Genomic DNA, 57671 nt, shown 5'->3' with positions numbered 1-57671 from the left:
AGCGAAAGGGTAGTTATCGAAAGGAATACCGCCGATACCATCGACACCCGCCAGCATGCCGATGGCAAGGAAAATAACAAGAATAGGTATGCCGAGACGCGATGAAAATGAACTTAATAAAATACTACAGGTTACGAGCACAGAACCCAGAATGAAAAGACTGATTATCGCTGTGGCATCCAATGTTGTCTTACTCCCACCTCAATGTTAATGCTGTTACTAAAACCCTAACATATTAACGACGGAAACAGCGGTTTATTGAGGGGGATTAACGGCTTTTTTATGCCTTTAAGACCGGATGACCCCCAATCGTTAACCGACTGCCCGTTTCATCATGCTTCAGGATGGCCTGCGCGCCTAACGCCAGGGTGACGGTTTGCTGCTCGTGGCCGAAGTCCAGCCCGGTAATAACAGGAATATCAAGGCGTGAGCGGATGAAATCGACCATCGTTTCCAGCGAGTATCCTGCGTCATAGTCATTCGGTGCGGCACCGGTAAAACTGCCAAGAATAACCGCGGATTGACGTTCCAGAATACCGGCGTAATACAGCTGCAATAACATGCGCTCGACGCGGAACGGATGTTCATTGATATCTTCCAGCACCAGAATGCCGCCGTCAATTTGCGGCAGCCATGGCGTTCCAATGAGCGACACCAGCATTGCCAGATTTCCGCCCCAGAGTTGTCCTTCACACGACCAGTGCGGCCCGTTGCCCTGCCACACAACGCTGTAGGTCGGGTTTTTCAGGGCGCGCCAGAAGTGTTCCACCGTAAATGGGTCAAGCTCGGGTGCCCCGAAATTACCGGCCAGCATCGGGCCGCTGAAGGTCACCACGTTATGCAGCGCGAGTAGCCCGAGCTGGATTACGGTAAAGTCGCTGTGGCCGCAGATAAGCAGCGGATCCTGCTGCTGACGCTTTGCCAGCCCTTGCCAGTCAATACTCTCCAGCAACCGGCTCGCACCATAGCCGCCGCGCACCGCCAGCACGATATTGTTCTCACCCTGCAGGTTCACCAGGCTGTTGATATCATTCAGCCTTTGCGCTTCCGTACCGGCAAAACGCTGCTGGCGGCGGGGGATAATTGTCTGATTTTCTACCGGGTAACCGAGTTCCAGTAAGCGCTCAACGCCCCGCTGTGCCGCCTCCTGGTTGATGCAGTACCCGGACGGCGCGATAAGATGAAACTGAGACATGGCAATTCCTTGCTGAATGAGAATCTAATTGTCTATATCATGCCGCTTATACGTTGCCTGCTTCAAGGGCGATGACCGGCTATAAGGATAGATGACGTGAAATTGAGATGGTTTGCTTTTTTGATTGTGTTGCTGGCTGGCTGTAGTTCAAAACATGACTATCAAAACCCGGCATGGAACCCGGAAGTGCCTGTAAAACGGGCCATGCAGTGGATGCCGATCAGTGAACAGGCAGGCAAGGCCTGGGGCGTCAGCCCGCGACTGATCACGGCGATCATTGCCGTGGAATCCGGCGGTAACCCAACGCTTGTCAGCAAATCTAACGCCGTGGGGCTGATGCAGCTTAAGGCCTCAACCGCAGGGAGAGAGGTCTACCGCTATATGGGCTGGCGTGGTCAGCCGTCAACCAGCGAGCTGAAAAACCCGGAACGCAACATCTCCATGGGCACGGCCTATTTGAGCATTCTGGAACACGGCGTGCTGAAGGGAATCGAGGATCCTGAAGTGATGCAGTATGCGCTGGTGGTCTCTTACGTGAACGGCGCGGGTGCGCTGCTCAGGACGTTCTCATCGGACCGTAAAGAGGCGATAGAAGAGATCAACGACATGGACAAAGACGAGTTCTTTGAACATGTGGTGAAAAATCATCCGGCACCACAGGCTCCGCGTTATATCTGGAAAGTTCAGAAAGCAATGGATGCCATGTAAAGCCGTTGTCGGGCGGCCTGTGTGCTGCCCGGCTCCTGTCACAACACTTTATTCGCCCGCTCCCGCGCCTCTCGCTCCAGAGAATAGATAATCCGCTGCAGTTCACGCTCTGCGCCCGGCCCGACGTTCAGGAAGCGGAAGCTCAGACGCGGTGTGACGATCGTTTCATTTTTGCTGTCGACCACCTTACGCTCGCTGATGGCGATCAGCTGCGCATCAAAGTAAAAACGCCCCCAGCCTCCCATATCCAGTTCGATTTGGGTAAATCGCATGCCTTCTACCAGTCCGTCAGGCTTTGGCGTATCCATCAGCGCACCCATGCCGCCCAGGGATAGGTCAAAAAGGCGAAAGCGGATCTCTTTTTTGTCCGGCATTTTGGCCTTACCAAAATAGGCAGGGTGAAGCGGGGCACTGATACGAAAATATTCACGGCGCTGAACAAACCAGAGGTTGGCCGGCAGCGGGGTGACAAATGCCGGAAGACCACCGTATTCGCTCAACTCCAGGCGCGGCAGGACAAATTCCACTTTTGCGCCGTGCGTTTCTGCCATCACCGAGATTTTCTCCGCCCGCAGCGCGGCGCGGTTTTCATGCTCCTGGCTGCCCAGGTCGATGACCAGCCTCTCTGCAGAAGCATCCAGGATCTTGCTGATGAACTGATTGTTTGACCAGCTGATGCGCAGCGGCACCTCGCCTTTTTGCAGGTCGCGCAATACCCCTAATACAGCCAGCGGATTTTGCTTCAGGAACTGCTCACTGTAATTACTCACGCCGGATGGCTCCTTGATAAATGACAGACTGTCTCTGCGTTATCGGCAGCGTGAAACGAAACTTAATACAAACCGGTGAGTTTTTTTCGCAGCACAGAGAAGTTAAGTCGGTGAGATGAAATCGGTTTTACCGTGATGACCTATACTTACGTTACCTGCGCGGAGGGTTTTCTGCGCATGCGTTAAACCTGCAAGAGGGCATCGCTATGGGTATTATCGCGTGGATCATCTTTGGTCTTATTGCCGGGGCTATCGCTAAACTCATCATGCCGGGAAATGATGGCGGCGGCTTTATATTGACCTGTGTTCTTGGGGTTGTTGGTGCGGTTGTCGGCGGCTGGCTGGCGACCATGTTTGGCTTTGGGGGCGACATCAGTGGATTCGACCTGCACAGTTTCCTTGTGGCTGTGGTGGGCGCCATTGTTGTCCTGGGCATATTCAGGTTGCTCCGACGGGCATAGATGACACAAAACGGCTCTCGCGACAGGGCCGTTTTTTTTGTCGTGATATTGATTTGCTAATCGAAATGATAATAATTGTCGTTCCTAGTTACATATAATCACAAGACGACATTATGAACACCTCACGTTTTGCAGTATGCGCGTTGGCAGGAGCTGTGACGCTGGCATTACAGGCACAGGCATTTGCTGAAGAATCCACCATTCTTGTCACCGGTTCTGAGCAGGGTAGCGTTCTCCCCGCATGGACAAACAGCGCAACCAAATCGGCCGTTGCCGAAAGTAAAACGCCGCAGGTGATCGATACCGTCTCTGCGCAGCAGATCGCGCAACGCCATGCCAACTCCGTGAACGAAATCCTGCGCTATGTTCCGGGCGTTTCGACAGAGCTGCGTGGCAATACCACCTACATGAGCGAATATAAAATCCGTGGTTTTTCCGTTGACCAGGAGTTCTACAACGGACTGCAACTGCCGTATAACGTCACCGGAAATACCAAAGCGCGCATCGATCCACTGCTGATTGAAAGCGTTGATATCCTCAAAGGGCCATCTTCTGTGCTCTACGGCGGTGGCTCCCCGGGGGGGCTGGTGAATATTCAGGGTAAAAAGCCACAAAAAACCGCCCATACCGAGTTGGGTTTCAACACCGGCAATCGCAATCTGAAGGAGGGTTATCTCGACTCGACCGGACAAATTGCCGACAGCGACTGGAACTACCGCCTGCTGGGCAAAGCCACGGAAAATGACGATCAGCCCCATACCACGCGCTATGAAAATTATCTGGTTGCCCCGTCCGTGACCTGGGAGCCGGACAGCAAAACGCGTCTTACGGTTGATGCACTGGCGCAAAACTCCCCGAGCCTGTCTCCATCCAACCCGTTGCCGCTTGCTTATCTGCGCTCGAAATATGCCGACCGCCGGGATTATGCCGGGGATGAGTGGAGCGGTTTCAAACAGCGTCAGTGGATGCTGGGCTACAGCTTTGAACATGAGTTTGACAGTGGCTGGGGCTTTAACCAGAAGGCACGGTACTTTGATGTCGACACCCACCAGCGCAGCGTTTATGCCACGGGGACGGGGAGCGCGGTCTACCAGCTTAACCGGTTTGCTTACACCACGGATGAAGATCTGAAGAGCTTCAACATCGATAACCAGGTAACCAAAACCGTGGCGCTGGGAGAGTGGAAACACCACCTGTTGGCCGGGTTTGACTATCAAAAGATGGACTCTCACTTCTACTACCGTTATGCCTCAACAACGCCTGGCATCGATATGCGAAATCCTGACTATTCGCAGATCAATGAACGCGATCTCGGGTTGTATACGGGGCAGAAAAATCGTCTGAGCTATCAGCAAAACGGCTATTACCTGCAGGATCAGGTGGAGTTTGGCGGTTTAAATCTGCTGGCCAGCCTGCGTTATGACGATTACCGCTCGGTAACCACCAATTATATGCAGAATGGCGACAAGGCGTGGGTCTCGCAGGACCGCGTGACCAAACGCCTGGGCGCGCTTTACGCGTTTGAGAATGGGCTGTCACCGTTCATCAGCTACTCCGAAGGGTTTGCCCCGGTGTCGCCGCAGGGTACGCTCACGGCTAAAAACGTGAAGCCAACCACCAGCAAGCAGGTGGAAGGCGGGGTAAAATACCTGCTGGCGGATTACGCCACAACCTTTACCGCCTCGGTATTTAATATCCGTCAGAAAAATGTCGTCACCTCCGATCCAGGGTTCCTGAATTACAGCCAGACCGGAGAAGTGGAATCTAAAGGGGCTGAGCTCTCAATCGTCAGCCGCCCAGCGGATAACGTGACCCTGATTGCCAACTATGCCTACACCCATCTGATCAATACCGAAGATGACAAATACCAGGGCAAACGGCCAACGCAGGTGCCGGAGAACGCGTTCAACCTGTGGGGGGATTACACCTTTGACAACACGCCGCTGAGAGGGCTGATGCTGGGGGCAGGGGCGCGCTACACCGGTCCAATGGAAATTTCACCGAACAACGATGCGGGCAAACTGGGCGGCACCATGCAGTACGATCTGGCGGCCTCCTATCGTATGGGGGAAATCCTGCCGTCGCTGGAGGGATTGACGCTGAAAGCCAGCGCGCAAAACATCACCAACAAAGAGACGCTGACCTGCTACGACGCGACAAACTGCTGGATTGGGCGTGACCGGACGTATCAGTTGGGGGCGAGCTACAGCTTCTGATTACTGTTTCCCTCTCCCGCAGGGAATGCAGGCCGGGTAGGCGTTAGCGCCCCCCGGCATTGTTCGCCTACTGCGCCGTACTTTTCACCGGCGCAGCCTCATCATTCGCCGCAGGCTGATTCTGCGGCACGCTGTCACACGGTTTCTCTTTCGGACAGACCAGATCCAGCATCTTCAGCGTCACGCCGTTGCTCCAGCCGAATCCATCCTGTAGCGGATACTCACCGCCGCCGCCGCCCGTACCGGTGGAGGAGACATCATATTTCTCCACCAGTTTCTGCTCGCGATCGTAGGTATGCTGAACATTTTTCAGGAAGCGCCAGGTGACATCCATCGCAACCTTGTCCTGTCCATAATTCTGCAATCCTTCCGTGGCTACCCACTGCAGTGGCGCCCAGCCATTGGGGGCGTCCCACTGCTGGCCGCTGTTCACGGTGGTGGTGGTGATGCCGCCCGGTTTCAGCAGACGTGAGGACGTCGCTGCAGCCACTTTATCCGCGCGATCCTGTGCCGCGGCCTTCACATACAGCGGGAAGAGCGCTGCAGCCGTGAGCTGATTACGCACCTTCTTACTCTTCAGGTCGTAATCCGCATACCATCCCTCTTTATCGTTCCACAGATACTTCTCCATCGCCTTCTGGCGCGCCGTGGCCAGGGCTTCATATTTGCTCGCGCTGGCGGCATCGCCGCTCTCCTGGCTTGCCCGGGCGAGCAGTTTTTCCATCTTGAACATCAGGGCGTTCAGATCCACCGGCACAATACTGGTGGTGCGGATGGTGCCCAGCTTTTGCGGATCGTCCATCCAGCGGGAACTGAAGTCCCAGCCTGAGGCCGCCGCAGAGCGCAAATCGCGGTAGATTTCGGTTGCCGGGCGGTTAGGGTTGCTTTTGGCGGTAGTGATATCGTCAAGCCACGACTCCGGACGCGGCGTGTCGCGGTCATCCCAGTAGCGGTTAAGCAGTGAGCCATCCTCCAGCTTCACCACGCGTTTGTTGGCCTCTCCGGCCTGCAGCGCATCTGCGCCCTCCATCCAGTAGGCGTACTCCTTTTCCATTTGCGGACGGTATTTCTTCAGCGCCTCGCTGTCGTGCGTGGCCAGCAGTTCCACCATCAGCGAGAAAAATGGCGGCTGGGAGCGGCTCAGATAGTAACTGCGGTTGCCGTTCGGAATGTGCCCCCATGTATCCAGCTCGTAGGCAAAGTTGTCCACCATATCGCTGATTTTGTCCCAGTGGCCGCTTTCCGCCAGCCCTAACATGGTGAAATAGCTGTCCCAGTAGTAGACCTCGCGGAAACGCCCGCCCGGCACAACGTAGGATTTTGGTAAGGGCAGGAGTGAATCCCATTTGTTACTGGCTTTATCGGTGGTACGCGTCAGCACAGGCCACAGCCCGTCAATATGCTCACGCAGGCTCTGCCCCGCAGGAGGAACATATTTTTCCCCTTCCGCGGGAAGCGTGAAGTTCATATCAACAAAATGGCGTAAATCAAACCCGGACTGACGACGCTGCATGCGGTAGTCGGCCAGGATCGTCAGGGGATCGCTTTTCGGTACGGCATCGGCAAAGGTTTTTTGATCGGGGAAGAGTTTGGCGCTCTGGACATCGTTGAAAAGAGGGCCGAGCAAGATATCCGGTGAATTTGTCTGGCCAGAGTTCATCTCTTCCGCGTTGCCTGTCGCGGCAACCGCGAGCAGCGCACTGCCCAGAACCAGAGGTAAGAGGCGAGGGCGCAGCTTTTGAGGTGTTATCATCGGTGCTTCTCCTTATTTCGCTGAGCAGCGGTCACGCTGTAATCATTCACCAGAAAACCTTAGTCGAATATTCCGCGCTTCGCGTGTCGAACATCGCACTTTGCACAAATCCAGACAATTTACCGTTGCGTTTAATGCCCCGGTGGCGCGGCTGAAATATTGATATTGTGAATGGCTGAAGGCGAGAAAATAAATTGCGATCCGTTACGCATAATTTTCCGGATAAAGGCTTTCTTTTATTTATCCCGATCACATAAAGCAAAAAACATAACTTCATGGTGAAAAAACATAATGGATCGCCTCGTTGCGCTCAGGCGAAATTATTGCCAAAGCAGAAACCGGTTTCATCAATAAGGAGTAACGTGATGTCAGTGAGTGAAAAAATTCCGGTCCGGGAAAAAATAGGCTACAGCCTTGGAGATGCCGCGAGTCATATTGTTTTTGACTCCTCGGTCGCCATTCTGGCGTATTACTATACGGATATTTATGGCTTACCCCCGGCCGTAATGGGAACCATGTTTCTTTTGGTCCGCTTATTAGATGCCATTACCGACCCCGTTATGGGAGCGATTGCCGATGCAACATCCACTCGCTGGGGACGTTTTCGCCCCTGGCTGCTGGCGATATGCGTTCCTTTTGCGGTGAGTTGCGTGCTGGTATATTCCATACCTGATTTTACTGAAACCGGGAAAATTTATTATGCCGTTGGCGCGTATATATTTATGACCCTGATGTATACAGCCATAAATATCCCGTATTGTTCTTTGGGGGCGGCGCTGACGTCCGATCCGCGTGAAAACCTCTCGTTGCAGTCCTGGCGCTTTGCCATTACGCCAATTGGCGGGGCGCTCGGCACCGCGCTGATTCTGCCCCTGGCGGACTATCTCTACCCCGGCGACAGGGCGACCGGCATTCAGGTGGCGATGGCGCTTTTTGGCGCAATCGGCTGCGTGATGTTTATCATTTGTTTTGTTACCACCAAAGAGCGTGTCCAGCCGATCAAAGAGGAAAATCTGAACATCGCCCGGGACGTTAAAATTCTCTTTCGTAACGATCAGTGGCGCATTCTCTCGATCTACAACTTTATGATGCTGGTGGCGGTGGTGATCCGCGGTGGTGCAGTGGTCTATTACGTGAACACTGTTCTCAACAAGGGGGCTGACGTCATCTCGTTCTTTATGCTGGGCGGGATGCTGGCCTCGATGTTTGGTTCGGTTCTGGCGCAGCCGTTCGGGACCCGTTTTTGCAAGGTTAAACTCTCGTTCTGGATCAATATTCTCAACGCTGCGTTAGGCGTGGCCTGCTTCTGGCTGCCGCTGGAGTTCTGGGTCATTCCACTGATTGCCCATGTGCTCATTCAGATTGTCCAGGGCGGTAACGGCGCGTTGCAGTGGTCAATGATCACTGACGCAAATAATTACGGTGAATGGAAAACCCAACGTCGTATTACAGGTATGAATGTTGCGGCCAATATTTTCGTGATTAAGTTGGGTGTCGCCGTCGGTGGTGCCATTCTGGGTTGGGTGCTGGCCTGGTTTAATTACCAGTCGAACAGTACCGTACAGTCAGAATCCGCCATTCAGGGTGTTATTTTATTGTTCACGTTAATCCCATCACTCTTTTATTTACTCACCGCATTCTCGATCAAATTTTATAAATTAACTGAAAACGTCATGAATGGCGTGGTGAGTGATTTAAACAAAGGCGAATTCGCTAACTCTTAATAGTTGAAGCAGTAAGCCGATAATTCATTTGAATTATCGGTGAGGTTCTCTGTGTCCGTCAGGAAATAATGATTAACTCACGAGGATGGAGTCGATGAAAGTGAAATACCTTGCACTGCTCGTCAGTGCGTTTTGTTCTACCGCAGCAATGGCAGCAAATGATACCCAACGTCTGGAAGATAAACTGGCGCAACTGGAGGCGCGCCTCGAAAAGGCCGAAACAAGGGCAGCAAAGGCAGAAGCACAAATTCAGGTTCTGGAGCAACAGCAGCATACCGTGGTAGCTGCAAATCCTGTGGTGGTTGAATCCACAGAGCCTGCGACAGCGCAAACGGCACCTAAGCTTACGTTATCCGGCTACGGTGATATTAAATTTTATGGTGACGTTGAATTTAATATGGATGCGGCCAGCAAGACCGGCAGTTTAACGTCCATGAAAACGACAGCCAATAAAGACTGGGCACCCGGTAACCATGAACGCTGGGATATTAACGGGCGTTTGCTGCTGGGGTTTGACGGCTATAAGCGAATGGAAAACGGCAATTTTGCCGGTTTCTCCGTACAGCCGCTGGCGGACTTAACGGGCAAAATGAACCTGGATGACGCGGTCTTCTTCTTTGGCACAGAAAACGACTGGAAGGTAAAAGTTGGCCGCTTTGAAGCCTATGATATGTTCCCGCTTAACCAGGATACCTTCGTTGAATATTCCGGCAACACCGCTAACGATCTCTACGGCGATGGTTACGGCTATATCTATATGATGAAAGAGGGGCGGGGGCGTAGCGACAGCGGCGGTAACTTCCTGCTGAGTAAAACCCTGGGCAACTGGTATCTCGAGGTTAACACGCTGCTGGAAGACGGCAGCTCGCTGTTTGTTGACCAGCAGTATCATGGCATGGACCTGGATAACGATAAAAACGTCGCCTACGTCCGTCCGGTGATTGCCTGGCAGGAAGGAAACTTCTCGACCGCCATCGCGATGGAGAGCAACCTCGTCAACAATGCCTACGGCTACCACGATGCGTCCGGAAGTTGGGTCGACCAGTCTGACCGCACCGGCTATGGCTTTACCATGACCTGGAACGGGCAAAAAACCGATCCGGATGACGGTATCGTGGCGAACCTGAATACCGCCTACATGGATGCTACCGACGAGACGGATTTCACCGCGGGCGTGAATGCCTTATGGCACAATGTTGAGCTGGGCTATATCTACGCGCATAACCAGATCGATAATTTCAACACCGCCAACTTTAATGCGGACTGTGATGGTGACTGTTGGGTGACCGATCCCGGTGATTATGATATTCACACCATTCATGCGTCGTACCTGATCCCGAACGTCATGAAGATGAAGAATTTCAATATCTATCTTGGCGCGTATGCCTCCTGGGTTGAAGCACATCCGAATGATGGCGATGGCCGTAACGACGATCGCTACGGCGGGCGCGTGCGCTTCAAATACTACTTCTGATGCCCTGCGCCAGTCAGGCCTCTTCCGGGGTCTGGCTGGTCTCCCGCAGCGTGCCCGGCGCATGGCCGATAATTCGCTTGAACGCCCGGCTAAACGCCGCAAGGGATCCGTACCCCAGGCGCAGCGCGACCGTTTCAATAGGCAGATTTTCATGGCGAATGTACTGAATGGCCAGGCGCATCCTCAATTCGCTGAGGTATTTCGCCGGGGTGGTGCCCGTCGCGGCGAGAAAACGTTCCGCAAACACCGAGCGGGAGGTGCCAGCCTCTTTTGCCAGATCCGCCACGCTCCAGTTCAGACCCGGCTGCTGGTGCATGGCGTAAATGGCCCGGCTCAGACGCGGGTCACGCAGTACCTGCACCCAGCCGGTGGCTTTTCCGCAGCCTCCTTCAACCCAGCCCCGCACGATTAGCGCCGCCACCACGTCCGCCAGCCGCGCGAGGATCCCGGCGAATCCGGCCTGACGCGTCATGGATTCGCGTTCCATCGCCGCCAGCAGCGGGTGGATCTCCGGCCAGGTGGACATCAACCGGCTCACCATCATTACTTCCGGCATCGCTTTAATTAGCGGCTGCATTCCGCCCAGTTCAAAGTCCATGCATCCGCTGAAAATCACGGTGTTCTCGCTGTCCGGGCAGGGTTCGCAGGTGATGGCGCAGACCGAGCCGCAGATAGGCTCGCTGGGAAACGCGCTAACCGGCGTAATGGTTGCTTTCTCGTCAGACAGCAGGGCGTGCGCATTACCGTTCGGAATAAAAAGGGCATCGCCGCCGCTTAAGGTGAACGTTGCGCCACTCTCCATACGCAGCAGGGCGCTGCCGCGGCTGACAAAATGAAACTGTGCTTTGCCCGGCGCCTGGTGGAACGCCACGCCGAAAGGCGCGCTGGCTTCAATGCGGCGGTATTTCACGCCCGACAGGCGCATTCCGCGCAACAGCTCGCTAATCAGATCGGGGGACTGAGCGGTCATGGCAAAACTCCGGACGAATAATCAATAAGTGGAGATTATATGTCATAGATCGTCCAGGGTGAACACTCTATCCTTTTGCGACAGTTGTCACATTTTCATAACGGGAGATCAACAGATGAGTTCATGTGTCGCGGCGAGAGAGGCTGTTGTGCCTGCAAAACCCGCCTGGCGGGCCGTCTATTCACTGGGGCTGGGGGTGTTTGGTTTGATCACGGCGGAGTTCCTGCCCGCCAGTTTGTTAACGCCCATGGCCGCAAGCCTGGGCGTAACGGAGGGGATGGCTGGGCAGGCGGTGACCGCCACCGCGCTGGTCGCGCTGGTCACCGGATTGCTGATCACCCCGGCGACCAAAAGTATCGACCGTCGCTGGGTACTGATGTTTTTCTCGGTGCTGCAAATCGTCTCCAGCCTGCTGGTGGCTTTTGCACCCACGCTGCACGTACTGCTGATGGGACGCCTGCTGTTAGGGATTGCCATCGGGGGATTCTGGGCGATGTCGACCGCCACGGCGATGCGTCTGGTGCCTGCCGATAAAGTGCCGAAAGCGCTGGCGGTGATCTTCTCCAGCGTGTCAATCGCCACGGTGGTCGCGGCCCCGCTGGGCAGCTATCTTGGCAGCCTGATTGGCTGGCGTAACGTCTTTATCCTCTGCATTCTGCCGAGCATGCTGGCGCTGCTGTGGCAGCTCTGGGTACTGCCGTCAATGAAGCCGGAGAGCAGCGGCAGCCTGGGCACACTGTTCCGCGTGCTGCGTCGTCCGGGAATGATCGGTGGAATGCTGGCGACCATTCTGATCTTCAGCGGTCATTTTGCCTTCTTTACCTATCTGCGTCCGTTCCTTGAAACGGTGGGGCAGGCGAGCGTGGAGAGCATCTCGCTGATCCTGCTGGGCTTTGGGATTGCCAACTTTATCGGTACCTCCGTAGCCGGACATCTGCTGGCGCGTAATCTGCGTCTGACGCTGGCGCTGGTACCGTTCGCCATGGGCGTGCTGGCACTCACCATGGTGGCGTTTGGTCATCTGGCGATACTGGATGGATTACTGGTGGCGATGTGGGGCTTTGCGTTTGGTCTGGTTCCGGTGGGCTGGTCAACCTGGCTTGCCACGACGGTGCCAGATGAAGCCGAAAGTGCAGGTGGTTTGCTGGTGGCCTCTATCCAGCTGGCAATCAGCGCCGGGGCGGCCGTGGGCGGGGCGGTATTTGACCTCAACGGCGCCAGCGGCGTCTTTGCCGGAAGCGGTTTCCTGCTGGTAACGGCGATGGTGATTGTGTTGATGGGCGTGAAGGTTAAGGCGGAGTGAATTATTAGCCGGGTAAGCGCAAGCGCCACCCGGCTTAAACCTTACAACCCTTTCTTATCCATCAGTACCGCCAGATCCACCAGGCGGTTAGAGAAGCCCCACTCGTTGTCATACCACGCCAGGATCTTCACCATCCGACCACCAATTACCAGGGTGGAGAGACCGTCAATAATTGAAGAGCGCGGGTCGCCCTGATAATCGCTGGAGACCAGCGGTTCATCGCTGTATCCCAGAATGCCTTTCAGTGGCCCGCTGGCCGCGGCTTTGCGGAACGCATCGTTCACCTCTTCGGCCGTAACGTCACGGCTCAGCGTTACCGTTAAGTCCACAATCGAGACCACCGGAACCGGTACGCGCAGGGAATAGCCGGTCAGCTTGCCGTCCAGAGACGGGATGACTTTCCCCAGTGCCTTCGCGGCACCGCTGGAGTACGGCACAATCGACAGGGCTGCTGCACGTGCGCCGCGCAGATCTTTTTCCGGCTGGTCGTGCAGCGCCTGGCTGTTGGTATAAGCGTGCGTGGTGTTCATCAGGCCATGCTCAATACCAAACTGCTGATGCAGGACCTGAGCAGCCGGGGCCAGGCCGTTCGTGGTGCAACTCCCGTTGCTCACTACCACGTGCTTAGCCGGATCGTACTGCTCGTGGTTAACGCCCATCACCACCGTCAGATCGTCATTTTTACCCGGCGCGGAGATGATGACGCGCTTCGCCCCACCGTGGGTGATATGCACCAGCGCTTTTCCGCGCTCGGTGAAGAAACCGGTCGCTTCAATCACCACTTCAACGCCCGCATCCCGCCAGGGAATATTCGCCGGATCGCGTTCGCTAAAGACGGTAATGCGCTGGCCGTCAACCTGCAGCGCGCCGTCCGCCGCTTCAACGGGTGCCGGTAGTGTGCCGAGCAGGGAATCATGCTTAAGCAAATGGGCGAGGGTTTTGCTGTCCGTCAGATCGTTAATCGCCACAATCTGCAGGTCCGGATTGCCCAGTGCCGCGCGCAGGAAATTACGTCCGATACGGCCGAAACCGTTAATGCCGACCTTAACCATAATGCACTCCTTATCTCTGTTGTCTGGAGTCACTGTAGGCTTCAGGCCGGATGGCGTAAACGACAAAAAAGGATCACATTACGCCATTTTGCGGCAGTGAAAACGCTGACGGTATTCACCGGGTGTGAGGTGGAGCTGTTTTTCAAATACGCGACGCAGGTTGATGCTGGTGCCAAATCCGCTTTTCTCGGCGATAACGGACAGCGGATCGTCGGTCTGTTCAAGCAACTGTCGGGCTGCGGCAAGGCGCGCTTCGGTCACATAGCGTGCCGGAGACGCCCCCGTGTCGCGGGTGAATACCCGGGTGAAGTTGCGCGGGCTCATGGCTACTTTTTCCGCCAGCTTTTCGACGCACAGATCGGCCGTCAGGTTTTGCAGGATCCAGGTTTGCAGCTCGCTGATGGGGCCGGAGGAGCCGGACTGCGACAGGTTATAGCGGCTGAACTGTAGCTGTCCTCCCGGGCGGCGCAGATACATCACCATATCCTGCGCCACGTCGCGCGCGAGGCTGAAGCCATAATCGTCTTCCACCAGCGCCAGGGTCAGATCAAAGCCGGAACTCACGCCACCGGAGGTCCAGACAGGGCCATCCTGAATATAGAGCGGCCCTCCCTCAACACGGATGGTGGGGTACTGCGCTTGCATAGTTTCCAGCAGCCGCCAGTGGGTGGTTGCCCGACGGCCGTCAAGCAAACCGGTCTGGGCCAGCAGCATTGCGCCACCGCAAATGGAGGCGATCCGCCGCGCATGGGGGGCTGCAAGATGCAACCAGTCCACCACGGCGGTGCTCTCCTGCTCGTTCATGCCGCGCCCGGTAATGATGATGGTATCAAGCGGCTCACGGGGATCCAGCTCCGGCAGGCGATAATCTGCCAGCAGATTGAGACCGGACTGGCCGTGGATCACCTGGTGCGGCTGGGTCGTGGCGATGATGATGCGATAGCAGGGCTGCGCATGGCCTCCCGGATGCAGGCGGTTGGCTTGCATCAGAATGTCGGCGATGCCGGCGGCTTCAAACAACATGCCGCCGTCAGGAACAATAATCAGGATCTTCTTCATGTCCTGAAAAGTACCTTTATTACAAAGTAAGTCAAGCGGAGGGCAAGGGCGTTGGCTGGCACAACACACCTTTCTGGCAAAGCAAAGTGATTTAAGTTCTTTGTTATTTCAGGCGTTATCCCGGATCGTCAGCATATTATCTCTGGCGAAACGGCTCTGAAGGAATGGGTAAACGAAGCTCCCTCTATTTACATCCGCAGCAACGCGACCAAATTCACCATCTCGCCTCGGGGTTTCTCTGGCGAACCGAACTGCCCACGTGGATATTAATCGCCACCATTTATGGCGGCTGGTTCTCGACGCTGGCGTTCTGGCACACCCTCGGTCTGCTGCCTGCCACGCTGTTGCTGATTGGGTTTACCGCCTGGTATATGTCCCTTCAGCATGAATTGATCCACGGCCATCCCACGCGTTTCGTGTGGCTGAACCAGCTCTTTGGCACGCTGCCGCTGGCGGTCTGGTATCCGTATGGCCTGTACCGGGATTCTCATCTGGCCCACCATCGTCACGACCATCTCACCATTCCGGTGGATGACCCGGAGTCATACTACTTTTCGCAGGCGAGCTGGGCGCGATTGTCGTCCTGGCAGAAGCGGGTGATCCACGCCCGAAACACCTTTACCGGGCGACTGTTGCTGGCGCCGCTGCTGGATATTCTCCAGACGCTGGGCAGCGCGGTGGCGGCGTTTCGCCATCTTCAACTGCGGGCGATGGTGATGTGGCTTGTGCATATAGCGTTATTGGCGCTGCTTTTTACCTGGATGATGCACAACGGTTTCTCTCCGCTCTGGTTTGTGCTGGCGGTAAGCTACCCGGCGCTGGCGCTGACAAAAGTACGCTCTTTTCTGGAACATCGCGCGGCGGACGACCCGCTGGCGCGTTCGGTGATTAACGAAGCAGGCTTGTTCTGGCGCGTGCTGTTTTTAAATCTTAACTACCATTCAGTACATCACGATTTACCCGGCGTGCCCTGGTACGGGCTTAAGACGATCTACCTGCAAAACCAGCAGGCGTACCGGGAGCGTAACCACGGGTTTCTGGTCAGAGGGTATGGCGAATGGATGCGACGGTTCTGGAAAACGTCGGTGGACGTCACCGTACATCCCTGGCGTCAACAGGAGGAAGGAGATGAGTAACCGGCTGGCGTTTCCGATATATGCGGTGGATAGTACAGATACTCTTGCCCTGTGGCGGGCCGTCCAGCGTCTGCTGGTGGCGCGTGGTCTGCCGGTGGAGGAGCTTATTCCCGGCAGGCCTGAGCCTGACCTGTTGGCACACTGGCAGCAGCCTAATCTTATCCTGAGCCAGACCTGCGGCTACCCGCTGATGACACAACTGCCGGAGGTACAGGTCGTCGGCTGTTTTCACTACCGGGTACCGGGCTGCGAAGGCATTCACTACCGCAGTTTTCTGGTGGTACGTGATGAGGATAAACACCGCACGCTGGCTGATTTTCGCGGACGGCGGGTGGTATGTAACGCGCCCGATTCCCAGTCTGGCTACAATGCGCTGCGCAACCGCGTGCCGTCACGTGCGTTAAACGCCTGGTTCTCAGAGGTTATCTTTAGCGGCAGCCATCGCCAGTCGCTGATCGAAGTAAAACGTGGGGGAGGGGATATCGCAGCGATCGACTGCGTGACGTATGCGCTGTTGCAGCAGCATGAACCGACCCTGCTGGCGGGGCTAACTGTGATTGACCAGACGCCCCTTACGCCAGGACTGCCGCTGATCACCGCGTCCGGCACCACACCCGAAACGCTTCATGCCATCCGTGATGCGCTAACCACGCTGGTGAGCGCCCCGGAATACCGGGGCGTGTGTGATGCGCTGTTTATCGGCGGGTTTAGCGTCGTGGCGCGTGAGGCCTGGTCTGTGTTAACCGGGATTACAGCGGACGGATCTCTTTCGAGCGCAGGGTGAGGCGGACGGGCACCGATTTATACGACGGCGTGCCGCTCTCTTTATCCAGATAGTCGAGCGGAACCAGCACGTTAGCCTCAGGATAGTAGGCCCCGACCGAGCCCGGGGCGATGGCATATGCCACCACAGTGATATCCTCCAGACGCTGAGCGCTGCCCGGCAGGGCGGTTTCGATATCCACCCGGTCGCCGTGCTCCAGTCCTGACTGCGCCATATCCGCTTCATTCATAAACAGCACGTCGCGACGGCCAAAGACGCCCCGGTAGCGGTCGTCGAGAGCGTAAATCGTGGTGTTGTACTGGTCGTGACTGCGCAGCGTGATCAGACGCAGGACGTTATCACCTTCACCGCTGGCATCTTCATTGACCCCTTCAAATACCGAGAACATCGCTTTGCCCGTCGCCGTCGGCCAGATACGTTTCGTGGGCGGCAGCGGCATACGGAATCCACCGGGTACCCGGATCCGCGCGCTATAGTCCTCAAAGCCCGGAATGGTCTGCTCAATCAGATCGCGAATGCGATCGTAATCCGCAACCAGGTGCATCCAGTCCACGCGGGTTGTCTTCAGGGTCGCTTTCGCCATGCCGGCCACAATAGCCGGTTCGGCGCGAAGCAGAGGAGAGGCGGGTTTCAGCTTGCCTGAGGAGGCATGAACCATCGACATGGAATCTTCAACGGTAATGGACTGACGTCCGCTGGCCTGCATATCCAGTTCCGTGCGGCCAAGGCAGGGGAGAATGAAGGTCTCTTTACCCACCAGCAGGTGCGTACGGTTCAGCTTGGTGCCAACGTGCACGCTCAGATCCAGCTTACTCATCGCCGGGAAGCCGTTTTCGTGATCGGGCATCGCCACCGCAAAGTTGCCGCCGAGGCAGATAAGCGCTCTGGCACGACCGTCAATCATGGCCTGGGTTGCCTGCACTGCGTCATGGCCATGGTGAGAGGGCGGCTCAAAGCCAAACACCTCTTTAAGACGGTTCAGAAACGCCGGGGTTGGTTTCTCGCTTATCCCGACGGTACGGTTTCCCTGAACGTTAGAGTGGCCGCGCAGCGGACAGATCCCCGCACCGGGCTTGCCTATATTGCCGCGCAGCAGCAGCACATCGGCGATCAGGCGGACGTTGGAAGTCCCTTTATTATGCTGCGTAATGCCCATGCCGTAGGTAATGATGGTGGCATTCGATTTCGCGTAGGCATCGGCAACCTGTTTCAGCGCCGCCTGGCTCAGCCCGGACTCGCGCTCAATGGCGTCCCAGTTCGTTTGCGCAATGTCTGCCGCAAAGTCTTCAAAGCCCTGTGTGTGTTCGGTGATAAACGCGTGGTCGAGCACGTTGCCACGCCCGGCTTCCATTTGCAGCAGGTGTTTGGCGATGCCTTTTAGCGCGGCGGCATCGCCACCGGCTTTAACCTGAAAGTAGGTAGAGGCGATGTCGGTAGAGCTGTAGGTCGCCATCTCAATCACGCTCTGCGGATCGGCAAACCGTTCCAGCGCGCGCTCGCGCAGCGGGTTCAGGACGATGATCGGCACGCCGCGGCGGGCCAGTTCATGCAGGGTGCCCATCATACGCGGATGGTTGGTGCCGGGATTATGCCCGATGGAGATAACCAGCTCCGTCTTGTCAAAATCGTCCAGCGAGACGGTGCCTTTCCCGATACCAATGGAGCGCGGTAAACCGACGCTGGTGGCTTCGTGACACATGTTAGAGCAGTCGGGAAAATTATTGGTTCCGTACTCGCGGGCAAAAAGCTGGAACAGCCAGGCCGCTTCGTTGGAGGCGCGGCCGGAGGTATAAAACTCCACCTGGTCTGGTTCAAGCCCACGCAGAACCTCGCCGATGCGTTCGAAGGCATCCTCCCACTCAACGGGGCGGAAGGTGTCACTTGCCCGGTCATAGCGCAGGGGATGGGTCAGGCGCCCGTATCCTTCCAGCTCAAAGTCAGATTTTGCCAGTAACGACGTAACGGTATTATGAGCGAGAAACTCAGGGGTCACCCGTTTGCTGGTGGCTTCCCAGGTGACGGCTTTTGCCCCGTTCTCGCAGAACTGGAACGTGGATTTATGCTCTTTGTCTGGCCACGCGCAGCCCGGGCAGTCGAAGCCGTCAGGCTGGTTGGTGCGCAACAGCGTGGCGGGAGCATCCAGGGCATCCATCTGTGTTCGCACGGCAATTGCCGTCGCTTTTAATGCTCCCCAGCCGCCTGCAGGGCCGTCGTAAGGTCTGATGCCGGGAACGGCACGTCGTTTGTTATTCATTCCAGATTACCCTGTTAGACCGCCGGTCGTGCATGATGCGGCTGAGAAAAATTAAAGAAATCATAACAAATTTTTATCATGTCGATAATGTGTCCTGACAAGGTGGCGTGAAGGCGACAATGTTAGTGACAGTAAAATTTCAAACGAAAGGCGGGCAGGGGAACCTGCAATATATTTACCCGACGATGCTGAAGGCGATAAAGTGAACAATGCGCCGGGGAATAAAGATGTAGTCCTGCTTAACTGTTAATTCTCTGCAGGTGGTGTAAATCGTGCCTCTAAGGGATTAAAGGCACCAGGTTATTTTGCGCCGTAAAATTAATTTTTTTCATCGTCTATGAATTGTCTTAATTCAGGGCGGAAAAGTCATCGCTATTAAAGATACGCTATCAATGCAACAAATAATTCATGGAAGATATATTCATACTCCCCCTGAAAAAATCCCCATTCTACTAATTATGGTAGTGGCGATAATAGCAGTATTGCGTTAATGACAATGGTTCTCTTTTGATTTTTTCATTTCTGAATCAATGGCTTGTGTTAGAGGAAAGCGTAATAATAAGACAAATTCAGCAAAGTAAGCTTTTTTTCTCAGATTAATCCTATAATGAGTCGGGTGCTTCATTAAGCAGCAGTTGTGAGGAAGGAAATATTGAATTGGTGACAAGCTCATGTAAACTTGTTTACCGTTTGTCAAAATATGTCAGGAAGACGCTGGGCCTTATTCTGAAGGGCTCGTGCGGTAGCTATGCCCGAATAATAGTAACGCCCCGAAAATATCCTGGCTATTTTAACGATAGCACTTAAGTCAAACTTCATCCCCTTTATCTCATCATCGAAATATCGCTACGGAAAAGCATATGAAAATGCGCGTATTGTTTTCACTTCTGTTTGTAATGGCGGTGGCGGGCTGTAAAGCGCCGCAGAAACCTGTGGTCACCGACGATACGATCGTGACCAGCCAGGTCAACGGCGTCACCTTAACCCACCGTCATGCCATCACGCCTCCTGCTGAGTTCACTCAGGTTAACGAGCCATACCGTGCCATGTATCCGGCCTCCCTGATGAGCCGCCCTGATTTCGGTGGGAAAGTGGTCAGTACGCTTGTCACCGGTAAAACCTACGTGGTGCTGGGGCAGGTTGAACACTACTGGATGGCGCTTGCCGATGAAGGACAAGACCAGCTGATTGGTTACGTTCCAATGCGTGCGGTAATCAAAGCCGATCAGTACGAAGCCACCGTGCGTAAACAGGCTATTCGTCCTAAGGCGCGTAAAAAAGCGACCTGTGTCGATGTCGATGGTAACAGCAAAGCCTGCAAAGACAGCGCTAACGGTACCTGGATCCTGAACTAAACGGCTTTTCTGAGCGTATTTTTATGAATAATAAAAATTTTCATAAGCTGTGGTTCGTCTTTTACGCGGTGATATTCGCCCTGGTCAGTGGTTGTTCGTCGTCTTCACACAGCGACCCCTCCCGCTACAATCTGCAGTTTCAGGCTCATCCACAAATCAATGATTCTGCGCCGCTTAAAGTCAGAGTGCTGCTGTTGAAGTCCGATGCGGATTTCATGTCCAGTGACTTCTATTCCCTGCAGAACAACGCGTCAGCCACGCTTGGCGCGAATCTGCTGAACAGCGATGTTTTCTTCCTGATGCCAGGCCAGCTTTCGAAAACCCTTAGCGGACAAAGCTCACCCGAGGCGCGCTATATCGGTGTTATGGCCGAATATCAGATGCTGGATGGAAAGAAATGGCGTGTTTCACTCCCACTGCCTGTACCAGGCGAAAACCATCTCTACCAGTTCTGGAAATGGTCATCCGATGAACTCCAGGCCAATGTCTTTCTCGACATAAATGGCATCCGGGTCATCAGCCAGTAACGCGCTTAAAAACAGGAAACCTATCATGACCAAAGCAGAGAAGGTCGTCTGGACCGAAGGCATGTTCCTGCGTCCACACCATTTTCAACGGACAGAAAGTTATCTGCTCAACCACGTTCGGGAATGGGGTGCGCTGCAGCGATCGTATCTTTGGGGCTTCCTCGACGTTGAACTGGACGAAGCGATGCTTCGCCAGGGCTGCATTGCCCTGAGCTACGCCAGCGGCGTGCTACCCGACGGTACGTTTTTCCAGGTTCGCAACGGGCGCAATGGCCCGGCCCCGCTGAAAATTCCTGACAATCTCACCAACGAAAAGGTGGTGCTCGCGCTGCCGGTACGTAGGGGAGAGCGTGAAGAGGTTATTTTCAGCGAAGAGCCCGCGTCACTGGCGCGTTTCATCGCCTTCGAGCAGGAGGTGGAAGACGATAACGCCATGTCGGTGGGGGATGCCACGGTGCAGTTTGGCCGTTTACGTCTGACCCTGATGCTGGAAAAAGATCTGACGGCCGAATGGACAGCGATTGGCATCGCGTTTGTCGCGGAAAAGCGCAACGACAACCATGTGCGTCTGGATAGCAGCTACATTCCGCCGATGCTGAACGCCTGCAACAGCCCGCAACTCTACAGCATGGTCAACGATCTGCACGGCTTGCTGGTGCAGCGCAGCCAGCAGATTGGGGGGCGTTTGCGCCAGCCTGGCCGCTTTAACACCTCAGAGCTGATCGAATTTACGCTGCTGTCGCTGATTAACCGTCACCTGGGCGAAGTCTCCCATTTAAAAACGCTCCCGCTGCTGCACCCGGAAACGCTCTGGCGCAGCTGGCTGCCGTTTGCCACGGAGCTTGCCACCTGGACCTCGCAACGCACCGCCGAAAGCGTGCTGCCGATTTACGATCACGACGATCTTGCGGGATGCTTCAGCAAGCTGATGCTGATGCTGCGTCAGGGGCTGTCGCTGGTGATGGAAGATCAGGCCATTCAGCTGCCGCTGAACGAGCGCTCCCATGGCCTGAACATCGCCACGGTGCCGGAGACCAGCATGGTGCGCGAGTTCGGCTTCGTCCTGGCGGTCAAAGCCAACGTGCCGGGCGAACACCTGCAAACCCATTTCCCTGCCCAGATGAAAGTCGCGCCGGTGTCGAAAATCCGCGATCTGGTTCAGTTACAGCTGCCGGGCATTATGCTGCGCGCCATGCCGGTTGCGCCGCCGCAAATCCCATGGCATGCGGGTTACAGCTACTTTGAACTGGAGAAGGGCAGCGAGCTGTGGCACGAGATGGATAAGTCCGGTGCATTCGCCCTGCATCTCGCAGGGGAGTTCCCGGGTCTTGATATGGAGTTTTGGGCCATCCGTAGCCCGACTGAATAATAAAGCGAGCGCTTAATATGCAGGAACGACAGGATACCGGCAGTGATGCCGCGTTTACCGGAGCCAGTAGCAACAATCAGCTGGTGGCGGCCGCCAATCCGCTGCTCAACGCGATTCCGCAAATCCGTCATTCGGTGTCTCATGACGATCAGGTGGCACTGCGCCAGCGTCTGATCGACGAGATTCGCCGTTTTGAAGTCCGCTGCCAGCAGGCAGGGCTGGCGTATGAGGTGATCGTCGGGGCGCGCTATTGCCTCTGCACGGCGCTGGATGAAGCCGCGGCGCTGACCCCCTGGGGCAGCAGCGGTGTCTGGTCAAGCAATGGTCTGCTGGTCACGTTTCATAACGAAACCTGGGGCGGCGAAAAGTTCTTCCAGCTGCTGGCGCGTCTGTCGCAGAACCCGCGTGAACATATCCTCCTGCTGGAGATGATCAACTACTGCCTGCTGCTCGGTTTCGAAGGGCGCTATCGGGTTCTGGATAATGGCCGCACCCAGCTGGAAACTATCAAGCAGCGGCTGTGGCAGATGATCCGTGGCGTGCGCGGCAGCTATCCGGCACCGCTCTCTCCACACCCGGAAGATCGTCCCGTGCTGCGCAAGCTGTGGCGGCCGATGGTGCCGCTGTGGGCCTGTGTCGCGCTGGCCGGGTTTATCGCCTGCCTGTTCTACATCATTCTCAACTGGCGTCTTGGCGACAACACCAACCCGGTACTGGCGAAGATTTACCAGTCTCAGCTGCCTGAAACCACCATTCAGCAACCTGCGCGTCAACTGCCTGCGGTGCTTAACCTGCGTGGCTTCCTGAAGCCGGAAATCGACGCCGGTCTGGTGGCGGTGAAGGATGAAGCGGATCGCAGCGTGGTGATCCTGAAAGGAGACGGGCTGTTCGCTTCAGCCTCTACCGTAGTGCGTGACCGCTATGAGCCGGTCATCAACCGGATTGCCCAGGCGATGAACAACGTCAGCGGCAAAATTCTGGTGGTGGGCTACAGCGATAACGTGCCAATTCGCAGCGCGCGCTTCGCCTCCAACTATGAACTCTCTTTGGATCGCGCCCGGTCCGTGCAAAAAATGTTGCAGGGAAGCCTCTCGCAGCCTGACCGCGTGAAAGCGGAAGGGCGGGGAGAGATCAATCCTGTGGCGCCAAACAATACGCCTGAAAACCGCGCCCGTAACCGCCGTGTGGAAATAACTCTGCTGGTGTCGCCTGAAAATACGCAGGCTGAGCTGAACGGATTGCCGCAAGGAAACTAAGGATGCTGACGACTCTTCTTTCCATACTGACCAATCGCATTCTGTGGAGCTTCTTGGGCGTTACCGCGCTGTCGGCGGTGATCTGGATGATTGGTCCGCTGTTATCCATCGTGGATACCCGCCCGCTCGAATCTGAACAAAACCGCATCATCAGTATTGCGGTGGTTTATCTGCTCTGGGCGCAGGGGCATATTCTGCCGCGGCTCTACAACGCCTGGCTGAACCGCAAGCTGATGGACAAGCTCAATGAAAACACCGCCAAACCGGACGCGGCCGATCCCCAGAAGCGGCTGAACAGCGAGGAGCAGATCCTCGCCGGACGTTTTGATGAAGCGGCGCAAATGCTGAAGAAAGCCCACTTCAGCAAAGCGGGACACGGTGCCCAGTGGACGCAGCGCTTCAGTACGCAATATCTTTACCAGCTGCCGTGGTACGTCATTATCGGCGCACCTGGCGCCGGTAAAACCACGGCGCTGGTCAATTCCGGCCTGCAATTCCCGCTGGCGGATCGCTTCGGTAAAACCGCTCTGCGCGGCATTGGCGGCACCCGCAACTGCGACTGGTGGTTCACTAATGAAGCCGTCCTGCTGGACACCGCGGGCCGCTACACCACTCAGGAGAGCGAGCAGGTTCAGGATGCCGGGGAGTGGCTGGAATTTATCGGCCTGCTGCGTAAGTATCGCCGCCGCCAGCCTATTAACGGCGTCATTATCACCATCAGCATTTCCGATCTGCTGACGCTCTCCCCGGAAGCCGCGCGCCAGCAGGCGGTCAACCTGCGCCAGCGGCTGTCTGAGCTGCATGAACAGCTGGGTATCCGCTTCCCGGTTTACGTGATGGTGACCAAGGCGGACCTGCTTAAAGGCTTCCGCGCCTGGTTTGCTGACTACGACAAAGCGCAGCGCGATCAGATTTGGGGCTTCACGCTGCCGTGGGAACAGACCAAACACGCCGATTTCGACCTGATGGGGAACTTCCACCAGGAGTTCTCGCTGTTGCAGCAGCGTCTGGACGCCGGGCTGCCGGAGACCATGCTGAAAGAGCATGACGCCAAAACCCGTGCCGAAGCGTATCTCTTCCCGCAGGAGTTCGCGGCGCTGCGCCCGCTGCTGGCTGACTACCTGAGCACGGTCTTTGCCCGCTCTAACTTTGAGACCGAGTTCTCCCCACGCGGAATATACTTCGCCAGCGGCACCCAGGAAGGCATGCCGTTCGACCGCGTCATGGGTGAACTGAACCGCGCCCTGTCACTGCCGGAAGGGGCAGAGGCAGAGAAGTGGGATTCGGTCAGTAAAGAGGCGCCTATCCCTGGTGCAAAAGGGCAGAGCTTCTTCATTAAAAACCTGCTGCAAAACGTCATTTTCCAGGAAGCCGGTATTGCCGGTGAAAACCGCTGGTGGGAACTGCGCAACCGCGCGGTGATCTGGTCCGGATACGCGGCGCTGCTGGCGCTGCTGGTGATCCTCGGCGGATTGTGGCTGACCAGCTATGCCAAAAATAAGGCCTATCTGGAAGAGGTGGACGCTAAAGTCCCGCAGCTGGAGCAGCAGAGTAAAGCGTTACAGAATCAGCCCCAGCGCGATCTGTTCGCGCTCCTGCCGCTGCTGAACAGCCTGGTCGATCTGCCGAAAAGCGAGGCATTCGATGTCAACGACCCGCCGGTCTCCCGCCGTATGGGGCTCTATCGCGGAGATGACGTCAGCGATGCTTCCCAGTCGCTGTATCAGAAAGCGCTGGATCAGATGCTGCTGCCCGCCGTGGCGATGCATATCACCACCTGGCTGCGCAACGACAACGGCAGCGACGTGGAATACAGCTACGAGGCGCTGAAAGCCTACCAGATGCTGTATCAGCCGAAACACTACGACGGCAAATTCCTGCATTCCTGGGTGATGCTCAATTTGCAGCGCAATCTGCCGCAGAACGTGACGCAGGCGCAGCTGCAACAGCTGGAGTGGCACCTGACGCAGCTGCTGGAGCCAAAAATTCAGGCTTCGCCGTATGCCCAGGACGAAGCGCTGGTGGCTCGCGAGAGGGCGCTCATCAACCAGCAGCCGCTCTCCACCCGCGTGTATGGGCGTCTGAAGCGTCTGCTGGAGCATGACGACAACCTGAAGCCGGTCTCCCTGTCCGACCTGGGTGGCCCGCAGAGCGAACTGGTGTTCTCCCGCAAAAGCGGCAAACCGGTGAGCGAAGGCGTGCCGGGGCTCTACACCCCGGACGGCTACTGGAAGAGCTTTAACAGCCAGATTGACAGCGTGACCACGGCGCTGCACGAAGATGATGCCTGGGTGCTGGGCGCGACCACCTCCGGGGAAGACAAGCAGCAGATCGATAACGCCGTGCGTCAGCTCTACATGCGCGACTTTATCGCAAACTGGGATCGTTTCCTCGCCGACATTCAGCTTAACAACAGCGCCGATCTCTCGCAGCGCATCAACACGGCGCGCCTGCTCTCCGGCGCAAACTCGCCGCTGCGCCGTCTGGTGCAGAACCTGAGCCAGGTGCTGACGCTGTCGCGCAACGCGCCAGCGCCGGAGGACGCGGGGAAAGCGCAAGACCAGAGTAACCGCGCCACCCGTACCCTCGAAGCGCTGTTCAGCAATAACGACAATGCTCCGACGCAGGGGGCAGTAGTGACGCAGGCACCTGAACAGCTGGTGACCGACCACTACGCGCCAATGATCGAGCTGGCTCAGCCGCTGGAGAAGGGCGGCAAAACCATCGTCTTTGATGATTTCCTCAAGCAGGTGGATGAGCTGTATCGTTACCTGACCGCGGTGCAGGACGCTGCCAACAGCGGCATGCCAGCCCCGGGTGGTGAAGCAATCAGCCGTCTGCAGGCCAGCGCCGGGCGTCTGCCGGGCGGGCTGCAAACCATGTTCAGCAACATGGCGGTGGGGGCCAGCAGTGATACCCAGCGTCGCGATCTGGAAAACGTCCGTAAGCGCATTAACGTCGAAGTGGGTGGTTTCTGCCGTCAGGCAATTGCCGGTCACTACCCGCTGGTGCGCAGCGCCAGCACCGAAGTGACGCCGGACGATCTGGCACGCATGTTTGCGCCGGGTACCGGGCTGATGGATACCTTCTTTCGCGACAACCTGACCAACAAAGTGGATACCACTCAGGCGAACTGGCGCTTTATGCCGGGGATCGACGGGAAAACGCTGCCGGGAAGTGAAGGACTGCTGCGACCGTTCCAGCAGGCCCAGTCCATTCGCGATGCCTTCTTTGCTAACGGTGCGACGACCCCCTCTTTCAAGGTGACGGTGCGTACCGTGCGGATGGATAACACCATTCTTAACCTGACGCTGGACGTTGACGGCCAACTGCTGCGTTACAGCCACGGTCCACAGGCGGTGCAGATCATGAACTGGCCAGGGCCGGGCGGCACCAACCAGGTGCGTATGCAGCTGGGTCTGGCCAACGGCAGCACCGCGACGCTGGTAACCAACGGCGCCTGGGCGCTGAACCGCTTCTTCGATAAAGCGCGCACCAGCCCTGGGGCAGGTAGTCTGAGCCGTCAGGCCACGTTCAACGTCGATGGCCATCAGGTCACGCTGGAGTTTGCGCCGAACAGCATTCGCAATCCGTTCCAGCTTCCTCGTTTCTCATGCCCATAACCGCAAGGACAGCCGTATGACGAATACCCCTGCGATGAACCGCTACAGCTGGTATGGCAAATTACCCAGCGCCGGAGATTTTTTGCAGCGTCGCTTTCCTGACACCCTACAGCGTCAGTGGTCGCACTGGTTTCAGGTCGGCCTGCTGGCCTGGCAACAGGAAGAGCAGCGCAGCGGCGAACGCCAGTTTAACAAGGCGCCGGTGTGGAACTTTGTTGTCCCGCCGATGCTGGGCAGCCAGATGATCCAGATGGGCTGCCTGCTGCCGGGCCGTGACAGCGTGGGCCGACAGTACCCGATCTGCATTCAACTGAGCTTCGCCCCGTCAGAGTGGTCGACCAACCTGCTCAGCCAGGCTGAAAGCTGGTATCAGCAGATTGGCCGTCTCGGGCTGCATGCGGTGCGCAACAGTTTTTCCTCCTCGCAGCTGGATGAGATGCTGATGTCGATTCCGGCGCCGCAGCCCGTCGAGCCGCAGAAGCGTTCCGACATCCTTGATGTGATTGGTTATGACGAAGACGGCCAGAGCACGCTGGGCTGGCCTCAGGCGGCGGAGTGTTTTGACCCGCTTCGTCAGACCAGCTACTGGTGGACCAACCGCTGCGACGGCTACCCGCTCTACACCCACGTCCACAGCGGAAACTTCACCGGGCAGCTCTTTACGCTGCTGTTCGATCCGGCTGGCGGCGCCCGACCAGGCCGTCACGGTCTTTATCCGCCTATGTTTGAATAAGCAGGGATCACATGAATATCGAAGAATTTCTCGCGCCGATAAGCCCCGAAAAACCCTGCGGCGACAACCTTGAGTACGACGCCGATTTTCAGGCTATGGGACAGGCAAGCCAGGGTAAAGCGGAACAGCAGTTCGGCGACACGATCATTCCCGCCGAGCCCGCTGACTGGAATACGGTAGAAAAGCTCGCCATCAGCCTGCTGGGGCGCACCAAAGATCTTCGCGTCATGCTGGCGTTAACCCATGCCTGGACCCGACGTCGTGGGCTGCCGGGCTACGCGGACGGCCTGCTGCTGGTGCAGGAGGCGATCACCCGCTACTGGGAGCCGCTCTATCCACTGCTGGAGGAGTATGGCGAAACGGACCCGTTCTATCGCATTAACGCCCTTGCCGCGCTGAGCGATAAATCTGACCTGACCGTCGCGCTGCGAAACGCCTCGCTGCTGCGCTCAAACGGCGATGAAATTTCGCTGCGTGACGCGCAGGCATTGCTGGATGGCAGCAAAACCGAATGCCCGGATTATCCCGGCGGCCGCCCAAGGCTGATTGACGAACTGGCGCGTGGCGACCAGCCAGGTACAGAGGCCGTCATCCTGATTAACGAAAGGCTGCTGGCCATTCGCGATCTGCTCAGCGGTTACCTTGGTGAAAGCGGCGTACCGGAAATGGAGCAGTTGCTGAAAACCGTGGGCCTGGTCGCCAGCGCCTGTCAGGTGACCGACATCAGCAAGCTGCTGCCCAATCGGGATGCACAGGCGGAACACCACGCTGAGCCGCAGACGGTGGCCACCCAACCCGTGCAGCAGGTCACCGATTGGCGCAGCGTGCAGGTTACCAGTCGCGCCGACGCCCAGCTGATGCTGGAGAAAGCGAAACAGTATTTTGCGCAGTACGAACCGAGCCACCCCGCACCGCTAATGATTGAACGGGTGCAGCGGCTGTCAGAACTTAACTTTATGGACATTATTCGCGACCTGGCGCCAGACGGCGTTAACCAACTGGAAAATATCTTTGGACGCCGCGAATGACGCGTCCAGGCATTATGACGACGGGCACGGAGCTTGTCGTTTCACCTTCACCGCGCATCTTTGATGGAGAACATCATGGCAATGAGTAACAGTGGGCAGAAATTTATCGCACGTAACCGTGCCCCCCGCGTGCAGATCGAGTACGACGTAGAGATCTACGGTGCAGAACGTAAAATTCAGCTGCCGTTTGTGATGGGCGTAATGGCCGATCTGGTCGGCAAACCGGTGGAAAATCTGCCGGCCGTCGATGAGCGTAAATTCCTCGAAATCGACATTGATAATTTTGACGAACGCATGAAGGCGCTTAAGCCACGCGTGGCGTTCCAGGTGGATAACACCCTGACCGGCGAAGGCAAGCTCAACGTCGATCTGACCTTCGACAGCATGGACGACTTCCTGCCGGATGCGGTGGCCCGCAAGGTTGAACCGCTGAACAAGCTGCTGGAAGCGCGTACTCAGCTTTCCAATCTGCTGACCTACATGGACGGTAAAAACGGCGCGGAAGAGCTGATCGCTAAAATTCTGCAGGATCCGACGCTGCTCAAATCCCTGAGCCAGTTGCCGAAAAATGACGAAAGTGCGAAAGGTAGCGAGGAGTAATCGATGAGCAACCAGACTCAACAACACGAGCAGCAGGCAGGTCAGGCGTTCAGTCAGGACGAGTTCAGCGCACTGCTGAACAAAGAGTTCCGTCCTAAAACTGACCAGGCGCGTTCCGCCGTCGAGAGCGCGGTAAAAACTCTGGCGCAGCAGGCGCTGGAAAACACCGTTACTTTCTCCAACGACACCTATCGCACCATCCAGAACCTGATTGCGGGTATCGACGAACAGCTCTCTCAGCAGGTGAATCAGATCATTCACCACGAAGAGTTTCAGAAGCTGGAGAGCGCCTGGCGCGGTCTGAGCTATCTTGTGAACAACACTGAAACCGACGAGATGCTGAAGATCCGCTTTATGAGCATCTCCAAGCAGGAGCTGGGTCGTACCCTGAAACGCTACAAGGGTGTGGGCTGGGATCAGAGCCCGATCTTCAAGAAAATCTACGAGCAGGAGTACGGTCAGTTTGGTGGTGAGCCGTTTGGCTGCATCGTCGGCGACTACTACTTTGACCACAGCCCGCAGGACGTTGAACTGCTGGGTGAAATGGCGCGCATCGGCTCTGCGGCCCACTGTCCGTTCATCACCGGTACCGCACCGGGCGTGATGCAGATGGAGTCCTGGCAGGAGCTGGCTAACCCGCGCGATCTGACCAAAATCTTCCAGAACACCGAATACGCCGCCTGGCGTTCACTGCGTGAATCGGAAGATGCCCGCTATCTGGGCCTGGTGATGCCGCGCTTCCTGTCGCGCCTGCCTTACGGCATTCGTACTAACCCGGTCGACAGCTTTGACTTTGAAGAGCAGACCGACGGCGCGAACCACAACAGCTACGCCTGGGCGAATGCCGCTTACGCGATGGCGGCCAACATCAACCGCTCCTTCAAAGAGTACGGCTGGTGCACCTCAATTCGCGGCGTGGAGTCCGGCGGGGCGGTTGAGAACCTGCCGTGCCATACCTTCCCGAGCGACGACGGCGGCGTGGACATGAAATGTCCGACCGAGATCGCCATCAGCGACCGTCGCGAAGCCGAGCTGGCGAAAAACGGCTTTATGCCGCTGGTTCACCGCAAAAACTCCGACTTTGCTGCCTTCATTGGCGCGCAGTCGCTGCAAAAACCGGCCGAGTACCACGACCCGGATGCCACCGCCAACGCGCGTCTGGCCTCCCGTCTGCCGTACCTGTTCGCCTGCTGCCGCTTTGCGCATTACCTGAAGTGCATTGTGCGTGACAAAATCGGCTCCTTCCGCGAGCGCGAAGAGATGGAACGCTGGCTGAACGACTGGGTCATGAACTACGTGGACGGTGACCCGGCCAACTCCTCTCAGGAGACCAAGTCCCGCAAGCCACTGGCCGCTGCAGAAGTGCAGGTGCAGGAGATTGAAGACAACCCGGGCTACTACGCCGCGAAGTTCTTCCTGCGTCCGCACTACCAGCTGGAAGGTCTGACCGTTTCTCTGCGTCTGGTATCTAAACTGCCATCGCTGAAGACGAAAGACGCGTAATTTTTGTGAGTTTCGCCCGGCGGCGCTACGCTTGCACGGGCCTACAATGCAACGTGAAATATATTGATATCGCTGCACAGCGTAGGCCGGGTAAGCAAAGCGCCACCCGGCAAGAAAGACTGGTCCTGAGAGGGTCCGGAATAACGTTCGGTAGTAAAAGACTTCTCATTCTTTCCTTTTATTCGGGAGGGAATGTAAGACTGTCAAATGACACGGGTCATTTGATATGAGGCAGAGGTAAAATATGGACGGTTTTATTCAGCCCCATGCTTTCCTGTTTGCCATATAAGTGCTTTTTCGAAAGCAATATTGTTCATCCACGAAGAGTAGATATTATGGCTATTGATATGTTTCTGAAGGTCGAGGGTGTTACGGGCGAATCTAAAGATTCTAACCACACCGGCTGGACTGATATTACCTCCTTCTCCTGGGGCGCTTCCCAGCCAGGTAATATGAGCGTTGGCGGTGGCGGCGGTGCCGGTAAAGTTAACTTTAACGATCTGCACGTTAACGCTCTGATCGACAAATCCACCACAGCAATCCTGAAACACTGCGCCAGCGGTAAACACCTGACCAAAGTTGAGCTGTCCGTCTGTAAAGCCGGTGGCCAGCAGGTGGAATACTCTCGCATTACCCTGGAAGACGTTCTGGTAACGTCTGTTCAGTACACCGGTGCAGACAACGGCGATACCGTTGGTGTGACCTATGCATTCCAGGCTGCGAAAGTGAAACAGCAGTACTGGGAGCAGACCACCTCTGGTGGTAAAGGTGCTGAAAGCAGCGCTGGCTGGAACATCAAAGAAAACAAAGAAGCATAATAGTAGTGGGTCCGAAAGGGCCCACTTTTTCCTGAGCTTCTTTTCAAGGAGAAACAAGATGTCTCATATGCGTCCTGCTTTTGGTGCCGCCTGGAACCGATTTAAAGAAGTGAACGTCAACGTAGAACAGGTTGGCAAGTTATTGGGGGGGAAAGTTCAGCATAATATAGATGCTGGTATTTTTAAAAATGCCTGCCCCATTCGTATGAGCTATGTTTTAAATTATTGTGGCATTCCAGTTCCTTCTAATAGTAAATATGCAACCGTGACCGGGAGCGACAAGAAGCGATATATGTTCCGTGTTAAAGATATGATTGCTTTTTTACCCACGGTATTGGGAAAAGCTGACATATCTGTTTCTTCTCCAACCCCAGCACAATTTGCGGGCAAGCAAGGTATTATTATTTTTACCGGGCATGGCTGGCTTGATGCAACCGGGCATGTAACACTCTGGAACGGAAATATTTGTTCGGATGATTGTCATTTCCTTGGCTCACCGGGTAATGGTTCATTTATCCCTACTAACGCAACCTTCTGGAGCCTGAAATGAAAAAGCCATTGCTCTTTGTCTTAGCCTTCGTTGCCTCCGCCGCAAATGCCCAGACGTTGCCTGATATCAGTACTTTTTCTCAACAACAAATCTTCGAAAACTGGGTGCAGAATCGATGCATCGGTAAGATTGCGGACAGTAAAAGCCTGAAAGAAGATGCTGATGCCAGCGCCGCGGCATGGCTGGAAGCAAGCAATCTGCCTGCTGAAAATTTTGAAAAAGCTGATGAGGTGATTGTTTCTTTACTGAAACAGAAGGTAGGTGGTACCGAGCCTGGTCATTATCAGATATTGAAGTGCACCTTGATCGCTAATAGTGACGCTATTCGACCACTCAAATCCTCAAAGTAGTAAAGATGAAATCGGCCTCAAACGCCGCCGTTCTCACCCCCGAGAGCGGCAGCGTTTGAGCGCTAATCATACCAGCAGGAATACGCCATGCGATTCACGATTATTTCTACGAAACCCGGTCATCAGCCGCCGCAGAGCAGTTGTGATTTTTATGCCCCCGGGGGCACTATTGGGCGCGGTACGGATAACAATCTGGTACTGCCGGACAATGACCGCACCATCTCGCGCCTGCAGGCTATTGTTCACGTTGACGCCCAGGGCGAATGCCGCGTGACCAACCGTGGCAGCGTCACCCGCGTGGTTTTGAACGACATCCCGCTGGAGCGGGGGCGTCAGGTAGAGCTGCAGGACGGGGATATTCTCGGTATTGATGACTACCGCATCGAAGTGACGGAACTTATCCACGACACGCAGCCGGTGAGCCGCATGGCCGCCAGTATGCAGCAGCAGGCTCGCCCGACAGTGGCGTCGACACCTGTTCCGCAGCCGAAGCCAGCCAGTGCCGCACCGCGCGGCAAGGCGGAGCCAACGGCCGTGCCGTCGGAAATCTGGGATAGCCTGATGCAGGAGTTCTCTATCTCTGACAGCATCTCCAGCAACCGCGCGAAACCGCAGCCTGCGGCGTCTCACGATCCCTTCTCGCAACCCGCGGCACCCGAGCGTAACGCTGAAGATCCGCTGGCAATGTTCAACGACAGCGAGCCGAAGCTTGAGCGTAAGAATGTCGATCCCGACACGCTGTTCAGCGATGAAGCGTTATTCAAAAAAGAGAGCATTTTTGACGATGTCACCCCTTCAACGCTGGTGCCGCCGGTAGAGAGCAAACCTGCGCCTGCAGAAGAGGCGACGGATGAACTCGACCCGCTGGCCCTGTTTGGTGGTTCGGCCAGCGCGCCAGCCGCGCGTAACGATGATCCGCTCGGGCTGATGGGCGGGGCGCCGTTAACCCATCCGGATGAGATCGTGCCTGAGCCATCTGCATCCGCGCCAGAGCCAGAGGCCGTACCGCAGGACGATCCGCTGGCGGATTCTCCGCTGTTTGCTCCTGAGCCACAGGATCCACCGCGTGCGGAAGAGGAAGAGCCGGTACGTACCGATTACGCAGGCTTTACCATGCCTACGCCGCAGGCCGTCGCACGCAGCAGCGCACAGACGCCGAAGGGACGTCTGCGTATCGACCCGGTCAAAAACGCGGCAGCGCCAAGCGCTACGGCGCAAAACGGTGAGAAAGGCGAGGTGCTGCAGGGCGAGCTGCTGGAGGCGCTGCTGGAGGGGATGGGCCTGAGCGAAATGCAGCCGGTGCCGCAGTTTGACCGTGAAAATATGCGTCAGCTGGGCCAGATCCTCGGCATGTTCTCGCAGGGCACCGTAGCGTTGCTCTCTTCGCGCTCTATCCTCAAGCGCGGCGTAAAAGCCGATATGACCATGGTGCTGGACGATGCCAACAACCCGTTCAAGCTGCTGCCGACCGGGAAAACGGTCCTGATTCAGATGTTCGGTACGCCGATGCCGGGCTTTATGCCACCCACCAAATCAGTGCGTGACGCGCTGATCGATCTGCAGGCGCATCAGCTGGGGATGATCTCCGGTATCCGCGCCATCATCGCCGCGATGCTGCAGTCCTTTAACCCGGAGCAACTGGAAGAGCAGGCGAAGCAGAACGGCATGACCTCTCGTCTGGCGCTGCCGGGCAGCCGCAAAGCCGCGCTGTGGGACTACTTTGTTCGCAGCTATGGCGAGACGGCCGGTGAGATTGAGGATGACTTCCACACCCTGTTTGGCGAAGCGTTCCTTCATGCCTATGACATGGAGGTCAATCAGTACAAAGACTCACAGAGCGGATCGGAAGAAAAATGAATATCGCAACGGCTTCTCTCTCCCGCCAGGGAACGCGCGCCAGCAATCAGGACCAGACGGGAGAAACCATAGGGGAACGTTCAGCCTGCTTTGTCGTCTGTGACGGCATCGCTGGTCTGCCGGGCGGTGAGGTGGCCGCTGAACTGGCCCGCAATAGCATCATCTCCCGTTTTGATGGCGACAAACACCTTAACGCGCAGCATATTCGTGACTATGTGCAAACCGCGAATCGCACCATTCTCAGCGAACAGCAGGCGGTGCAGGACTATCGCCGGATGGGTACTACGCTGGTCAGCCTGTTTATCGACCGGGATTACCGTCTGGCCTACTGGGCACACGCCGGGGACAGCCGTCTGTACCTGTTTCGTCGCGGCTGGCTGTGGCATGTCACCACCGACCACAGCCTGGTTCAGCAGATGAAAGATGCCGGTCACCAGACCGATAATCTCAACAGCAACCTGCTGTATCTGGCGCTGGGCATTGAAAACGGTGGCCCGGAAGCGAGCTACAGCGACGTGGTGCAGGTTGAAGACGGCGATGCCTTTTTACTCTGCACCGACGGTTTCTGGCACGGCGTCAGCGAAGAGCAGATGAAACAGTCGCTGCATATGGTCAACACCCCACAGGAGTGGCTGACCTTAATGAACCAAATCATTCAAAAGAATGCTGAACAGGAGGGGAATGCTCAGGATAACTATACGGCGCTGGCGGTATGGATGGGCAACCCTCAGGACACCACTTTGCTGCATACGCTCTCTGACGCAGCACAATTTCTTCCCTGCGGAACTGACTAGACACACAAGGAACGATATGAAACTTTGGCTATCGGGTTTGGCACTTCTGGCGGTGGCCTCCACCGCCCAGGCTGAAAATTTCCGCATCGTGCAGTCACCTGCGCAGAAGCTGGATATCTGGATCGACAACATCAAAGACAACACCCCGCAGAGCTGGTGTAAATCAGAGATTGCGCTGCGCATTGTGGCGAACGGCAATAAAGACGTTTCAGTGCTGGAAAACTTTGTTCCGCGTCTCGGCTCGCTGCTGGAACACCAGTGCAGCAAAGTGAATAAGCTGAGCTGGGCCCTCAACGATCCGGCAGGGACTACGCTTGCGCAGGGAACGGCAGACAAAGCTCAGGAGTGGAAGCTGGTGGTGAAACAGCAGCAGACGGCGCCCGCTGCGACCCAGACCAGCGGCGCGTTACTGCCACCTGACCAGAACGCTGAAACCAACACGGTGGCCGCTGACCGCACACCGTGGCAGGAGTTTACCCTCCAGGACGGCTGCCATCTGCGCACCTTCTGGGAAGGCGGATCTTCCGCGCCGGCGCTGTTTATTCCGGATTCCGACACGACCCGCTGCGGCAACGGCAGCTGGCTGAGCGGCCACACGGTTATCTCGCAGACCCGCAGCGGCGGTCAAAAAGAGATAGCGGTGACCTACATTCACGGCTTCCCGGTGATGGGGCTGAATCAAAGCGTCGACCCGGAACATGCCCTGATCACCTCCGTCAACAAAGAGCGTATGGTCTTTAGCACCCCGAACAGCGACCAGAGCTGGATGATCCTGCCTTACGACAGCGCCCTGAACGGCTGGAAAAGCAACGGCACGGTGGCCGTGGAGATCTCCCGTGAAACCGCCAGCGACGATGCAAAACTGCAGGCGCGTATTGCTGCAGTGAAGAAGGTCTGGAGCGCCTGGGTTACCCCTGGCACCACGCTGAATATTGTCCTGATTGATACCCTGCGTCCTCAGCTGCGTGACCCGGCAGTGGGCGCCTGGCGCGCGGCAAACTAAGGAATGGCTATGAATACGCTCTATCAACATCTGGCGGGCGAGTCGCTCAGCGACGCGCTGGTGCGTCTTGAAAACGAGATTAAAGCCCGTCCGGCGGATGCCGATCTCCGTGCCGCGTTTGTGCAGTTTCTCACCCTCAGCGGTAACTGGACGCGCGCGCTGACCCAGCTGAAAAGCTGGCTGGCGCTTAAGCCGCAGGCGAAACCCACCGTCACCCTGCTGGAGCAGTGCATTCAGGGAGAACTGCAGCGCGCGCAGGTGATGGCGGGAGAACGTCGTCCGGCCATGCCGGAAGCCCAGTGGCCATGGCTGACCACCCTTGCTGCCGCGCTGAGCGAGAGCGATGAACGCGCTCACGCGCTGCGTCTGGAAGCCCTTGAACAGGCGCAGGCGAGCGCGGGGCAATGGACGCTAGAGAATGATGAGACGCAGACCTTTGAATGGCTGATGGACGGCGATGCCCGTCTGGGGCCGGTGTGCGAAACCCTTGTTAACGGCCGTTACTTCTGGTTGCCGTTTAGCGCTATCGCGGAGATCCGTTTCCAGGCTCCGGCCAGCGTCACCGATCTGGTCTGGCGTCATGCGCTGGTGCGTTTGACCGATGGGACGGAGCAGGTGTGTCAGATCCCGGCGCGTTATCCTTTTGCCGCCGATGCCTCTGACGCCGTTAAACTCGCACGCACCACCGAGTGGCTGCCGCTCGATGATGACGGCACTCTGTATGAAGGGTTGGGGCAGAAAGCCTGGCTCAGCGAGCAAAGCGAAAGCCCGCTGCTGTCGCTGAGTCTCGTTACTTTTGCAACGGATGGAGCCCATGAGTAATCCTGCTGGCGAAGGCGATCTGCTGCGCAGCGGCTGGCAAGCCCGCAGTAAGCAGGAGAAGGTGGGGGCGCGCGATAAAATGCAGCCCTCGCTGCTCGATCGCCTCACCGATAACGACCCGGAGAAAAAGCGCGAGTCGGCCAACAGCAACCTGATCACCCATGCCGCGCTGCGTCGCAACGTGCTGCGGGATCTGCAGTGGCTGTTTAATACCATCAATCACGACGCCTCCGGCGATTTGAGCATGCTGCCACACGTAAGCCGTTCGGTAGTGAATTTTGGCGTTGCGCCGCTGGCCGGAAAGCGCATGTCGGATATCGAATGGCACGACATTCAGCGCAAACTCACTGAGGCCATTGTCAACTTTGAACCCCGCATTTTGCCCCAGGGGCTGCAGGTCCGCTGTGTGTCGGACACCTCCTCGCTGGATCTGCACAACGTGCTCTCCATCGAGATAAAAGGGCGTTTGTGGTGTGTGCCGTACCCGCTGGAGTTTCTGTTTCGTACCGATGTCGATCTGGAAAACGGCCACTTTGAACTGAAAGATGCGGGGTGATCGTGGAAAGTAAACTGCTCGAATATTACAACCGTGAGCTGGCCTATCTGCGTGAGATGGGCGCCGAATTTGCCGAGCGCTATCCCAAAGTGGCCGGACGGCTGGGCATGCGCGGCATCGAAGTGGCGGATCCGTACACCGAACGACTGATGGAGGGCTTTGCCTTTCTGACCTCGCGCGTGCAGATGAAAATGGACGCGGAGTTTCCGCGCTTCTCCCAGCGCTTGCTGGAGATGATTGCGCCTAACTATCTCGCGCCCACTCCGTCCATGGCGATTGCTGAAATTCAGCCTGACAGCAGCCGTGGCGATTTGAGCAACGGTTTTATCGTGCCGCGCGGCACAATGATGGACAGCCTGGCGCTGAAGAAAACCGGCGTGACCTGCAGCTACACCACGGCGCATGAGGTGAACCTGCTGCCGCTGAAAATCGACAAGGTTGAACTGGGCGGTGTGCCTGCCGACCTGCCCCTGACACAGCTTGGTCTGGGCCAGCAGGGGATCAGCAGCGCCTTACGGATCCGCATTGCCTGCGACGGTCCGCAAAACCTCGGCCACCTTGATTTTGACCGGCTGGAGTTTTTCCTTAGCGGCCCGGATATCGAGGCGTTAAAGCTGCTGGAGCTGGTAATGGAGCACCATGTCGGGGTGGTCTGCCAGACCGTCAGCAAACATCCGCAGCGTGATGTGCTGGCGTCTGATGCCCTGCGTCAGGAAGGGTTTGACGCGGATCAGTCGCTACTCCCGGACGATCTGCGCAACTTTGACGGCTACCGTCTGCTGCAGGAGTACTTTGCTTTTCCGGCCCGTTTCCGCTTCATCAGCCTGAGCGGGCTGAGCAAACTGATCCAGCGCTGCGAAAACGAAAAAGCCTTCGATATCTTCATTCTGCTGGATAAAACCGATGAACAGCTGGAGCGCGTTGTCGATGCCAGCCATCTGGCCCTGCACTGCACGCCGGTGATCAACCTGTTCCCGAAGGTAGCGGCGCGTCAGAAGCTGAGCGAAGGCCAGCATGAATACCATCTGGTGGTGGATAACATCCGCCCGCTGGATTACGAAATTTACGCGGTAAATAAGATATACGGCAGCGCGGATGGTCAACGCGACGACCAGACGTTTCGTCCGTTCTGGAGCACCTGGAGCGGTGATGCGGGCAACTACGGGGCCTACTTTTCCCTGCGCCGGGAACAACGCGTGCTCTCTGAGCATGCCCTGCGTTACGGCACCCGCACCGGCTACATTGGCTCGGAGGTCTTTGTCTCGCTGGTGGATGAGCAGCATGCGCCCTGGCAGGAGAACCTGCGCTACATCTCCGCCGAGGTGCTGTGCACCAGCCGGGATCTGCCGCTGATGCTGCAGCAGGAGCTGGGACAGTTCATTATGGCTGACTCCATGCCGGTGAAGTCGCTGACCTTGCGTAAGGGGCCGACGCCGCCGCGTCCGGCGCTGGCAGAAGGGTTCAGCACCTGGCGGTTGATCAGCCAGCTACAGATGAACTACCTCAGCCTGATGGACAGTGAAAACGAAGAGGGCGCCGCCGCGCTGCGTCAGCTGTTAGGGCTGTACGCCAATCTCGCGGAGACGCCGGTTGCGCGTCAGGTAGAAGGGGTTCGTCACTGCGTGCTGGAGCCGGTTCACCGCCGCGTGCCCGAGCCGGGACCGGTCGTCTTCGCCCGTGGCATCGGCATTACCCTGACGGTGGATGAACGTGCGTTTTCCGGTGCCAGTCCCTGGCTTTTCGGTAGCGTGCTGGAGCGGCTGTTTGCCCGTCTGGTGTCGATCAACAGCTTCACGGAATTCACCCTGAAAAGTCAGCAGCGCGGCGAGATCGGCTACTGGGCGCCGCGTATGGGCAAAAGGGCACTGGTATGAGCGACGTTGTCACTGCGCCACTGAAGGTCCATCGTCTGACGCCGCTGCCGGACAGTTTCTGGCGCGGGGTTCGCGAGACGCCATGGCGCTACGATCTGTTCCAGCTGTTAAGGCGCATTGATGCTCAGGGCGGGGAGCGCTACCCGCTGGGGCGTGCGCCGCTGCCAAAATTCGAGCCGCTACGCCTGGGCCAGCAGCCGTCGATGAGTTTTGCACCTTCGACGGTGGCGCAGGTACGCCAGCGCGAAGGCAACGGGCTGCACGAGGTCTCCATTCTGAGCTTCGGCCTGTTTGGTCCTAACGGGCCGCTGCCGGTTCACATGACCGAGTACGCCCGCGAGCGGATTCATCATCATCAGGACACCAGCCTGAGCGCGTTTGCCGATCTGTTTCATCATCGTCTGACGCTGCTGTTTTATCGCGCCTGGGCCGATGCGCAGCCTGCCGTCTCCCTCGACCGCGCCGACAATAAACGTTTTGAGGGATATCTGGCGTCGTTGATTGGTATGGGGCAGCCCGGCCAGATGGACAAAGGCAGCCTGAGCGCCCATGCCCGCTTTACCCACGCCGGACACCTGACCCGCCACGGACGGGATCCTGAAGGTCTGGAAAAAATCCTGCGTAACTATTTTAAAGCCCCGGTCAAACTGATCGCCAACGTACCGCAGTGGATGCCGCTTTCACCGCGCGAGCAGGCGCAGCTGGGAGCAGGACGCCGCGTGCCGCGGATGGGCGAATCTGCGTTTCTGGGCGTGGCGGTCCGCGACGTGCAGCATAAATTTCGCATCGAGATTGGCCCACTCAGCGCGGAAGAGTACAACCGGTTTTTGCCCGGAGAAGCATGGGTAACCGAACTGCGGGACTGGGTACGCCAGTACGCAGGGGTGGAATTTGAATGGGAAACACGGGTGATCCTGCGCGCTGACGCCGTGCAGGGCGCCACGCTCGGCAGCACCGGGCGATTGGGGTACAACACCTGGCTGGGCCTTCAGCCGCAGCCTGTCCCGCGTGGCGATCTGGTGTATCGCGCAGAGCGGTAATCCTTCCGTATACCGAATCATTGTTAATGGAAACTAACATGTCAGAAATTAGCCGTGCCGTGCTTTTCGGCAAACTGGATACGCTGTTATTTACCTCTCTGGAAAGCGCCACCGCGTTCTGCAAGCTGCGCGGCAACCCCTACGTCGAGCTGGTGCACTGGCTGCATCAGTTGATGCAGCAGCAGGATGGCGATCTGCAACAGGTGATCCGTCATTTTGCCCTCGACGAACAGCAGCTGACGCGCGATATCGTGGCGGCGCTCGATGCCCTGCCGCGCGGAGCCAGTTCCGTTTCCGATCTCTCCGAACATATTGACAGCGCCGTCGAGCGCGCCTGGGTCTATGGATCGCTGAAGTTTGGCGTCAGCCGTATCCGCGGCGGCCATCTGCTGATCGGCATTCTGAAAACCTGGAATCTGGCGAACGTGCTGAAGAGCATCTCGGCGCAGTTTACCCGTCTTAACGTCGAGGTGCTGATTGAGCAGTTCGATACTATCTGTGCCAACAGCAAAGAGACGCAGCAGGCCGCTGCCGCAGTGGATGCGCCAGCCGGTTCGGTGCCTGCTGCCCAGGGAACGCTGGCCCAGTATGGTCAGGACCTGACCGCCCGTGCCCGTCAAGGCAAAATTGACCCGGTGGTTGGGCGCGATGAAGAGATCCGCCAGATGATCGATATCCTGATGCGTCGCCGCCAGAACAACCCGCTGCTGACCGGGGAAGCCGGCGTCGGAAAAACGGCGGTGGTGGAAGGGCTGGCGCTGCGCATCGCCGACGGCGATGTGCCGGAGCCGCTGCAAAACATTCAGCTGTGGCTGCTGGATATCGGTATGCTGCAGGCCGGTGCCGGGATGAAAGGCGAGTTCGAAGCCCGTCTGCAGGCATTAATCAACGAAGTGCAGTCCAGCGCCACGCCAGTCATTCTGTTTATCGATGAGATCCACACCCTGATCGGTGCGGGCGGTCAGCAGGGCACCGGTGACGCCGCCAACCTGCTGAAGCCAGCGCTGGCGCGTGGACAACTGCGTACCATTGGTGCCACTACCTGGGCGGAATACAAAAAATACATCGAGAAAGATCCGGCACTGACCCGTCGCTTCCAGACGGTGCAGGTACATGAACCCGATGAGGCCAAAGCGGTTCTGATGCTGCGCAGCACCGTGTCGCCGCTGGAGACCCACCACCAGGTCTTACTGCTCGACGAAGCGGTTAGCGCAGCCGTGAAGCTTTCGCATCGCTACATTCCGGCCCGTCAGCTGCCGGATAAAGCCGTTGCGCTGCTGGATACGGCCTGCGCCCGCGTGGCGGTGAGCCAGAGTGCACCTCCGGCGCAGCTGGAAGATTGCCTGCGCCATCTTGCGGCGCTGGACGTAGAAATTGAGATAGCGGAGCGCGAAGCGCGCGTCGGTGCAGGGGAATCTGAGCGCGTCACGGCATTAACCGCAGAGCGTGACGCGTATGAGGCCAAACGTGAGGCCCTGGCTCAGCGCTGGGAAGACGAGCGTAGCCTGGTGCAGGAGATCATTCGCCTGCGTGCCGCACTGTTTGCGGCGGGCGATGACGACACCGCTGAGCTGCGCAGCCAACTGGCAGAGCAGCAGCAGGCGCTGAACGCCTTACAGGGTGATGAACCGCTGCTGTTTGCCGCTGTGGATGAAAACGTGGTGGCGGCCGTAGTCTCTGACTGGACCGGCATCCCGCTGGGCCGGATGGTGAAAAACGAGATTGATGCGGTACTGAACCTCGCCGACACGCTGAACCAGCGGGTGATTGGCCAGCGTCACGGTCTGGATCTGATTGCCCGCCGGGTGAAAACCTCCCGGGCAAAACTCGACGATCCGAACAAGCCGGTTGGCGTGTTTATGCTCTGTGGCCCGTCCGGCGTGGGGAAAACCGAAACCGCGCTGGCGCTGGCGGAGTCGCTGTACGGTGGGGAGCAGAACGTCATCACCATCAACATGAGTGAATTCCAGGAAGCGCACACCGTTTCCACCTTAAAAGGTGCACCCCCGGGATACGTCGGGTATGGTGAAGGCGGGGTGTTAACCGAGGCCGTCCGTCGCCGTCCTTACAGCGTGGTGCTGCTGGACGAAATCGAAAAAGCGCACCCGGACGTACATGAGATCTTCTTCCAGGTCTTCGACAAAGGCTGGATGGAGGATGGCGAAGGTCGTCACATTGATTTCCGTAATACGATTATTATTCTGACGTCTAACGTCGGGACCGAGCTTATCAGCGCCATGTGTGCCGATCCGGAACTGATGCCGGAACCGGAGGCGTTAAGCGGGGCGCTGCGCCAGCCGCTGCTGGAGGTGTTCCCACCGGCGCTGCTGGGCCGTCTGCTGGTGGTGCCGTACTATCCGCTGAGCGACGCGATGCTGGGGCAAATTGTTCGCCTGCAGCTCAAACGCATTCAGCGTCGGCTGGAAGAGAATCACAATATTATTTCCGAGTTTGATGACAGCGTTGTAGAACAGATTGTTCAGCGCTGTACCGAGGTGGAATCAGGTGGACGTATGGTGGATGCGATCCTGACCAACACCTTGCTGCCTCAGATGAGTCAGATATTACTTACCGCCAGCCGCAGCGACGAGCAGTACCGACGTCTGCATGTCACCTGCGAGCAGGGCGAGTTTCACTGTCAGTTTGCCGCGTAATAATCATCAAGAGAACTGTAAAAGATGACGGATAATGATAACAATCGGACTGTCCCAAACGCGCTCCCGGTCGGGTATCGCTTCAACGAGTTTGAAATTAAAGAGGTGATTGGCGGCGGCGGATTCGGCATCGTCTATCGCGCCTGGGATCACCAGCTCGAACGCACTATCGCTATCAAAGAATTTATGCCTTCCTCGCTCGCCGTGCGCGGCGACGACATGACGCTGGTACTGCGCAGCGAACGCTTTGGCAAAGCGTTTTCGGCGGGGCTGAACAGCTTCATTCAGGAAGCCCGCCTGCTGGCGCGCTTCAACCACCCGAACCTGCTGCACGTGTTGCGCTTCTGGGTGCAAAACGATACGGCTTACATGGGCACGCTGTTTTACAGCGGCACCACGCTTTCTCGCCTGCGCGAGGAGAAGCCGGAGCTGATTAACGAGGCATGGATCCGTCGTACGCTGCCGATGCTGTTTGGCGCAATCAAGACCATCCATGACGAGGGCTATCTGCACCGCGATATTTCGCTGGATAACATTCAGATCCAGGATAACGGCCTGCCGGTGCTGCTGGACTTCGGCTCCGCGCGTCGCACCATCGGTAACCTCTCTGACGAAACCGAGACCATGCTGCGTCCGGGCTTTGCGCCTATCGAGCAGTACACCGACGACAACGAAAGCGAGCAGGGACCGTGGACGGATATCTACGCGCTCGGCGCGGTGCTGCGCACCCTGATCGTGGGCTCACCGCCGCCGGTCAGCGTGGTGCGTTCTATTCAGGATACCTGCAAACCGCTGGCGGAAATCCAGCCGCAGGGGTACTCCCTGTCGCTGTTGCAGGCTATCGACCGTGCCCTGGCGTTGCACATGGAAGACCGTCCGCAGTCTATTGATGAGTTCGCGGCGTTAATCGAGATGCCGGTCGCCGGTATCGATGACGTGCTGACTGCTAAAAAACCGGGCACCATGCTGGTGCCGGTGGAAGAAGAGGCACCGGCTTCGGCGTTTGACTGGCGTCGTTACAAGATCCCCGGGATGGTTGCCGCGGGTGTGCTGGTCGGGGTGGTCGCTGGCGCGATGCTGTTCAGCGGCGGCCACGATGCACCAGAGCAGGCTGCGCAAGCGCCGGAAGCATCCCGCACGACGGAAACCGCATCGAACGCGCCAGATGTCAAACCGGAGACCGCGAAGGTGAGCGAACAAGCGGCAACGCCTGCGACAGCGCAACCGACGCCGCCACCGGTTGAAGCCAGCCCGATTGCTCTGGTCTACATTCGCATCCTTGACGGCGAGACGTTGAAAGTGAACGGCGAGCCGAAAGCGCTGCGTCCGGCGAACAACGGCTATGCATCGCTCAAGCTGCCGGCGGGTGAGGTGAGCATTGAACTGCAGGGCAACGGCAGAACCCGTAGCCAGACGCTGGATATCGTGAAGCCTGGCACCTGGCTGGTGAATCCGTAAACAAGGCGAACAGGGACTGGTAACAGGACGGAGCGAATGTACAACATAAAATTTGTCTATCTTTTCAGCGAGAACGTCTCGCCCGCGCTTTTTGCGAAAATTATCCGCCCGTCCGTTGCCGGGCAGTGGATTATGTCGGTGCCCGACAATTCGCTGCGCTCGCTGTTTACACGTTACGACTTGCTGCACTCCATCACTGGCGCGAATCCTTACCAGTCCGGGCGCGATACCCGTAAGCTGATTGTGCAGGATCTCGACATGGGCAGAGTGGTGGCGATCGACGAGAGCTATCGTAACTGGTCGTCAGTGACGGAGATATTTTATATCAATGCTGATGGCCGTCTGCAGGCTGCCTCGCTGGACGGTCTGGGCTGGTACCCGGTGAGTACAATTGTCGACCGCTACGAAACCATGGTGCGAACCTATGGCTCCCGCCCTGCGCCAACGGTGCTGCCGAAACAGGTAGTCAAATCCAAAGCGGCACAGATGCCGGATGAGCCGACGCCGGGCAAAGACGGTAAAACCTATGCGGCACAGCTGGAGAATATGACCAAAGCTGAACGCTGGCAGGCGCGTAAGGATCTGATTGCGAAGGGGAGTAATAGCCTCTATCCGGATGCGCAAATCGCGGCTAAGCGGCTGGCGGCGAATAATATCGCGTTTGAGAAAGCGAAGCTGGCAGAGAATGTGTATAAGACCGTGAACCCGCTTGAGGCCACGCCGGGAGTACCGGAGGGGTGGAAGGATATCAGTAATGATGCGGGTGCTTTGCAAAAGTTTGGCCTTAAAAGCAAAGATCTTTTCGATAGAGCTGACTCACCTGATTTTCTGTCACGCGTATATCAGCCTGATCCGGGTGTATTCGGTAAAGACATGAATTCGACGCTGGTTTTTAGAGGATCGAGGGAACCGGGGTTGCCATCGCTTTCAGAGCATCTGGACTCGCTGCGAAATAAAAATGGATTCGCCTCAATAAAAAATGGTGCCGACTGGGCGAATAACTTTAAGCAAGGAATAGGGTTTGAAGCACCTTATTACCGCAGTGCAGTGCAACTGGGTGAAAAAATAGCAATGTCTTCCCAGCCGATTGATATTGCTGGTCATTCTTTAGGGGGCGGCTTGGCCTCGGCAACGTCTATAGCAAGTGGAAAAGCGGCCTGGACATTTAATGCGTCAGGGTTAAATAGCGGGACAGTAGAAAAATATGGCGGACGTTTATTGGGAAGCGCTGAAAACATACAGGCCTACCGCGTCAAAGGAGAGTTGCTGACTAAAATTCAGGAAGTCGATCTTGTTGAGGACTTCAAAATGGTGAGAGGACATGTTCCGTCCTTAATCGCTAAAGAAGAGTTGTCAGCACTGGCACCTGATGCCGCAGGTATTCCTCATGATCTGCCTGGTGGGGTTGGTGGAGCACTCGACAGGCACGGGATTGGACAAGCCATTAATTGTATAGAACAGCAAAAAGACGAAGATATTTCGATAATCAGGAGTCGTTTGTGAATAAGCTTTTTGTATCCTTTTTCGTGATTCTATTTTCATTGCTGATTCAGGGGTGTAAACAAGATATGGATCTAAATCCACAAGATTATTTCAGCGGTCAGCAACTGGTTCTGGCTGAAGATATTCAGCATGGCGATATTGACGGTGTTGAAAAACTTGCGCCGCAAACTGATCTTAACAAACCAGGTAAGCAAGACATGACGCTTCTGTTTTGGGCGCTTGGTAACAGTATCAATGACAATAAAACTCCTTCTCGATTAAAAATCGTCACTTTATTGGTTAAGTCTGGTGCTGATCCCCTGCAACCGAGGCCGCAGGGTAAAAGCAGTCCCGCTGAGTTTGTATTGAATGCGGACAGTGCAGATTGGATCAATGCTTTACTCGACGGGGGATTATCGCCTGACGCTAAAGATAAAACGTTTCATGAGCCTATAATTTTTGAAACCATCAAAGCAAAAAATACGGACACGCTTGAGGCTCTGCTGGATCGAGGGGCAAACATTAATATCACTGATTCACTAAACAGTACATTATTGTTTGAAGCCTTAAACTATCATGCTTACGATCACGTAATGCTACTGCTGAAACGGGGTGCTGATACAGAAATTAGAGCCAAAAATGGCTGGACGATGGGTAACCAACTCCAACGCTATCTTGAAAGAGCTAAAGAAGGTAGTGATGAGTATAAAAAACTTAACGAAATAAAAGAACTCCTTATTCAACATGGCGGTAAATGGCCACCTGCGCCAGTAAAACAATGATAAGCAGTAGGATATACGTTCAATATATTATATGGAATTGACGTGAAAATACGGTTAATTGCTAGCCTCACAGTGGTTTTCATTTTTCTGATACAGGGATGTAGACAAAATTCGGATTTGAATCCCGAAGATTACTTTAGCGGCCAGCAGCTTATTCTGGCGCGGGCGATTGAAAGCGGCAATATGGATGAAGTCAAAAAATTTCTTCCGAAAACCGATCTCAATAAACCCGGTCAACATGATATGACGCTACTTTTTTGGGCGTTGACTAATACACTTTATGATAAGAAAACGCAACCGCGCTTACATATCATGACCGAACTAATAAAGGCCGGTGCCGACCCGCTTCAGCCAAGACCCAATGGAAAAAGTAGCCCGGCAGAGTTTGTACTTATGGCCGACAGTGGAGACTGGATAAAGGCGATGCTGGATGGGGGATTATCTCCGAATGCGAAAGATTACGTTTTTAATAAACCAATTATTTTTCAAACTCTGGAAGCGAAAAACACCGAGACACTAAAAGCAATGCTTGACCGGGGCAGCAATATCGACATAACGGATTCCCTGGGTGAGACTCTGCTGATAAATGCTTTCGATTTTCATTCCTACGATCATGTTTTCCTTTTACTTGAGCGTGGGGCTGATCCTGACATTCGTGCTGATAACGGGTGGGCCTTAGGAAATCAGTTGCAGCGTTTTCTTGAAAGAGCGAAAAAAGACAGTGACGAGTATAAAAACCTTATCGCTATTAAAGAATCACTTATCCGACATGGTGGTAAGTGGCCACCCGAGCCGGTCAAAAGAGGGATTGAGTGAACATAAACGCAAAAAATAAAATACTCTATTTCTGGGGCATTATGGATGTCATCGGCATTGTGTTTTATTTTGTCGGCCCATACCACTTGCTTCAGTCATGGTGGGATTCTACCGGTGGGAATTTTGGTGTTATCATCTTCATGCTGATAGCAGGAGGGGTAAACGGTTTATTGACGGGTCTTTTTTACCTCGTATACATTCTGTGGCCGGTTTCATTACTCTTTTCTGCCTGGTTTTTTTTCACAACTCACCGATATGCCGTCCGGTTTGCTCTGGCGCAGGAAGTGCTACGCCTGCTCACCATGAGTTGTTCGGTGACCTTGTTCCCGATGATTATTGTCGGTCTCGGAATGAGTGTTATATCTCTTAATATCACGCTGTTCATTTTGTCCGAAATAGTAAAAATTGGCTCGCTCATATTTGTCATGAAAAAATGGGATGCGGGTGATGGGGTAAACAAATTTTTACCGTTAACTGAACGGGACTATATCGAAAGGGCCCTCAGACTGGCGCAAAAAAGATATGCGGAAATTAATGGCAAGTACCCCAGGGAGCCAATTTTACATATGTATGATGAGATTGTGCAGCAGTTACGAATTCTGAAAAAGATTGTGATCAAAAACAAAGCTGACAAATCCGTATTAAAGAGAATGACTTTTGGCATTTATGCGGTCAGAGAGTTTGAAAACTCAGATGAGCTCTTTTTCGAGAGACTGACGGAAGCATGGTATATCGCAGATCAACGTCTCCGTGGCGTTAAAGTGAAATTACCGCATGAAGTGGATCCTGACTATGTTCAGAAACAATGCGTACTGGCGGAAAAATACCCTGACGAGTTTTGAGAGTTATGGATGTCATTTTGTCAATCTGGTACGGAAGTTAAAGGATATGCATGAATAAACAAAGTTATACAGCGATGGATTATATTGAAAATGCCCTCGGCGTTATTCAGGAGCGAAAGTCAATTCATCCTTCTTTTTCTTTGTATAACATGGCTGAAAAACAAGTGGCGTATGTCAGGGATATCCTGACAGGAAAGAATAAAGATAAAAGTAAACTCCATACGTTAAATCTTGGCGCTATGGCTGCAAAAGAGTTTGAAACTACCGATGAAGAGCTTGCCCGGCATCTGTCAAATGTAAACTACATCGCTTCGCAGATGGCGCAAGGGTTAAAAGTTATTCTTCCTCATGAGCAGGATAATGAATATCTAAAAAGGCAAAAGCGGTATCGAAATTAAGCAGACGGTGACTTGTGCATATCACCAAACGTCTTGTCAGAAATCACGTCTTTGTTAATACATTTATTTAGCATAAAACATTACGGAATACAGATTATGCTCAACCGAATTACCGTCCAGCTCCCCGTCGAGGGGCTGCTCTTCTGGAAACTCTCCGGCCGCGAGGCGATGTCCGAGTCGTTCGCCCTGACGCTGACCCTGCTCGGCACGGATGCGCGTATCGACCGCAGCAAACTGCTGGGCCAGCCGGTCACGGTGACCATCCCGACCCAGAACCTGCTTACCCCGCGCTACATCAACGGTAAAGTCACGCGTGTGGCGGTGAGCGCCGTTGAGCTGACGGGAACGCGCTATGCGGTGTATCAGCTGACGGTGGAGCCGGACCTGTGGCCGATGAAGCGCGACCGTAACCTGCGTATCTTCCAGGGGCAGACGGTGCCGCAGATTGTGAAAACCCTGCTGGGCGAGCATCAGGTCAACGTGGAAGATAAGCTCACCGGCAGCTACCGGGTGTGGGACTACTGCGTCCAGTATCAGGAGTCGAGTCTCGACTTTATCAGCCGCCTGATGGAGCTGGAGGGAATAGCGTATTACTTCAGCCACGAGGCCGACAAACACACCCTGGTGCTCACCGACGCCGCCACGCAGCATCAGCCGTTCAGCGGTTACGAGGTCATCCCCTATCACCAGACGCCGTCCGGCGGTAGCACGGACGAAGAGGGCATCAGCCAGTGGGCGCTGGAGGACAGCGTCACGCCGGGCATTTACAGCCTCGACGACTACGACTTCCGCAAGCCGAACGCGTGGCTGTTCCAGGCGCAGCAGAACCCGGCGTCGCCGAAGCCGGGCAGCATTGACGTGTACGACTGGCCTGGGCGCTTTGTGGAGACCGGGCATGCGGAGTTCTACGCCCGCATTCGCCAGGAGCGCTGGCAGGTGGAGCATCAGCAGATTCAGGCCACGGCCACGGCGGCGGGTATTGCGCCGGGCCACACCTTCACCCTGACCAACGCACCGTTCTTCAGCGATAACGGTGACTATCTGGTGACGGCGGCCGGGTATCATCTGGAAGAGAACCGCTATGCCAGCGGCGAAGGGGAGACCATTCACCGTATCGATTTCACGGTTATCCCGGCGTCGGTGTCGTTCCGTCCGGCGCAGTCCACGGCGTGGCCGCGCACCTACGGCCCGCAGACGGCGAAGGTTGTCGGGCCGCAGGGAGAAAGCATCTGGACGGACAAATACGGCCGCGTGAAGGTGAAATTCCACTGGGACCGTCTGGCAAAAGGGGACGACACCAGCTCCTGCTGGGTGCGTGTGTCGAGCGCCTGGGCGGGCCAGGGTTACGGCGGGGTGCAGATCCCGCGCGTGGGCGATGAGGTGGTGGTGGACTTTATCAACGGTGACCCGGACCGTCCGATTATCACCGGGCGCGTGTACAACGATGCCAGCATGCCACCGTGGGCGCTGCCGGCGGCGGCGACGCAGATGGGCTTTATGAGCCGCACGAAAGATGGCTCCGTGGATAATGCCAACGCTCTGCGGTTTGAGGACAAGGCGGGTGCGGAACAGGTGTGGCTCCAGGCCGAGCGCAATCTCGATATCAACGTCAAAAATGATGAATCGCATGCCACGGAAAAAAATCGAACCCAATATGTGGGAGAGGATGAAACCTTACGGGTGGCAAAAAATCAGAAGGCAGGGGTTAAAGGGGATGTGGTCTGCCTGACGGGCAACAGCCGCAGCGATAAAGTTGTTAATAACTTTATTATTTCAGCGGGCAATACGTTGAGGCTGGAGTGTGGTGAAAGCGCCATTGAATTATCAAAAGACGGGAGCGTGAATATCATTGGCAATAACTTTAACTTTACCGCAAAACAGAGTGCACAAATAAACACGCTTTCCGGGGAACTGCATCTTAACCCTGCTGATGGCAGCAATGCCATCGATGCGCCAGGGGCATCCCACCAGACGGCAATCCAGCAGGAAGTGGATGGTTTTTTTGTTATTAATGCCAACAAATAAGAGTAACTCAAATGGCTGAATATATTCTCCAGGAAGCTACCCTGGCGTTACCAGATGTATATAAAGACAGAACCATGAATTTATTTACCCTGAGCGAAAATGGTGCCAGTGAGTTTACCTTCGTTGTTTCTCGTGCCAGTGTAAAAAAAGATGAGAGTGTGCATGATGTGGCAACTCGTCTGGTGCGTGAGTTAGAAATTACCGTACCAGATTTTAACCTGACGTCCTCGCATATGACCACTGTTGATAATCACGCGGCTGCGGAGCTTTTTTATCATTTTAAAAATGATGGTACGACCGTTTTTCAGAAGCAGACCATTATTTTAATGGACGAGCATCCCGCTGGGCGAAAAATGGTGTGTTACATCGGCACCTGTCCTGGTGAGTTTAGCGATTATTATCACGATCAATATCAAGCAATTATCCGCAGTATCAAGTTCCATAAGCCAGCTCCGACCGAAACCAGAGATATGCTTGAGGCCAACACAGAGGGGCCATTTTTTGCACTCGATAGCGAGAGTAAGATACTCAGCGTGTTTAAAAACATTCAGGAGCTTTACGGGCATCTTTCGCTTCAGCGGGCGAAAGAGGGACACTATTTACTTTTTGATAAGCAGGGGGCACCTTTAAGTATTGCGCCTGTCCCGGGCAGTCAGCCTCTTCGTTACGCGCTGTGGACCCTTTCTGCAGAAAAATCCCACCACTTAGTTTCACAGCTTTCTGTTTGCCGCCAGGTCTCAGGTTCTGACGACCTTAACTCAACAGATCAGATCCGCAAGTATCTGATGGCGCAGAGAGCCAAATAGTCATGTCCGAATGTCTGGCCGCACGTGTAGATGACGAGATTGCTCATACAGCCTCAAAAGGATGGATGATCGCTGGGCTTGTAGGTGGGGCAATTCTGGGAGCAGCTGCCGTTGTTGTTACCGGTGGGACCGCTCTGGTAGCCGTTTCTGCTGTCGCCGCAGGGGCGTGTGCTGCCGGTGGTTTGGGTGAGGTCCTGGGAAGTATGTCATGGGCACCGCGTCACACTACGGGTACGTTGAAAGAAGGTTCGCCCAATGTTTTTATCAACAGCCGAAAGGCTATCCGCGCTCATCTATCGGCCGGAGAGTGTGACGAACACAGCGGCAGCCTGCAACGGGTTGCCGAAGGTTCGATAAAGGTTTACATCAACAACTTTCCTGCTTCTCGCACTGGCGATAAGCTGACATGCAGCGCTGAGATTAGCCAGGGTTCGCGTAATGTTATCATTGGTGGAGGCAAGGTCCAGACCGATGAAATAAGTCCTGAAATTCCTGAATGGGTAAACTGGACGATGCTCGTCGTTGGTGCCGGAGCGGTGGCGGTGCTGGCCAGTCCGGCAATTGCACTTCTGAGCACTCTCGGTGCAATGGGCGGTGGAACTATTGGTAGCTACGCGGGTGGGATGCTTTTTGGCGAAGGTAGCGACGGTCAGAAATGGGGGATGCTAATCGGCTCCGTTATCGGCGGCGGGGCTGGCATGAAGGGCGGGGCACGATTTGATGCGTGGCGTGCTGGGAAATCTATGCCGCGTGTTGTGGCTGAACCCGCAATCGCGCCGGCGATGCCCAAGATGAGTTTAGCTGAAGCTGTAGGGAAACAAAGGGCAGAAAATTGGATTAGCCGCGGCAGGGAGCTCGCGGATAATCGTGATCCTGCTTTGTCTGCATTACTGAGTGATGAACAAGTAGGTGCATTATATGGTTATACTACGGATCCGGGGTACCAGATGGTGAATCCTGCATTACGAGGTATGAAACCCATGACCAAAGAAATGGAAGCATTTACTCAACATATAAATGATGGTCTGGATCAGCTTCCGGTATACAACGGTGAGACTTTCCGAGGAATGAATAGCTTACCTTCAAATATTTTGGAAGGCTATACTCCAGGCAAAACGGTTATCGATCCCGCCTTTGTAAGTACTGATATTAACCAAGGATTCAGCGGACCGATTCAAATGCGTATTGAAGGGGTTTCGGGCAGGAAAATTGACTTTTTGTCAGAATTCAATGCTACTGAAACTGAAGTACTCTTTAAACCCAATACAACGTTTGAGGTTATCAGCAGGTCAGATGAGCTTGGAGTTACGAACATAGAATTAAAGGAAATACCATGATCGACCTACATGTCGAAGATTCAATAATTAATCATTATGCCGATCGCTATCGTTGCTATATGCCCGTAAATGTCCGTAAGGCTGTAAAACGTGACAGTGATGAATCTGTTTCTTCCATTCATGCATGGGATCAAACATTACCATTAATTTCGTCGGTAGAGATTTCCCGCAATAAAGCGCTTGGAGCATTTGTTGGTTTGGCTGTTGGAGATGCAGTCGGAACAACCCTTGAGTTTAAAAAAAGAGACAGTGAATATGTACATGATATGCTGGGCGGTGGACCTTTTCAGTTAAATCCTGGGGAGTGGACAGATGATACCTCAATGGCATTATGTGTGGCAGAAACATATCTTTCCGAAAAAAGAATGCATACTGATGTACTGAGACAGTATCTTTTGAACTGGTATTTAAAAGGAGAAAATAGCAGTAATGGACGCTGTTTCGACATTGGAAATACAACACGCTTTGCTCTAGAACAGTATATGCGCGTTGGACCATCTTGGTATGGTAATACAGAAAAACATACTGCGGGTAATGCGGCAGTGATTCGTCAGGCACCGGTGTCGATCTTTCGTCGAAAATCGTTGCGCGCCATTTATTTTGAATCTCAGGCTCAGAGTCGGGCTACCCATGGCGCGGTGGAGTCTATTAATGCATGCCAGTTTCTGGGGTTGATACTGCATTATTTGATAAATGGTTATTCAAAAGAACAAACTTTTTCACCTCATGTTTTCCCTCTCTGCGCGCGTGTAATGGTTATCAACGCAGGTGAATACAAAAATAAAAGCCGTGACCAAATCCGCTCAAGTGGTTACGTAATCGATACGCTTGAGGCCGCGATGTGGTCCGTATGGAATACTGATAATTTCCGGGATGCGATTCTGCTGGCTGCCAATCTTGCCGATGACGCTGACAGCGTTGCGGCGACGGCAGGACAAATAGCAGGCGCGTTGTATGGTTATTCCGGTATTCCGCTGGAGTGGAAAAACAAGCTGGTCCAGCACGATAGAATTTTCCAAATGGCAGGTGATTTGTTCGATAGGGCACCCGAGGATACTTTTTTATAAATACAACATAGTACGGTTATTCTCCCGTGCCGTGTATTTAGGCGCTAAAGCCATAACATAAAGTTAATTCCGCTGATTATTTCTAAGAATAAAAAAATCCACGCCAAAGCGTGGATTTTTTTCATTCATACCGACTCAGACGTTAAACAGGAAGTTCATCACATCGCCATCTTTAACGATGTAGTCTTTCCCTTCAGCACGCATCTTGCCAGCTTCTTTCGCGCCTTGCTCACCCTTGAAGGTGATGAAGTCTTCAAACGCGATAGTCTGCGCACGGATAAAGCCTTTCTCGAAATCGGTGTGGATCTTGCCCGCAGCCTGTGGAGCCGTTGCGCCAACAGGGATAGTCCACGCACGCACTTCTTTCACCCCAGCGGTGAAGTAGGTCTGCAGGTTGAGCAGGGCATAACCTGCACGGATAACGCGGTTCAGACCTGGCTCTTCCAGACCCAGCTCGGCCATGAACTCGTCTCGCTCTTCGTCATCCAGCTCGGCGATATCGGCTTCTACAGCGGCGCAAACCGGAACAACGACAGAACCTTCTTTCTCGGCGATAGCACGAACCTGATCGAGGTACGGGTTATTTTCAAAACCGTCTTCGTTCACGTTGGCAATGTACATGGTTGGCTTCAGCGTCAGGAAGCTCAGGTAGCGTATAAGCTCTTTCTCGTCTTTGCTCAGGTCCAGAGAGCGCAGCATACCTGCGTTTTCCAGTTGTGGCAGACATTTTTCCAGTACCGCTAATTCGGCTTTGGCGTCTTTATCGCCACCTTTGGCTTTCTTGGAGATACGGTGGATCGCACGTTCGCAGGTATCCAGATCCGACAGCGCCAGCTCGGTATTGATTACATCAATATCTTCCGCCGGGTTTACTTTACCTGCTACGTGGATAATGTTGTCGTTCTCGAAGCAACGCACCACGTGACCGATCGCTTCGGTTTCACGGATGTTGGTCAGGAACTGGTTACCCAGACCTTCACCTTTGGATGCACCTTTCACCAGGCCCGCGATGTCCACGAACTCCATGGTGGTTGGCAGAATGCGCTGCGGCTTCACGATTTCCGCGAGCTGGTCCAGACGCGGGTCGGGCATTGGCACAACGCCGGTGTTAGGTTCGATGGTACAGAACGGGAAGTTCGCCGCTTCGATACCCGCTTTGGTAAGCGCGTTAAACAGGGTGGATTTGCCCACGTTTGGCAGACCGACGATACCGCATTTGAATCCCATTTCTAAATCACCTTAATATCTTGATAATCAATCCGTTAACGATAACCGACTGATGAAAAGTAAATAACTACGCCTATTATACACGTAACCCGCCTACCGCGCGGTAAAAATGCCGTATCGGGCAGATTATTGCGCTTTGAAAGCATGTAAGCGGTTTGTCGCTTTGGTTAACCCATCTTTGAGCCAGATTTCAGTGCAGCGCGCCGCTTCGTCTACCGCCTCGTCAATCAGTTTCTGCTCAGAAACCGGGGGCTTACCCAGCACAAAACCAACAACTTTGTTTTTATCGCCCGGATGGCCGATTCCTACGCGCAAACGGTGAAAATTCGGGTTATTACCCAGCTTACTGATGATATCTTTCAGACCGTTGTGTCCGCCATGGCCGCCGCCCAGTTTAAACTTTGCCACGCCTGGCGGCAGGTCCAGCTCATCGTGAGCAACCAGAATCTCATCCGGATTGATGCGATAAAACGTTGCCATTGCCGCCACGGCCTTGCCGCTCAGGTTCATAAAGGTGGTAGGCACCAGCAGGCGCACATCCGCACCGGCGAGATTGATACGTGAGGTATACCCGTAGAATTTTGGTTCTTCACGCAGGGGAGCACGTAACCGTTCAGCCAGCAGATCAACGTACCAGGCCCCGGCATTGTGGCGGGTTGCAGCGTACTCTGCGCCTGGGTTGGCGAGGCCGACAATCAGTTTAATCGTCACGATTCAATTCCTAATGGGTTCCAGATCTGGCGCGTAGTTTACTGTCTGGCGCGCCGCTTGACAAAATTCTGCGACCTTAACAGCGAAATACGAATAATTACTTCTTTGAACAATTAGAATTTCAAGCTGTTCAATGCGTTATTTGTAAATTTTTGTTTGGGAGTAATCTGTAATTGTGATCATTGACGCAACTCATAAAAGGGGCGTTGTCTATACTTTACACACAAGGAATAGGGACTTATTCCCTACAACCCAAAGTTCCAGAGGTGACATATGAAACGCAAAAACGCTTCGTTACTCGGTAACGTGCTGATGGGGTTGGGGCTGTTCGTGATGGTAGCCGGTGTGGGTTATTCAATTTTAAACCAATTGCCGCAGCTTGATCTCCCACAATACTTCGCGCATGGTGCGGTATTGAGCATCTTCCTGGGGGCGGTACTGTGGCTCGCCGGGGCGCGTGTGAGCGGTCATGAGGAAGTGTGTGATAAATACTGGTGGGTGCGCCATTACGACAAACGCTGCCGCCGCGACCAGCATAAGCACAGCTAGTGCGCATAGAATAAAGAACACTGAAACGACTCCAGATGGAGTCGTTTTTTTTTTGCCTGAGGGGTTGACCCTCACGTAACGTAAGGCACCAGAGTGGCGTCACTGGCAAAATAAAAGGAGCAGTTATGTTGATTCAGGTGGGTGAACTGGCAAAACGCGCTGGGATCACCGTGCGCACATTGCATCACTATGAGCAAACAGGGTTATTGCTGCCTTCTGCCAGAAGCGCGGCAGGCTACCGGCTTTATAATCTGGCGGATGTACAGCGCTTGCATATGATTCAGGCACTGGCAAAAGCGGGGCTGGAGCTTGCTGAAATCAGGGATTTTCTGGAGCAGGCGTCGCTTTCGTTAACGGAACTCCTCGATGCGCAAATCAGTTTGCTGGATAAACAGCTGCGCAGCATTAACACGCTGCGTGACAGGCTGGTGGACTTGCGCACCGGGCTTACCGGCGATGAAACGCCCGATCTGGAATCCTGGCTACAGACTCTGGAGTTAATGAATATGTACGATCGCTGGTTTAGCAAAGAAGAGTTACAGCAACTGCCGTTTGCGGTGCAGAAAGATGCGTTGGCGGCTGTCTGGTCAGGGCTGGTTACCGAGGCCAACACGCTGCTGGAACAGCACATACCCGTTTCTGACCCGCGGGCGATGGATCTTGCGACGCGCTGGATGGAGCGCCTGGAGCAGGACACTGCCGGCAAGCCGGAGTTTCTCACCCGGCTGAACGAGATGCACAGCGTCGAACCTCAAATGCGTGAGCAAACGGGCATCACCGCAGAGATGACCGACTACATCACGCGGGCGTTTGCCGAATCGAAGCTGGTCATCTGGGAAAAGTATCTCTCTGCCGATGAGATGGCTTTTACCCGGAAACACTACTTTGACCGCATGATGGAGTGGCCGCCGCTGGTGGCGAAGCTGCACCAGGCGCAGCGGGAAAATCTCGACCCCGCCTCTGACGAGGCGCAAAAGCTGGCTGAAACCTGGCTGGCGTT

General features: G+C 55.4%; 50 protein-coding genes (2 of these 50 cut by a window edge). 40 read left to right on the top strand and 10 right to left on the bottom strand.

Going from position 1 to position 57671, the window contains the following annotated elements:
• Nucleotides 1–183: the 5' portion of a potassium/proton antiporter gene (locus AX755_RS16285; RefSeq protein WP_013096157.1), read on the bottom strand. The gene continues 1551 nt to the left of window position 1, outside the view; only the first 183 of its 1734 coding nucleotides appear in the window; the start codon lies at nt 181–183; its stop codon lies off the left edge, out of view.
• A 97-nt stretch (nt 184–280) separates the two neighbouring features.
• Nucleotides 281–1195, bottom strand: coding sequence for a muramoyltetrapeptide carboxypeptidase (ldcA, locus tag AX755_RS16280; RefSeq protein ID WP_062857091.1), 915 nt, complete (start codon nt 1193–1195; stop codon nt 281–283).
• Between the two features lie 96 nt (nt 1196–1291).
• Here ldcA and emtA point away from each other — a divergent pair, with 96 nt between their 5' ends.
• A complete protein-coding gene (gene emtA / locus AX755_RS16275; protein ID WP_023621731.1) occupies nt 1292–1903 on the top strand; it encodes a membrane-bound lytic murein transglycosylase EmtA in 612 nt (203 codons plus the stop codon).
• A 38-nt stretch (nt 1904–1941) separates the two neighbouring features.
• Here emtA and ycgR read toward each other — a convergent pair whose 3' ends face one another.
• Nucleotides 1942–2673, bottom strand: coding sequence for a flagellar brake protein YcgR (ycgR, locus tag AX755_RS16270; protein WP_023621730.1), 732 nt, complete (start codon nt 2671–2673; stop codon nt 1942–1944).
• A 206-nt stretch (nt 2674–2879) separates the two neighbouring features.
• On the opposite strand from ycgR, the gene AX755_RS16265 reads away from it, so the two are divergent.
• Both AX755_RS16265 and AX755_RS16260 read left to right on the top strand, forming a co-directional pair.
• Nucleotides 2880–3134 (top strand): GlsB/YeaQ/YmgE family stress response membrane protein, encoded by a 255-nt coding sequence (locus tag AX755_RS16265; protein ID WP_013096161.1) that lies wholly within the window; start codon nt 2880–2882, stop codon nt 3132–3134.
• Nucleotides 3135–3247: 113 nt separating this feature from the next.
• Nucleotides 3248–5350: a TonB-dependent siderophore receptor gene (locus AX755_RS16260; RefSeq protein WP_062857090.1), complete on the top strand. Its 2103-nt coding sequence runs from the start codon at nt 3248–3250 to the stop codon at nt 5348–5350.
• A gap of 67 nt (nt 5351–5417) precedes the next feature.
• On the opposite strand, the gene AX755_RS16255 is transcribed toward AX755_RS16260, so the two are convergent.
• Entirely contained in the window at nt 5418–7103 is a 1686-nt protein-coding gene (locus tag AX755_RS16255; RefSeq protein WP_040020044.1) for an alpha,alpha-trehalase, read from the bottom strand.
• A gap of 365 nt (nt 7104–7468) precedes the next feature.
• Between AX755_RS16255 and AX755_RS16250 the strand changes: the two genes are divergently transcribed.
• Complete coding sequence (locus AX755_RS16250) at nt 7469–8827, top strand: glycoside-pentoside-hexuronide (GPH):cation symporter (protein ID WP_038984676.1); 1359 nt, start codon at nt 7469–7471, stop codon at nt 8825–8827.
• 94 nt (nt 8828–8921) lie between these two features.
• Nucleotides 8922–10301, top strand: a complete 1380-nt coding sequence (locus AX755_RS16245; protein WP_062857089.1) for a carbohydrate porin — start codon at nt 8922–8924, stop codon at nt 10299–10301.
• Between the two features lie 13 nt (nt 10302–10314).
• Here AX755_RS16245 and AX755_RS16240 read toward each other — a convergent pair whose 3' ends face one another.
• The gene (locus AX755_RS16240; RefSeq protein WP_062857088.1) at nt 10315–11271 is read right to left on the bottom strand and encodes an AraC family transcriptional regulator; all 957 of its coding nucleotides are present in this window, start codon (nt 11269–11271) and stop codon (nt 10315–10317) included.
• Nucleotides 11272–11386: 115 nt separating this feature from the next.
• On the opposite strand from AX755_RS16240, the gene AX755_RS16235 reads away from it, so the two are divergent.
• On the top strand, nt 11387–12574 hold the full coding sequence (locus AX755_RS16235; RefSeq protein ID WP_013096167.1) for an MFS transporter: 1188 nt from the start codon (nt 11387–11389) through the stop codon (nt 12572–12574).
• A 41-nt stretch (nt 12575–12615) separates the two neighbouring features.
• Here the strand turns inward: AX755_RS16235 and gap are convergent, their stop codons facing one another.
• Nucleotides 12616–13626, bottom strand: coding sequence for a type I glyceraldehyde-3-phosphate dehydrogenase (gene gap / locus AX755_RS16230; RefSeq protein WP_062857087.1), 1011 nt, complete (start codon nt 13624–13626; stop codon nt 12616–12618).
• Between the two features lie 78 nt (nt 13627–13704).
• On the bottom strand, nt 13705–14685 hold the full coding sequence (locus AX755_RS16225; RefSeq protein WP_062857086.1) for a GlxA family transcriptional regulator: 981 nt from the start codon (nt 14683–14685) through the stop codon (nt 13705–13707).
• A 164-nt stretch (nt 14686–14849) separates the two neighbouring features.
• Between AX755_RS16225 and AX755_RS16220 the strand changes: the two genes are divergently transcribed.
• Nucleotides 14850–15821, top strand: a complete 972-nt coding sequence (locus tag AX755_RS16220; protein WP_062857085.1) for a fatty acid desaturase — start codon at nt 14850–14852, stop codon at nt 15819–15821.
• On the top strand, nt 15814–16605 hold the full coding sequence (locus AX755_RS16215; RefSeq protein WP_062857084.1) for a phosphate/phosphite/phosphonate ABC transporter substrate-binding protein: 792 nt from the start codon (nt 15814–15816) through the stop codon (nt 16603–16605). The genes AX755_RS16220 and AX755_RS16215 overlap by 8 nt, the downstream gene beginning before the upstream one ends.
• Here the strand turns inward: AX755_RS16215 and AX755_RS16210 are convergent.
• Complete coding sequence (locus AX755_RS16210; RefSeq protein WP_062857083.1) at nt 16571–18859, bottom strand: FdhF/YdeP family oxidoreductase; 2289 nt, start codon at nt 18857–18859, stop codon at nt 16571–16573. The two genes, AX755_RS16215 and AX755_RS16210, sit on opposite strands and share 35 nt — an antisense overlap.
• 860 nt (nt 18860–19719) lie before the next feature.
• Between AX755_RS16210 and AX755_RS16205 the strand changes: the two genes are divergently transcribed.
• The 30 genes from AX755_RS16205 to tri1 all read left to right on the top strand — a co-directional run bounded on the left by AX755_RS16205 (nt 19720) and on the right by tri1 (nt 54184).
• Entirely contained in the window at nt 19720–20214 is a 495-nt protein-coding gene (locus AX755_RS16205; RefSeq protein WP_058678610.1) for a hypothetical protein, read from the top strand.
• A gap of 23 nt (nt 20215–20237) precedes the next feature.
• Nucleotides 20238–20741: a type VI secretion system lipoprotein TssJ gene (gene tssJ / locus AX755_RS16200; protein ID WP_013096175.1), complete on the top strand. Its 504-nt coding sequence runs from the start codon at nt 20238–20240 to the stop codon at nt 20739–20741.
• A gap of 25 nt (nt 20742–20766) precedes the next feature.
• Nucleotides 20767–22110 (top strand): type VI secretion system baseplate subunit TssK, encoded by a 1344-nt coding sequence (gene tssK / locus AX755_RS16195; protein WP_062857082.1) that lies wholly within the window; start codon nt 20767–20769, stop codon nt 22108–22110.
• A gap of 17 nt (nt 22111–22127) precedes the next feature.
• Nucleotides 22128–23366 (top strand): DotU family type VI secretion system protein, encoded by a 1239-nt coding sequence (locus tag AX755_RS16190; RefSeq protein WP_013096177.1) that lies wholly within the window; start codon nt 22128–22130, stop codon nt 23364–23366.
• A 2-nt stretch (nt 23367–23368) separates the two neighbouring features.
• The gene (gene tssM, locus AX755_RS16185) at nt 23369–26989 is read left to right on the top strand and encodes a type VI secretion system membrane subunit TssM (RefSeq protein WP_062857081.1); all 3621 of its coding nucleotides are present in this window, start codon (nt 23369–23371) and stop codon (nt 26987–26989) included.
• A gap of 16 nt (nt 26990–27005) precedes the next feature.
• Nucleotides 27006–27722, top strand: coding sequence for a type VI secretion system-associated protein TagF (tagF, locus tag AX755_RS16180; protein WP_062857080.1), 717 nt, complete (start codon nt 27006–27008; stop codon nt 27720–27722).
• An 11-nt stretch (nt 27723–27733) separates the two neighbouring features.
• On the top strand, nt 27734–28750 hold the full coding sequence (gene tssA / locus AX755_RS16175) for a type VI secretion system protein TssA (protein WP_062857079.1): 1017 nt from the start codon (nt 27734–27736) through the stop codon (nt 28748–28750).
• A gap of 75 nt (nt 28751–28825) precedes the next feature.
• Nucleotides 28826–29350, top strand: coding sequence for a type VI secretion system contractile sheath small subunit (gene tssB, locus AX755_RS16170; RefSeq protein ID WP_008502644.1), 525 nt, complete (start codon nt 28826–28828; stop codon nt 29348–29350).
• A 3-nt stretch (nt 29351–29353) separates the two neighbouring features.
• Entirely contained in the window at nt 29354–30853 is a 1500-nt protein-coding gene (gene tssC, locus AX755_RS16165; RefSeq protein WP_013096181.1) for a type VI secretion system contractile sheath large subunit, read from the top strand.
• 335 nt (nt 30854–31188) lie between these two features.
• A complete protein-coding gene (locus tag AX755_RS16160) occupies nt 31189–31671 on the top strand; it encodes an Hcp family type VI secretion system effector (protein ID WP_008502640.1) in 483 nt (160 codons plus the stop codon).
• Between the two features lie 58 nt (nt 31672–31729).
• A complete protein-coding gene (locus AX755_RS16155) occupies nt 31730–32221 on the top strand; it encodes a type VI secretion system amidase effector protein Tae4 (RefSeq protein WP_013096182.1) in 492 nt (163 codons plus the stop codon).
• Nucleotides 32218–32571, top strand: coding sequence for a T6SS amidase immunity protein Tai4 family protein (locus AX755_RS16150; RefSeq protein ID WP_013096183.1), 354 nt, complete (start codon nt 32218–32220; stop codon nt 32569–32571). The genes AX755_RS16155 and AX755_RS16150 overlap by 4 nt, the downstream gene beginning before the upstream one ends.
• Nucleotides 32572–32658: 87 nt before the next feature.
• The gene (gene tagH, locus AX755_RS16145) at nt 32659–34428 is read left to right on the top strand and encodes a type VI secretion system-associated FHA domain protein TagH (protein ID WP_062857078.1); all 1770 of its coding nucleotides are present in this window, start codon (nt 32659–32661) and stop codon (nt 34426–34428) included.
• Nucleotides 34425–35222, top strand: coding sequence for a PP2C family protein-serine/threonine phosphatase (locus tag AX755_RS16140; RefSeq protein WP_013096185.1), 798 nt, complete (start codon nt 34425–34427; stop codon nt 35220–35222). Before tagH ends, AX755_RS16140 begins: the two co-directional genes overlap by 4 nt.
• Before the next feature lie 16 nt (nt 35223–35238).
• Nucleotides 35239–36225: a hypothetical protein gene (locus tag AX755_RS16135; RefSeq protein ID WP_058682228.1), complete on the top strand. Its 987-nt coding sequence runs from the start codon at nt 35239–35241 to the stop codon at nt 36223–36225.
• 9 nt (nt 36226–36234) lie between these two features.
• A complete protein-coding gene (locus tag AX755_RS16130; RefSeq protein ID WP_020690873.1) occupies nt 36235–37047 on the top strand; it encodes a type VI secretion system accessory protein TagJ in 813 nt (270 codons plus the stop codon).
• A complete protein-coding gene (gene tssE / locus AX755_RS16125; protein WP_013096188.1) occupies nt 37040–37603 on the top strand; it encodes a type VI secretion system baseplate subunit TssE in 564 nt (187 codons plus the stop codon). Before AX755_RS16130 ends, tssE begins: the two co-directional genes overlap by 8 nt.
• A 2-nt stretch (nt 37604–37605) precedes the next feature.
• Nucleotides 37606–39477, top strand: a complete 1872-nt coding sequence (gene tssF, locus AX755_RS16120) for a type VI secretion system baseplate subunit TssF (protein WP_038420938.1) — start codon at nt 37606–37608, stop codon at nt 39475–39477.
• Nucleotides 39474–40517: a type VI secretion system baseplate subunit TssG gene (gene tssG / locus AX755_RS16115; protein WP_013096190.1), complete on the top strand. Its 1044-nt coding sequence runs from the start codon at nt 39474–39476 to the stop codon at nt 40515–40517. The genes tssF and tssG overlap by 4 nt, the downstream gene beginning before the upstream one ends.
• A gap of 38 nt (nt 40518–40555) precedes the next feature.
• A complete protein-coding gene (gene tssH / locus AX755_RS16110) occupies nt 40556–43171 on the top strand; it encodes a type VI secretion system ATPase TssH (protein ID WP_062857077.1) in 2616 nt (871 codons plus the stop codon).
• A 24-nt stretch (nt 43172–43195) separates the two neighbouring features.
• Entirely contained in the window at nt 43196–44629 is a 1434-nt protein-coding gene (locus tag AX755_RS16105) for a serine/threonine protein kinase (protein ID WP_023620597.1), read from the top strand.
• Between the two features lie 36 nt (nt 44630–44665).
• Nucleotides 44666–46132, top strand: coding sequence for a hypothetical protein (locus AX755_RS16100; RefSeq protein WP_062857076.1), 1467 nt, complete (start codon nt 44666–44668; stop codon nt 46130–46132).
• The gene (locus AX755_RS16095) at nt 46129–46893 is read left to right on the top strand and encodes an ankyrin repeat domain-containing protein (protein ID WP_058684075.1); all 765 of its coding nucleotides are present in this window, start codon (nt 46129–46131) and stop codon (nt 46891–46893) included. Before AX755_RS16100 ends, AX755_RS16095 begins: the two co-directional genes overlap by 4 nt.
• A gap of 42 nt (nt 46894–46935) precedes the next feature.
• Entirely contained in the window at nt 46936–47709 is a 774-nt protein-coding gene (locus AX755_RS16090; RefSeq protein ID WP_058684074.1) for an ankyrin repeat domain-containing protein, read from the top strand.
• The gene (locus AX755_RS25850) at nt 47706–48551 is read left to right on the top strand and encodes an immunity protein Tsi6 family protein (RefSeq protein ID WP_231883365.1); all 846 of its coding nucleotides are present in this window, start codon (nt 47706–47708) and stop codon (nt 48549–48551) included. Before AX755_RS16090 ends, AX755_RS25850 begins: the two co-directional genes overlap by 4 nt.
• Before the next feature lie 50 nt (nt 48552–48601).
• Nucleotides 48602–48949: an immunity protein Tsi6 family protein gene (locus AX755_RS16075; protein WP_058684073.1), complete on the top strand. Its 348-nt coding sequence runs from the start codon at nt 48602–48604 to the stop codon at nt 48947–48949.
• A 96-nt stretch (nt 48950–49045) separates the two neighbouring features.
• Nucleotides 49046–50974, top strand: a complete 1929-nt coding sequence (locus tag AX755_RS16070) for a type VI secretion system Vgr family protein (RefSeq protein ID WP_038419859.1) — start codon at nt 49046–49048, stop codon at nt 50972–50974.
• An 11-nt stretch (nt 50975–50985) separates the two neighbouring features.
• The gene (locus AX755_RS16065) at nt 50986–51780 is read left to right on the top strand and encodes a DcrB-related protein (protein ID WP_062857075.1); all 795 of its coding nucleotides are present in this window, start codon (nt 50986–50988) and stop codon (nt 51778–51780) included.
• Between the two features lie 2 nt (nt 51781–51782).
• Nucleotides 51783–53117 carry a PAAR domain-containing protein gene (locus AX755_RS16060; protein ID WP_062857074.1) on the top strand — a complete coding sequence of 445 codons (1335 nt, stop codon included), beginning with the start codon at nt 51783–51785 and terminating at the stop codon, nt 53115–53117.
• A complete protein-coding gene (gene tri1, locus AX755_RS16055; RefSeq protein ID WP_062857073.1) occupies nt 53114–54184 on the top strand; it encodes an ADP-ribosylarginine hydrolase Tri1 in 1071 nt (356 codons plus the stop codon). The genes AX755_RS16060 and tri1 overlap by 4 nt, the downstream gene beginning before the upstream one ends.
• 135 nt (nt 54185–54319) lie before the next feature.
• On the opposite strand, the gene ychF is transcribed toward tri1, so the two are convergent.
• Nucleotides 54320–55411: a redox-regulated ATPase YchF gene (gene ychF / locus AX755_RS16050; protein ID WP_062857072.1), complete on the bottom strand. Its 1092-nt coding sequence runs from the start codon at nt 55409–55411 to the stop codon at nt 54320–54322.
• Between the two features lie 126 nt (nt 55412–55537).
• A complete protein-coding gene (gene pth / locus AX755_RS16045; protein WP_013096226.1) occupies nt 55538–56122 on the bottom strand; it encodes an aminoacyl-tRNA hydrolase in 585 nt (194 codons plus the stop codon).
• A 273-nt stretch (nt 56123–56395) separates the two neighbouring features.
• Here pth and ychH point away from each other — a divergent pair, with 273 nt between their 5' ends.
• Nucleotides 56396–56671 (top strand): stress-induced protein YchH, encoded by a 276-nt coding sequence (gene ychH / locus AX755_RS16040; RefSeq protein WP_013096227.1) that lies wholly within the window; start codon nt 56396–56398, stop codon nt 56669–56671.
• Between the two features lie 125 nt (nt 56672–56796).
• Nucleotides 56797–57671, top strand: the 5' portion of a protein-coding gene (locus tag AX755_RS16035; RefSeq protein WP_062857071.1) for a MerR family transcriptional regulator. 184 nt of this gene lie beyond the right edge of the window; the window shows 875 of its 1059 coding nt (coding positions 1–875); its start codon is at nt 56797–56799; its stop codon lies off the right edge, out of view.

Source organism: Enterobacter sp. SENG-6 (genome assembly GCF_001605945.1).
Lineage (GTDB): Bacteria > Pseudomonadota > Gammaproteobacteria > Enterobacterales > Enterobacteriaceae > Enterobacter > Enterobacter cloacae.
The sequence above is the reverse complement of the archived record's forward strand: the minus strand, read 5'-3'. Positions and strand labels throughout refer to the sequence as shown.

Coding starts and splice junctions, on each gene's coding strand:
- ldcA (WP_062857091.1), bottom strand. CDS start 1,195: ATGTCTCAGTTTCATCTTATCGCGCCGTCCGGGTACTGCATCAACCAG.
- AX755_RS16265 (WP_013096161.1), top strand. CDS start 2,880: ATGGGTATTATCGCGTGGATCATCTTTGGTCTTATTGCCGGGGCTATC.
- AX755_RS16260 (WP_062857090.1), top strand. CDS start 3,248: ATGAACACCTCACGTTTTGCAGTATGCGCGTTGGCAGGAGCTGTGACG.
- AX755_RS16255 (WP_040020044.1), bottom strand. CDS start 7,103: ATGATAACACCTCAAAAGCTGCGCCCTCGCCTCTTACCTCTGGTTCTG.
- AX755_RS16250 (WP_038984676.1), top strand. CDS start 7,469: ATGTCAGTGAGTGAAAAAATTCCGGTCCGGGAAAAAATAGGCTACAGC.
- AX755_RS16245 (WP_062857089.1), top strand. CDS start 8,922: ATGAAAGTGAAATACCTTGCACTGCTCGTCAGTGCGTTTTGTTCTACC.
- AX755_RS16240 (WP_062857088.1), bottom strand. CDS start 11,271: ATGACCGCTCAGTCCCCCGATCTGATTAGCGAGCTGTTGCGCGGAATG.
- AX755_RS16235 (WP_013096167.1), top strand. CDS start 11,387: ATGAGTTCATGTGTCGCGGCGAGAGAGGCTGTTGTGCCTGCAAAACCC.
- gap (WP_062857087.1), bottom strand. CDS start 13,626: ATGGTTAAGGTCGGCATTAACGGTTTCGGCCGTATCGGACGTAATTTC.
- AX755_RS16225 (WP_062857086.1), bottom strand. CDS start 14,685: ATGAAGAAGATCCTGATTATTGTTCCTGACGGCGGCATGTTGTTTGAA.
- AX755_RS16220 (WP_062857085.1), top strand. CDS start 14,850: ATGGGTAAACGAAGCTCCCTCTATTTACATCCGCAGCAACGCGACCAA.
- AX755_RS16215 (WP_062857084.1), top strand. CDS start 15,814: ATGAGTAACCGGCTGGCGTTTCCGATATATGCGGTGGATAGTACAGAT.
- AX755_RS16210 (WP_062857083.1), bottom strand. CDS start 18,859: ATGAATAACAAACGACGTGCCGTTCCCGGCATCAGACCTTACGACGGC.
- AX755_RS16205 (WP_058678610.1), top strand. CDS start 19,720: ATGAAAATGCGCGTATTGTTTTCACTTCTGTTTGTAATGGCGGTGGCG.
- tssJ (WP_013096175.1), top strand. CDS start 20,238: ATGAATAATAAAAATTTTCATAAGCTGTGGTTCGTCTTTTACGCGGTG.
- tssK (WP_062857082.1), top strand. CDS start 20,767: ATGACCAAAGCAGAGAAGGTCGTCTGGACCGAAGGCATGTTCCTGCGT.
- AX755_RS16190 (WP_013096177.1), top strand. CDS start 22,128: ATGCAGGAACGACAGGATACCGGCAGTGATGCCGCGTTTACCGGAGCC.
- tssM (WP_062857081.1), top strand. CDS start 23,369: ATGCTGACGACTCTTCTTTCCATACTGACCAATCGCATTCTGTGGAGC.
- tagF (WP_062857080.1), top strand. CDS start 27,006: ATGACGAATACCCCTGCGATGAACCGCTACAGCTGGTATGGCAAATTA.
- tssA (WP_062857079.1), top strand. CDS start 27,734: ATGAATATCGAAGAATTTCTCGCGCCGATAAGCCCCGAAAAACCCTGC.
- tssB (WP_008502644.1), top strand. CDS start 28,826: ATGGCAATGAGTAACAGTGGGCAGAAATTTATCGCACGTAACCGTGCC.
- tssC (WP_013096181.1), top strand. CDS start 29,354: ATGAGCAACCAGACTCAACAACACGAGCAGCAGGCAGGTCAGGCGTTC.
- AX755_RS16160 (WP_008502640.1), top strand. CDS start 31,189: ATGGCTATTGATATGTTTCTGAAGGTCGAGGGTGTTACGGGCGAATCT.
- AX755_RS16155 (WP_013096182.1), top strand. CDS start 31,730: ATGTCTCATATGCGTCCTGCTTTTGGTGCCGCCTGGAACCGATTTAAA.
- AX755_RS16150 (WP_013096183.1), top strand. CDS start 32,218: ATGAAAAAGCCATTGCTCTTTGTCTTAGCCTTCGTTGCCTCCGCCGCA.
- tagH (WP_062857078.1), top strand. CDS start 32,659: ATGCGATTCACGATTATTTCTACGAAACCCGGTCATCAGCCGCCGCAG.
- AX755_RS16140 (WP_013096185.1), top strand. CDS start 34,425: ATGAATATCGCAACGGCTTCTCTCTCCCGCCAGGGAACGCGCGCCAGC.
- AX755_RS16135 (WP_058682228.1), top strand. CDS start 35,239: ATGAAACTTTGGCTATCGGGTTTGGCACTTCTGGCGGTGGCCTCCACC.
- AX755_RS16130 (WP_020690873.1), top strand. CDS start 36,235: ATGAATACGCTCTATCAACATCTGGCGGGCGAGTCGCTCAGCGACGCG.
- tssE (WP_013096188.1), top strand. CDS start 37,040: ATGAGTAATCCTGCTGGCGAAGGCGATCTGCTGCGCAGCGGCTGGCAA.
- tssG (WP_013096190.1), top strand. CDS start 39,474: ATGAGCGACGTTGTCACTGCGCCACTGAAGGTCCATCGTCTGACGCCG.
- tssH (WP_062857077.1), top strand. CDS start 40,556: ATGTCAGAAATTAGCCGTGCCGTGCTTTTCGGCAAACTGGATACGCTG.
- AX755_RS16105 (WP_023620597.1), top strand. CDS start 43,196: ATGACGGATAATGATAACAATCGGACTGTCCCAAACGCGCTCCCGGTC.
- AX755_RS16100 (WP_062857076.1), top strand. CDS start 44,666: ATGTACAACATAAAATTTGTCTATCTTTTCAGCGAGAACGTCTCGCCC.
- AX755_RS16075 (WP_058684073.1), top strand. CDS start 48,602: ATGAATAAACAAAGTTATACAGCGATGGATTATATTGAAAATGCCCTC.
- AX755_RS16070 (WP_038419859.1), top strand. CDS start 49,046: ATGCTCAACCGAATTACCGTCCAGCTCCCCGTCGAGGGGCTGCTCTTC.
- AX755_RS16065 (WP_062857075.1), top strand. CDS start 50,986: ATGGCTGAATATATTCTCCAGGAAGCTACCCTGGCGTTACCAGATGTA.
- AX755_RS16060 (WP_062857074.1), top strand. CDS start 51,783: ATGTCCGAATGTCTGGCCGCACGTGTAGATGACGAGATTGCTCATACA.
- tri1 (WP_062857073.1), top strand. CDS start 53,114: ATGATCGACCTACATGTCGAAGATTCAATAATTAATCATTATGCCGAT.
- ychF (WP_062857072.1), bottom strand. CDS start 55,411: ATGGGATTCAAATGCGGTATCGTCGGTCTGCCAAACGTGGGCAAATCC.
- ychH (WP_013096227.1), top strand. CDS start 56,396: ATGAAACGCAAAAACGCTTCGTTACTCGGTAACGTGCTGATGGGGTTG.